Source organism: Streptomyces sp. CNP082, assembly GCF_059570535.1.
The window spans coordinates 1-54,641 of record NZ_JCANSZ010000048.1; the positions used below are offsets into that span (position 1 = coordinate 1).

At 73.5% G+C, this 54,641-nt stretch carries 47 protein-coding genes and 3 pseudogenes; 14 read left to right on the forward strand and 36 right to left on the reverse strand.

The features are described 5' to 3' along the window. The 6 genes and pseudogenes from B124_RS28795 to B124_RS28820 all read left to right on the forward strand — a co-directional run. A partial coding sequence (locus B124_RS28795; RefSeq protein WP_496505914.1) for a non-reducing end alpha-L-arabinofuranosidase family hydrolase occupies positions 1–918 on the forward strand: 918 nt, incomplete at its 5' end. Positions 919–1,137: 219 nt separating this feature from the next. Next, positions 1,138–2,064 (forward strand): annotated as a pseudogene (locus B124_RS28800) (CE1 family esterase); the annotation flags it as partial. A gap of 60 nt (positions 2,065–2,124) precedes the next feature. After that, positions 2,125–2,688 (forward strand): DJ-1/PfpI family protein, encoded by a 564-nt coding sequence (locus B124_RS28805; protein ID WP_496505915.1) that lies wholly within the window; start codon positions 2,125–2,127, stop codon positions 2,686–2,688. Positions 2,689–2,698: 10 nt separating this feature from the next. Continuing rightward, a complete protein-coding gene (locus B124_RS28810; RefSeq protein ID WP_496505916.1) occupies positions 2,699–3,619 on the forward strand; it encodes an alpha/beta fold hydrolase in 921 nt (306 codons plus the stop codon). Further along, on the forward strand, positions 3,616–4,782 hold the full coding sequence (locus B124_RS28815; RefSeq protein WP_496505917.1) for an iron-containing alcohol dehydrogenase: 1,167 nt from the start codon (positions 3,616–3,618) through the stop codon (positions 4,780–4,782). The genes B124_RS28810 and B124_RS28815 overlap by 4 nt, the downstream gene beginning before the upstream one ends. Before the next feature lie 67 nt (positions 4,783–4,849). Further along, positions 4,850–7,003: pseudogene (locus B124_RS28820) on the forward strand (ThuA domain-containing protein); the annotation flags it as partial. A gap of 90 nt (positions 7,004–7,093) precedes the next feature. Here the strand turns inward: B124_RS28820 and B124_RS28825 are convergent. The 14 genes from B124_RS28825 to B124_RS28890 form a co-directional block, all read right to left on the reverse strand. Next, on the reverse strand, positions 7,094–9,091 hold the full coding sequence (locus tag B124_RS28825; RefSeq protein WP_496505918.1) for a glycoside hydrolase family 127 protein: 1,998 nt from the start codon (positions 9,089–9,091) through the stop codon (positions 7,094–7,096). Next, positions 9,088–11,115, reverse strand: coding sequence for a glycoside hydrolase family 31 protein (locus B124_RS28830; RefSeq protein WP_496505919.1), 2,028 nt, complete (start codon positions 11,113–11,115; stop codon positions 9,088–9,090). The genes B124_RS28825 and B124_RS28830 overlap by 4 nt, the downstream gene beginning before the upstream one ends. Before the next feature lie 34 nt (positions 11,116–11,149). Continuing rightward, positions 11,150–11,980 (reverse strand): carbohydrate ABC transporter permease, encoded by an 831-nt coding sequence (locus B124_RS28835; protein ID WP_496505920.1) that lies wholly within the window; start codon positions 11,978–11,980, stop codon positions 11,150–11,152. Then, positions 11,977–12,957 carry a carbohydrate ABC transporter permease gene (locus B124_RS28840; RefSeq protein WP_496505921.1) on the reverse strand — a complete coding sequence of 327 codons (981 nt, stop codon included), beginning with the start codon at positions 12,955–12,957 and terminating at the stop codon, positions 11,977–11,979. Before B124_RS28840 ends, B124_RS28835 begins: the two co-directional genes overlap by 4 nt. Before the next feature lie 21 nt (positions 12,958–12,978). Next, positions 12,979–14,241, reverse strand: a complete 1,263-nt coding sequence (locus tag B124_RS28845) for a sugar ABC transporter substrate-binding protein (protein WP_496505953.1) — start codon at positions 14,239–14,241, stop codon at positions 12,979–12,981. Between the two features lie 5 nt (positions 14,242–14,246). Beyond that, positions 14,247–15,299, reverse strand: a complete 1,053-nt coding sequence (locus tag B124_RS28850; RefSeq protein WP_496505922.1) for a LacI family DNA-binding transcriptional regulator — start codon at positions 15,297–15,299, stop codon at positions 14,247–14,249. Between the two features lie 32 nt (positions 15,300–15,331). Next, positions 15,332–18,079 (reverse strand): cellulosome protein, encoded by a 2,748-nt coding sequence (locus B124_RS28855; RefSeq protein WP_496505923.1) that lies wholly within the window; start codon positions 18,077–18,079, stop codon positions 15,332–15,334. 301 nt (positions 18,080–18,380) lie between these two features. After that, positions 18,381–19,322, reverse strand: a complete 942-nt coding sequence (locus B124_RS28860; protein WP_496505954.1) for an urease accessory protein UreD — start codon at positions 19,320–19,322, stop codon at positions 18,381–18,383. Beyond that, on the reverse strand, positions 19,307–20,020 hold the full coding sequence (gene ureG, locus B124_RS28865) for an urease accessory protein UreG (RefSeq protein ID WP_496505924.1): 714 nt from the start codon (positions 20,018–20,020) through the stop codon (positions 19,307–19,309). The genes B124_RS28860 and ureG overlap by 16 nt, the downstream gene beginning before the upstream one ends. Positions 20,021–20,060: 40 nt before the next feature. Then, a complete protein-coding gene (locus tag B124_RS28870) occupies positions 20,061–20,750 on the reverse strand; it encodes an urease accessory protein UreF (RefSeq protein ID WP_496505925.1) in 690 nt (229 codons plus the stop codon). A 3-nt stretch (positions 20,751–20,753) separates the two neighbouring features. Beyond that, positions 20,754–22,475 (reverse strand): urease subunit alpha, encoded by a 1,722-nt coding sequence (locus tag B124_RS28875; protein WP_496505926.1) that lies wholly within the window; start codon positions 22,473–22,475, stop codon positions 20,754–20,756. Continuing rightward, positions 22,468–22,779, reverse strand: coding sequence for an urease subunit beta (locus tag B124_RS28880; RefSeq protein ID WP_496505927.1), 312 nt, complete (start codon positions 22,777–22,779; stop codon positions 22,468–22,470). The genes B124_RS28875 and B124_RS28880 overlap by 8 nt, the downstream gene beginning before the upstream one ends. A gap of 17 nt (positions 22,780–22,796) precedes the next feature. Next, positions 22,797–23,099 carry an urease subunit gamma gene (locus B124_RS28885; RefSeq protein ID WP_496505928.1) on the reverse strand — a complete coding sequence of 101 codons (303 nt, stop codon included), beginning with the start codon at positions 23,097–23,099 and terminating at the stop codon, positions 22,797–22,799. A 405-nt stretch (positions 23,100–23,504) separates the two neighbouring features. After that, a complete protein-coding gene (locus tag B124_RS28890; protein ID WP_496505929.1) occupies positions 23,505–24,863 on the reverse strand; it encodes a class I SAM-dependent RNA methyltransferase in 1,359 nt (452 codons plus the stop codon). A gap of 194 nt (positions 24,864–25,057) precedes the next feature. Between B124_RS28890 and B124_RS28895 the strand changes: the two genes are divergently transcribed. After that, a complete protein-coding gene (locus B124_RS28895) occupies positions 25,058–25,729 on the forward strand; it encodes a potassium channel family protein (protein WP_496505930.1) in 672 nt (223 codons plus the stop codon). 126 nt (positions 25,730–25,855) lie between these two features. After that, on the forward strand, positions 25,856–26,524 hold the full coding sequence (locus B124_RS28900; RefSeq protein WP_496505931.1) for a potassium channel family protein: 669 nt from the start codon (positions 25,856–25,858) through the stop codon (positions 26,522–26,524). 46 nt (positions 26,525–26,570) lie between these two features. Here the strand turns inward: B124_RS28900 and B124_RS28905 are convergent, their stop codons facing one another. The 10 genes and pseudogenes from B124_RS28905 to B124_RS28950 all read right to left on the reverse strand — a co-directional run bounded on the left by B124_RS28905 (position 26,571) and on the right by B124_RS28950 (position 35,317). Further along, positions 26,571–27,392 (reverse strand): DUF3159 domain-containing protein, encoded by an 822-nt coding sequence (locus B124_RS28905; protein ID WP_496505932.1) that lies wholly within the window; start codon positions 27,390–27,392, stop codon positions 26,571–26,573. Then, on the reverse strand, positions 27,389–27,793 hold the full coding sequence (locus B124_RS28910) for an OB-fold nucleic acid binding domain-containing protein (protein ID WP_496505933.1): 405 nt from the start codon (positions 27,791–27,793) through the stop codon (positions 27,389–27,391). The genes B124_RS28905 and B124_RS28910 overlap by 4 nt, the downstream gene beginning before the upstream one ends. 32 nt (positions 27,794–27,825) lie before the next feature. After that, positions 27,826–28,509, reverse strand: coding sequence for a response regulator (locus B124_RS28915; RefSeq protein ID WP_496505934.1), 684 nt, complete (start codon positions 28,507–28,509; stop codon positions 27,826–27,828). Between the two features lie 122 nt (positions 28,510–28,631). After that, positions 28,632–31,193: a DUF4118 domain-containing protein gene (locus B124_RS28920; RefSeq protein WP_496505935.1), complete on the reverse strand. Its 2,562-nt coding sequence runs from the start codon at positions 31,191–31,193 to the stop codon at positions 28,632–28,634. 188 nt (positions 31,194–31,381) lie between these two features. Next, on the reverse strand, positions 31,382–32,152 hold the full coding sequence (locus B124_RS28925) for an ABC transporter ATP-binding protein (RefSeq protein ID WP_496505955.1): 771 nt from the start codon (positions 32,150–32,152) through the stop codon (positions 31,382–31,384). Further along, on the reverse strand, positions 32,149–32,571 hold the full coding sequence (locus B124_RS28930; RefSeq protein WP_496505957.1) for a hypothetical protein: 423 nt from the start codon (positions 32,569–32,571) through the stop codon (positions 32,149–32,151). The genes B124_RS28925 and B124_RS28930 overlap by 4 nt, the downstream gene beginning before the upstream one ends. A 109-nt stretch (positions 32,572–32,680) precedes the next feature. Then, positions 32,681–32,881: pseudogene (locus B124_RS28935) on the reverse strand (ATP-binding cassette domain-containing protein); the annotation flags it as partial. 561 nt (positions 32,882–33,442) lie between these two features. Further along, a complete protein-coding gene (locus B124_RS28940; protein ID WP_496505936.1) occupies positions 33,443–34,219 on the reverse strand; it encodes a DUF3710 domain-containing protein in 777 nt (258 codons plus the stop codon). A gap of 1 nt (position 34,220) precedes the next feature. Next, a complete protein-coding gene (dut, locus tag B124_RS28945; protein WP_496505937.1) occupies positions 34,221–34,742 on the reverse strand; it encodes a dUTP diphosphatase in 522 nt (173 codons plus the stop codon). Beyond that, entirely contained in the window at positions 34,739–35,317 is a 579-nt protein-coding gene (locus B124_RS28950) for a PaaI family thioesterase (protein WP_496505938.1), read from the reverse strand. Before B124_RS28950 ends, dut begins: the two co-directional genes overlap by 4 nt. Positions 35,318–35,387: 70 nt before the next feature. On the opposite strand from B124_RS28950, the gene B124_RS28955 reads away from it, so the two are divergent. Beyond that, the gene (locus B124_RS28955) at positions 35,388–35,840 is read left to right on the forward strand and encodes a DUF3093 domain-containing protein (RefSeq protein WP_496505939.1); all 453 of its coding nucleotides are present in this window, start codon (positions 35,388–35,390) and stop codon (positions 35,838–35,840) included. 40 nt (positions 35,841–35,880) lie between these two features. Here B124_RS28955 and B124_RS28960 read toward each other — a convergent pair whose 3' ends face one another. The 4 genes from B124_RS28960 to B124_RS28975 form a co-directional block, all read right to left on the reverse strand. Further along, positions 35,881–36,672 (reverse strand): hypothetical protein, encoded by a 792-nt coding sequence (locus B124_RS28960; RefSeq protein ID WP_496505940.1) that lies wholly within the window; start codon positions 36,670–36,672, stop codon positions 35,881–35,883. Positions 36,673–36,680: 8 nt separating this feature from the next. Further along, positions 36,681–36,980, reverse strand: a complete 300-nt coding sequence (locus B124_RS28965) for a DUF4193 domain-containing protein (RefSeq protein ID WP_018838171.1) — start codon at positions 36,978–36,980, stop codon at positions 36,681–36,683. 316 nt (positions 36,981–37,296) lie between these two features. Continuing rightward, entirely contained in the window at positions 37,297–38,568 is a 1,272-nt protein-coding gene (locus B124_RS28970; RefSeq protein WP_496505941.1) for a sensor histidine kinase, read from the reverse strand. A 39-nt stretch (positions 38,569–38,607) separates the two neighbouring features. Next, positions 38,608–39,261: a response regulator transcription factor gene (locus tag B124_RS28975; protein ID WP_101421051.1), complete on the reverse strand. Its 654-nt coding sequence runs from the start codon at positions 39,259–39,261 to the stop codon at positions 38,608–38,610. A 333-nt stretch (positions 39,262–39,594) separates the two neighbouring features. Here B124_RS28975 and B124_RS28980 point away from each other — a divergent pair, with 333 nt between their 5' ends. Then, complete coding sequence (locus B124_RS28980) at positions 39,595–39,771, forward strand: hypothetical protein (protein WP_347581794.1); 177 nt, start codon at positions 39,595–39,597, stop codon at positions 39,769–39,771. Positions 39,772–39,919: 148 nt separating this feature from the next. On the opposite strand, the gene B124_RS28985 is transcribed toward B124_RS28980, so the two are convergent. Further along, positions 39,920–40,744, reverse strand: coding sequence for an inositol monophosphatase family protein (locus tag B124_RS28985; RefSeq protein ID WP_496505942.1), 825 nt, complete (start codon positions 40,742–40,744; stop codon positions 39,920–39,922). Positions 40,745–40,831: 87 nt separating this feature from the next. Further along, on the reverse strand, positions 40,832–41,947 hold the full coding sequence (locus B124_RS28990) for a ferrochelatase (protein WP_496505943.1): 1,116 nt from the start codon (positions 41,945–41,947) through the stop codon (positions 40,832–40,834). Positions 41,948–42,099: 152 nt separating this feature from the next. Between B124_RS28990 and B124_RS28995 the strand changes: the two genes are divergently transcribed. Then, complete coding sequence (locus B124_RS28995) at positions 42,100–43,431, forward strand: D-arabinono-1,4-lactone oxidase (protein WP_496505944.1); 1,332 nt, start codon at positions 42,100–42,102, stop codon at positions 43,429–43,431. Between the two features lie 37 nt (positions 43,432–43,468). On the opposite strand, the gene B124_RS29000 is transcribed toward B124_RS28995, so the two are convergent. Next, positions 43,469–44,536 (reverse strand): hypothetical protein, encoded by a 1,068-nt coding sequence (locus tag B124_RS29000; protein ID WP_496505945.1) that lies wholly within the window; start codon positions 44,534–44,536, stop codon positions 43,469–43,471. A gap of 410 nt (positions 44,537–44,946) precedes the next feature. Between B124_RS29000 and sepH the strand changes: the two genes are divergently transcribed. After that, positions 44,947–46,014 carry a septation protein SepH gene (gene sepH / locus B124_RS29005; protein ID WP_496505946.1) on the forward strand — a complete coding sequence of 356 codons (1,068 nt, stop codon included), beginning with the start codon at positions 44,947–44,949 and terminating at the stop codon, positions 46,012–46,014. A gap of 133 nt (positions 46,015–46,147) precedes the next feature. Here sepH and B124_RS29010 read toward each other — a convergent pair whose 3' ends face one another. Next, positions 46,148–46,975 (reverse strand): sulfurtransferase, encoded by an 828-nt coding sequence (locus B124_RS29010; RefSeq protein WP_496505947.1) that lies wholly within the window; start codon positions 46,973–46,975, stop codon positions 46,148–46,150. 276 nt (positions 46,976–47,251) lie between these two features. On the opposite strand from B124_RS29010, the gene B124_RS29015 reads away from it, so the two are divergent. Continuing rightward, positions 47,252–47,968 carry a VOC family protein gene (locus B124_RS29015; protein WP_496505948.1) on the forward strand — a complete coding sequence of 239 codons (717 nt, stop codon included), beginning with the start codon at positions 47,252–47,254 and terminating at the stop codon, positions 47,966–47,968. Positions 47,969–48,112: 144 nt separating this feature from the next. Here the strand turns inward: B124_RS29015 and B124_RS29020 are convergent, their stop codons facing one another. From B124_RS29020 to B124_RS29030, 3 genes are all read right to left on the reverse strand, one after another. Then, a complete protein-coding gene (locus B124_RS29020) occupies positions 48,113–49,327 on the reverse strand; it encodes an alkaline phosphatase family protein (protein WP_496505949.1) in 1,215 nt (404 codons plus the stop codon). Further along, positions 49,327–49,917: a DUF5998 family protein gene (locus B124_RS29025; protein ID WP_496505950.1), complete on the reverse strand. Its 591-nt coding sequence runs from the start codon at positions 49,915–49,917 to the stop codon at positions 49,327–49,329. The genes B124_RS29020 and B124_RS29025 overlap by 1 nt, the downstream gene beginning before the upstream one ends. A gap of 195 nt (positions 49,918–50,112) precedes the next feature. Further along, positions 50,113–53,043 (reverse strand): bifunctional acetate--CoA ligase family protein/GNAT family N-acetyltransferase, encoded by a 2,931-nt coding sequence (locus tag B124_RS29030; protein ID WP_496505951.1) that lies wholly within the window; start codon positions 53,041–53,043, stop codon positions 50,113–50,115. A 163-nt stretch (positions 53,044–53,206) separates the two neighbouring features. Here B124_RS29030 and B124_RS29035 point away from each other — a divergent pair, with 163 nt between their 5' ends. Beyond that, positions 53,207–53,488: an HPr family phosphocarrier protein gene (locus B124_RS29035; RefSeq protein WP_496505952.1), complete on the forward strand. Its 282-nt coding sequence runs from the start codon at positions 53,207–53,209 to the stop codon at positions 53,486–53,488. A gap of 123 nt (positions 53,489–53,611) precedes the next feature. Here B124_RS29035 and B124_RS29040 read toward each other — a convergent pair whose 3' ends face one another. Beyond that, positions 53,612–54,301, reverse strand: a complete 690-nt coding sequence (locus B124_RS29040) for a GntR family transcriptional regulator (RefSeq protein WP_496505956.1) — start codon at positions 54,299–54,301, stop codon at positions 53,612–53,614. Positions 54,302–54,641: the final 340 nt, after the last annotated feature.

Here is a 54,641-nt window from a genome sequence, read left to right on the forward strand (position 1 = left end):
ACGACGGACGCTCAGTGTGCGCTTCCGTCGTCCTACCGGTGGTCGTCTTCGGGTGTGCTGGCGCAGCCGGCGCACGGGTGGGTGTCGCTGAAGGACTTCACCGCCGTGAAGCACAACGGCCAGCATCTCATCTACGGCACGAAGGTGGAGGGGTCGTCGTACGGCTCGATGGCCTTCAGCCCCTTCACCGACTGGNCGGACATGGCATCAGCCGGCCAGAACGAGATGAACCAGGCCACCGTCGCACCCACACTCTTCTACTTCGCACCCAAGAACATCTGGGTACTGGCCTACCAGTGGGGCCAGTGGCCCTTCATCTACCGCACCTCAAACGACCCCGCCAACCCCAACGGCTGGTCCTCACCACAACCCCTGTTCACCGGCAGCATCTCCGACTCCGGAACCGGCCCCATCGACCAGACCCTCATCGCCGACGACCAGAACATGTACCTGTTCTTCGCCGGCGACAACGGCCGCATCTACCGCGCCAGCATGCCCATCGGCAACTTCCCCGGCAACTTCGGCACCTCCTACACCACGATCATGACCGACTCCACCAACAACCTCTTCGAAGGAGTACAGGTCTACAAAGTCGACGGCCAGAACCAATACCTCATGATCGTCGAAGCCATCGGCGCAGGCGGACGCTACTTCCGCTCCTTCACCTCCTCCAGCCTGAACGGCTCATGGACCCCCCAGGCCACCAGCGAAAACAACCCCTTCGCGGGCAAAGCCAACAGCGGCGCCACCTGGACCAACGACATCAGCCACGGCGACCTCCTCCGCACCAACCCCGACCAGACCATGACCATCGACCCCTGCCACCTCCAACTCCTCTACCAGGGCAAAGACCCCGCCGCAGGCGGCCCCTACGACCAACTCCCCTGGCGCCCCGGCGTCCTCACCCTCCAACCCTGACACCCACCGCACCAAGGAACCCCAGCCGCACACCGGCTGGGGTTTCCCGGACGGCGGGGTCCCCTCGCGGCCTGGGTGGGCCTTCCCCGACCCGGGCTGGCACATCCGTTTACAGCTCGGAGGAGGAGCACTACGCTCGGGAGCGCTCCCAAACATATGACGTCTGCCGGTCGGGCACGCACACGGACGACCGACCTCCCGACGGAAAGGGAGAAACTGATGAAGTACCGATCCCTCTTAGTACCCCTTGTGGCTGCGGCACTTATCGCCATGGCCGCTCCCGGCACGGCGCTGAGCAGCAGTCCCGGCACAAGCACGCCGCCCGTGGATGCCGGTGCCGCCGCCGCGACTGCCGGATGCGGCCAGGCTCCGACGCTGGCCAGCGGTACGCACACGATCTCCAGCAGCGGCCAGAACCGCAGCTACATCCTCAGGGTCCCCGCCGACTACGACAACGACCGCCCCTACCGGTTGATCTTCGGAATGCACTGGCTGGGCGGCACCGCCAACGATGTCGACTCGGGTGGATCCGACGGGTACAACTGGTCCTACTACGGCCTGAGGCGCCTGGCGGACAGCGCGGGCAACGGCACGATCTTCGTGGCGCCCCAGGGCCTCAACAACGGCTGGGCCAACTCCGGCGGTCAGGACGTGACCCTCGTCGACGACATACTCCGGGAGGTCGGGGCAGGCCTGTGTGTCGACACGGCGCAGGTCTTCTCCGCGGGTTTCAGCTACGGCGGCGCGATGTCGTACGCCCTCGCCTGCAGCCGAGCGACGGTCTTCCGCGCGGTGGCGGTCTACTCCGGCGCGAACCTCAGCGGCTGCAACGGCGGAACGCAACCCGTCGCGTACATGGGGCTCCACGGCCTCAGGGACAACGTGCTGCCGATTTCTTCGGGACGGGCCCTGCGCGACACGTTCGTCAGGAACAACGGCTGTACCCAGCAGAACCCGCCCGAGCCGGGGCAAGGCAGCCTCACGCACATCGTCACCGTCTACTCCGGGTGCAACACCGGGTATCCCGTCGTATGGGCCGCGTTCGACGGAGGTCACGACCCCGGCCCCATAGACGGGTCCACCGGCGGCGGCTGGCAGACCTGGACGTCGGGAGAGGTGTGGAAGTTCTTCACCCAGTTCGACTCCTGACGGCCCAAGAAGGCGACAGGGCGGGCGCGATCAGGACCGCCGAGAACCGGAGGAACGATGAAGAAGGTGCTTGTGCTCGTCGGCGACGCGGCCGAGGAGCTGGACACGATGTACCCGCTCTTCCGTATGCGCGAGGCGGGCTATCAGGCGGACGTCGCGGCGTTGACGCGCCGGGACGTGCAGCTCGTGATCCACGACTTCGAGCCGGAGTGTGACGCCTACACGGAGAAGAACGGGCGCAGGCTTCCCGTCGACCTGGCCTTCTCCGAGGTCGATCCGACGGGGTACGCGGGCTTGATCATCCCCGGCGGCCGTGCTCCCGAGTACATCCGCCTCGACGCCGACGTCCGCCGCATCACGGAGTACTTCTTCGCCCACGACCTGCCCGTGGGCACCGTGTGCCACGGACCGCAGGTGCCGGCTGCCTACGGCCTCCTGAAGGGGCGCAGGACGGCGGCGTTCGGGCCCTTGGCCGCCGACATGGAGAACGCCGGCGCGACGGTCGTCGACGAGCCCGACGTCGTCGACGGGAACATGGTCTCCTGCCGCGGCTGGCCGGACCTGCCCGAGTGGTCACGGGCGTTCGTGTCCGTTCTCGAGCGCTCCAGCGCCCCCGTCTGACCGCCGTCGCGTGAGCTTTCCGGTGGGTGGCGCGCGCCCGGGCGTCACGAGGACGACAGGCCCCGGCATCGAGGGACGGACGGTCCGGGTCGCCGGGCAGGAGACCTATGTGCGCGAGGCGGGTTCGGGCCCGGCCGTCGTCCTGCTGCACGGTTCCGGCCCAGGCACCACGGGCGCAGCCTGGGAGGCTCTCATGGCTGCGCTGGCGCCCGGCTTCCGCGTCATCGCGCCCGACTTCGCCGGCTTCGGCCGGAGCAGGCTGCTCCCCGGCCCGGAGTCCGGCGATGAGAACCCCTACGGCCGCCACGCGTGGACGGCCCAGGTCCTGGGGCTCCTGGACGAACTGAAGCTGGACCGCTGCGCCGTCGTCGGCAACTCCATGGGCGGGGCCATCGCACTGTCGGTGGCCCACGCCCGGCCGCAGACGGTCACCCGGCTGGTGGGGATCGGCACCCTCGGGCTCGACATGCCGTTGCCTCCGGGTCTGGACCGGCTCTGGGCGTACCGGCCCGGGCGCGCGGCGGCCCGTGAACTCCTTGAGCTGCTGCACGTCGACGAGGCGTTCCGCACCGGCGAGGCCGTCGAGGCGCGGCTGGCCGCCACGCTCGAGCCGGGTCCGCGCGAGGCGTTCGCCGGCATGTTCCCGCCGCCGCGCGAGCGATGGGTCCGTGATCTCGCGCTGACCGCCGACGAGCTGGCGCAGATCCGGGCGCCCACGCTCCTGGTGCACGGCGTGGAGGATCGCGTCGTGCCGCTGGAGTCCAGCACGCTGCCACTACTGCGCCTGCTGCCCGATGTGAGGGCACACCTGTTCGGGGCGTGCGGGCACGCCTCACCGGCCGAACGGCCGACGGAGCTGCACGGGCTCCTGACGGCCTTTTTGGAGGAGCCATCAACGACTTCGCGGTCCTGCGCACACCCGCCCAGGTGATCTTCGGCACCGGGATGGCCTCAGCGACGGGTCAGCTCGCCGCCGGGTACGGCGACCGGGCGCTGGTCGTCACCGATCCGAACATCACCGGATCGCCCGGCTTCAACTCGGTGCTTGCCTCGCTGCACGAGGCGGGTGTCGACACAGGCGTGTTCTCCGAAGCCGTCGTGGACGTGCCGGAGAGCACGATCACGCAAGCGGTCGAGTACGCCGCTGAGTACCGGCCAGACGTGGTCGTCGCCGTCGGGGGCGGGAGCACCATCGACCTCGCGAAGGCCACCGCGCTGCTGGCGAGCCATCCGGGCCCGCTGAGCACCTACTACGCCGTGGAGTCGGTGCCCGGTCCGGTGCTGCCGCTGATCGCGGTGCCCACCACGGCCGGGACGGGTTCGGAGGTCACGCCGGTCTCCGTGATCACCGATGCGACGACGCGGATGAAGGTCGGCGTCGCCAGCCGGCACCTCATCCCGCGGCACGCGGTCTGCGATCCGCTGCTGACCGTGGGCGCACCGCGGACGGTGACCGCTCACTCGGGGATGGATGCACTGGCCCACGCCGTGGAGTCCTTCATGGCGATCCGCCGGCCCGCAACCGCGTCCTCGGTGCTCGACCGGCCGCAGGTCGGCAAAAACCCGCTCTCCGACACCCTCGCACTGACCGCAGCCGGCGGCATCTGCGCGAACCTGGCCCGCGCCGTCGACGACGGGGACGACCTGGAAGCCCGGTCCGCCATGCTCTACGGCAGCCTGCTCGCCGGCATCGCCTTCGGCAACGCCGGCGTCACCGCCGCGCACGCCCTCCAGTTCGCGGTCGGGGCGGCGACCCGCACGTCACACGGGCTCGGGACCGGCCTCCTGCTCCCCTACGTCATGCAGTTCAACCGGACGGCGCGCCTGGCCGAGATGGCCGCTCTGGCCGAAGTGATGGGGTGCACCGACCCCGTGGCGGCGGTCCACGAGCTCGGGCTGCGCGTCGGACTGCCCGCATCACTGGCGGAACTCGGGGTCGAGGCCGGTGACGTCCGCGGACTGGCCGAATCCTCGATCGGCATCAGGAGACTCATCGACAACAACCCCGTGCCGCTCGACGTGGACGCGCTGGAACAGATCCTGATCGCGGCCTGGCACGGCGAACCGGACAGGCTCAGCACGGCACGCGTCTGAGGACTGCCTTCACCGGCACTCCTGTCCTCGGCACCCGCGTTCCTCCCTCCTCGAAAGGACCCCCCACATGAAGGAACGACACCGCACTCGCCCACGCGCCCTCGTGGCGCTGGCCATGGCGCCGCTGCTTGCGGCCGGTGCCCTGACGGCGACCGCGGCCCACGCCCAGGCCGCCGAGGCCCGGGTACTGCTGTTCACCAGGGCCGTCGGCTATGTGCACGACTCCATACCGGCCGGCATCCGGATGTTCCAGGAGGAGGCGGCCGAGCAGGACATCGAGCTCGTCCAGACCGACGACCCGGCCGTCTTCGACGACGCGGAGCTCTCCGGGTTCGACGCCGTCGTCATGCTCCAGAACTCCGGCATGGTCTGGGACACCGAAGAACAGCGTCAGGCCATGCAGCGCTACGTCACCGGCGGCGGGGGAGTGGTAGCCGTCCACAACACCCTCGACGCGGGTATCGAGGGCGAGTTCCCCTGGTGGGACGAGACCGTCAACGGCGGCGCCCACATGCCCGGCCACGCCGCCGGCATCCAGAACGGCACCGTCCGCATCGAGGATCCGGACCACCCCTCCACCCAGGGTCTCCCCGCGACCTGGACCAGGCCCGAGGAGTGGTACAACTTCGACCCCAGCCCGCGGCCGAACGTCCACGTGCTCGCCACCGTCGACGAATCGACCTACGACCCGGGGCAGTTCGCGATGGGCGAGGACCATCCCATCTCCTGGTGCAGCGTCGCCTCCGGCGGCAAGGTCTTCGCCACCGCCATGGGACACGACGCCGCCGCCTACGCGGAGGAGGACTTCCGCAACCACCTGATGGGCGGCGTGCAGTGGGCGACGGGCAACCAGCCCGGAGAATGCGGTCAGCCCGCACCCGGCCAGGCCACCTTCGAGAAGGTGACGCTCGACGACGGCACCCTCGATCCCATGGAGCTGGACGTCGCACCGGACGGCCGCGTGATCTACATCCAGCGCGGCGGCGCCGTGCGCGTCTACGACCCGGCAACCCAGTCCACCACGACCGCCGGAACCCTCAGGGTGTACACCGGCGGCGAGGACGGGCTCATCGGGCTGGCCCTGGCACCGGACTTCGCCACCAGCAACAAGATCTACCTCAACTACTCCCCCGCCGACAGCGCCGAAGACATCAACCGGGTGTCCGCCTTCACCCTTGACGGGAACACCCTGGATCCGGCGAGCGAGCAGAAGGTGATCGACATCCCCGCCTACCGGGACCGGACCTACCCGGAACCCGGCCACACCGGCGGCAGCCTCGAATTCGGCCCGGACCGCACCCTGTACATCGGCGCGGGCGACGACACCGCACCCAACCTCGAATCGGCCTGGCAGGGCTACGCCCCGCTGGACTGGCGCCCGGGCCACGAGATGCAGGACTCCGCACGCACCGCAGGCAACACCAACGACCTGCGCGGCAAGATCCTGCGCGTCCAGCCCACCGACAGCGGCGGATACACCATCCCCGACGGCAACCTCTTCCCCGAGGGTACGGACAAGACCCGCCCCGAGATCTACGCCATGGGCTTCCGCAACCCCTTCCGTTTCACCGTCGACCCCGCCACCGGCGACGTGCACATGGCCGACTACGGCCCCGACCGCCACGGCACCACCGACAACCGCGGCCCCGCGGGCATGGGCGAGTACAACATCATCACCGAACCAGGCAACTACGGCTGGCCCTTCTGCCACGGCAACAACGAGCCCTACGCCCCGTACAACCCCGACAACGGCCAGGTCGGCCCGAAGTTCGACTGCGCCAACCCCGTCAACGAGTCCCCCAACAACACCGGGCTGACCCAGCTACCGTCAGTCCAGAAGCCCGACATGTGGTACGGCTACGACGCCTCACCGGAGTTCCCCGAACTCGGCTCGGGCGGTATCGCCCCGATGGCCGGACCCGTCTACCGCTACGACGCGGACAACCCTTCCACCACGAAGTTCCCGGAGTCGTTCGACGGCTCGTCGTTCTTCTACGAGTGGGACCGCGGCTTCATCAAGGAGATGCGCTTCGACGGCGGCGGGCTGGGGTCCGTCAACGCCTTCATGTCCGGCACCAGGTTCATCAAGCCGATGGACATGACCTTCGGCCCGGACGGCTCGCTCTACCTCCTGGAGTGGGGCAGCTCCTTCGGGGGCGGCAACAACGACTCCGGCCTCTACCGCATCGACTACCGAGGCGAAGCAGGCGCCCCGGTTGCCGACGGAACACCCGCAAGCCGATGACGGGAGGAGCGCGTCCTTGCAGCGCATGACCGGTCACCACCCGGCCCGTGCACGCCGGGCCTCCGGTCACGCGGTGCTCGCGGGCAGCCACACGCGCATCGCGGCAGGGCCGCGCTCCGCCCAGCGGTGGTAAGGGGTCAGTGTCAGCTCCATCGAGGGTCCCGGGGACGCCACCGGCCCGGGCTCCGGCGCGTAGGGCCAGGCCGGTCCCGCGTCCGGGGCCTGCCGGGGCGCGGGTACGGCGCGGGCCCGGACGGCGCCGTCGCGCTCCACGGGCGGGGTCGTGGTGTCCAGCAGGACGTCGTCCAGGCTCAGTCCGTCCGGCAGGTCGGTCGACTCGGCGCAGTAGACAAGCGGGCCGCGCTCGACGGCGACGCTGCCGCGCAGTGCGTCGATGCGGCGGTCCGGCCAGGTGAAGCGGGGGGTCACAGGGAGGTGCAGGCGGATGTCCTCGCCGGGCACGAGTACGCGGTCGACCACCACCGCGCCCGGGGCGGCGGGGCGTTGCCGGCCGCCCTCGTGGAGCACCGCGCCCCGCGCCCACGCGGGGACCCGCAGCCGCAGGGCCATCGCGCCCGCGGGCGCGTCCACCACCCGGATCGTCACCAGCCCGTCCGCCGGGTACGCGGTCTCCACCGCCACGGTCACCGTCCGTCCGTCGCCCAGCTCGGCCGCGATCCGGCCGCTCGCGTACTGCAGCAGCGTCAGCTCCCGCCGCCCGGCCGTGGCCAGGCAGGTGTGCCAGGAGGCCAGGGTGCGGGCGACGTTGGTGGGGCAGCAGGAGACGTCGAACCAGGCCGCCCGGGTGCCGCCCTCGGCGCGGGGGCTGACCTCCCCGTCGGCGGAGACGTCGGCGGAGACGTCGGCGGAGAGGCCGGGGCCCCCGCCCGCTGTGCGCTGCTGGAGCGGGTTGGCGTAGAAGAACGCCCGGCCGTCGGCGCGCGGCGAGGTGGCGACAACGTTGAAGAACGTGCGCTCCATCAGATCGGGGTAGCGCATGTCGCCGGTGGCCAGGTGCAGTCGCCAGGACACCATGACCGACGCGACGCCCGCGCACGTCTCGCAGTACGCACGGTCGGGCGCAAGCTCCCAGTCGTCGCCGAAGCCCTCGTCCCGGTGCCGTGAGCCCATGCCGCCGGTCAGGTGCGTGCGGCGGGCGACGGCGTGGGCCCACTGCCGCTCGACGGCGGCGAGCAGTTCCCGATCGTCCCGCTCCACGGCCACGTCCACGGCGCCGGCCGCCAGGTAGAGCTGGCGCACGGCGTGGCCGCGCCAGCACTCGGCCCTGCGGACGGGCACGTCGTCCTGGAAGTAGCCGGCGCCGCCGATGCCGAACGGCACCGCCAGGGTGCGGTGGCCGCGTCGGTCGAGGAAGAGCTGCGCCTGGTCGGTATACGCGGGCTCGCCGAGGGCGCGGCCCAGTTCGGCGAGGGCGGTCTCGATCCCGGGGTGGCCGCAGATGCCTTTCAGCCCGCCGGGGCCGAAGGTGTCGCAGACGTGGTCGGCGGCCCGGCGGGCGACGGCGACGAGTTCGTCGTGGCCGGTGGTGCGCAGCCGGGCGACGGCGGCCTGCAGCAGGTGCCCGGTGCAGTACAGCTCGTGGCCGAACTCCAGGTCGCTGTACCGCGGCGGCCGGCCGGGGTGCCCGTAGCAGGTGTTGAGGTAGCCGTCGGGGTCCTGGGCGCGGGCGATACGTGCCGTCAGCCGCCGTACGGCCGCGCCGTGCACGGGGTCGCCGGTGCTGCCGTACTCCCACGCCAGCGCCTCGATGAGCTTGTAGACCTCGGAGTCGGCGAACGGCCAGCCGGGCCGGTCGGGCCCGGTCGTGCCGTCCGCGGCGCGGTCGAAGTTGGCGAGCCAGCCGACCCGCTCCATCCACCGCTCGCAGTGCGCCAGCGTGGTCGCGGCGTTGGTCCGCTTCAGGTCCTGCCAGAATCCGCCGCCGGTGAGCGTCACCTCCGCCAGGCCCAGGGGGCGCCGTTCGCCCCTGCTCGGGACGACCGGCCGGCCGCCCTTCTGATCGGTGCCGCCGGTCGTCCGGGCCGCCTGCGCGCTCTCCTTCATACGGTCGCCGCCGAGCCGGCCGCGCCCAGCGGCACCTCGGCGCCTTCGCGGACGAAGACGGGGATCCGGTCGAGGGGGGCGGCGGCCGTGACCGCGCCGCCGCCGTCGTACGCCCGGCCGGTCGCGGCGCAGACCCAGCGGGCACCGCCCGGCAGGTACACCTCCCGGGCGCGCTGCCCGGCCTCGGCCACCGGCGCGACGAGCACGTCGGGGCCGAAGAGGAACGCGTCGTCCACCGGCCACGCGCGCGGGTCGTCCGGGTGGTCGACGAAGAGCGGTCGCATCGGCGGCAGCCCGGTACGGGCGGCGACGGTCATCTGCTCGTGGAGGTACGGACGCAGCCGCTCGCGCAGCTGGAGCAGCCCGGCGATGATCCCGTACGCCTCCTCGCCGTAGGACCAGACCTCGTTGGGGCCGCCGGTCTGGGCGTACGAGGTGGGGGTGCGCGGCTCGCGGTCGCCGTGCAGCCGGAACAGCGGGCAGAAGACGCCGAACTGGAACCACCGGATCAACAGCTCACGGTACGCGGGGTCGCGGGCGTCGCCGCCGTGGAAGCCCCCGATGTCGGTGGTCCACCACGGGATGCCGGAGACGCCGACGGACAGCCCGGCCCGTATCTGCCGCCGCAGCGACTCCCAGGTGGCGGGGATGTCGCCGGACCAGAGCGCGGCGCCGTACTTCTGCGCGCCCGCCCACGCGGAGCGGCACAGCAGCACCGTCGGCCCGGCGCCGTCGGCCGCCATGCCCTCCGCGAAGAGGCGGGCGTTGTCGCGGGGGTACACGCCGGCGACCTCGGCGCCAGGACCGGCGTACAGGGCGAGGTTCTCCGGCTGGGCGGGGTTCAGCTCGGGCTCGCAGGCGTCCAGCCAGAAGACCCGGATGCCGGCGTCTCGGTAGCCGCGCCGGATCCGCTCCCACACGTACGCCCGTGTCTCGGGGTTGGTCGGGTCGTAGAAGGCTACGGGCATGGGCACGGCCATGCCCTTGTCCTGGATGGTCTGGTGGAACTCCACGCCCTGCGCGGTGCCGGCGAGCAGGCCGCGGTCGCGGTAGTCGGGCCACGACTCGGCGAGCGGTGAGACGGTCGGCCAGACGGAGACCATCAGCTCCACGCCCTGCTCGGCCAGTTCTTCGACCATTGCCCGGGGATCCGGCCACTCGGCCGGATCGAAGCGGTACTCGCCCATCGCCGGCCAGTGGAAGTAGTCGGCGACGATCACGGACAGGGGCAGGTCGCGGCGGCGGTGCTCACGTGCGACGGCGAGCAGCTCGTCCTGGTCGCGGTAGCGCAGCTTCGACTGCCAGAAGCCGCTGGCCCAGTGCGGCAGTTCGGGGGCGTGCCCGGTGGCGTCGGCGTACCGGGCGAGGATCCCGGCGGGCGTCGGCGCCGCGGTGAGCCAGTAGTCGATCTCCCGGGCGCGGCCGGCCTGCCACCGGGTGGCGTTCTCCGCGAACTCGGCGCGGCCGACCGCGGGGAGGTTCCACAGCAGTCCGTAGCCGCGGCTGGAGAGCACGAACGGGATGGACACCTCACCGTTGCGGTGGACGAGGTCCAGGGCCAGGCCCTTGAGGTCGAGCCGGCCGTGGGTGCGCTGGCCCATGCCGTAGAGCCGCTCGCCGGCGTACGCGGTGAACTGCTGGCGGACTTCGTACGCGCCGGTGCCGTCCCCGCGGAAGACGCGGGCGCCGGGCAGCCAGAAGTGCTCGCGGCTCTCGGCCAGCAGTTCGGTGCCGGTGCTCGCGCGGGAGAAGGCGAGCAGCGGCTCGGGGTTCGCGGCGCGGCGGTCGAAGGCGGCCGTCACGGTCAGGTCGCCGTGGACGAGGACGGCGCGGTCGCCGTCGACGGTGATCCGCGGCGGTGCGGGCGACGGCGGCGGCTCGCCGAGAGCGCCGTGGCTCTCCGCCGGGAGACGGAACGGCGCCGCCCGTACCCGGACGCTGTCGGCGCCCCATGCCTGGACGGTCAGCACCTCGTGCCGGTGGCGGATCTCCAGAGCGGTCCGGGTCGGCCGGAAGCTCACCATGTGCGCGTGCTCCTCACAACTGGGTTCCTCATGGTCAGTCCTTGACAGCGCCCGCGACGACGCCGCCGGCCACGAAGCGCTGCGCGACGACGAGCAGCACGGCCGCGGGGACGGACGCGACGACGGCGGTGGCCATGATCGAGTTCCATTCGGTGGTGTTGTTGCCGATGTACTGGTAGATGCCGAGGGTGATCGGGATCGCGTCGGCGTTGCGGCTGAGGGTGGAGGCGAAGACGAAGTCCGACCACGCCCACAGGAACGCGAACAGCGACACGGTCAGCAGCGCGTTGCGGCTCAGCGGCAGGACCACGGAGACGAACGTCCGCCACGTGTCCGCGCCGTCGATCCGCGCGGCCTGCAGCAGTTCGGACGGGATGCCGGACATGAAGGCGGTCAGCACCATGACGCCGAAGGGGACGGCGATGGTGGAGTCCGCGAGGATCAGGCCCCAGACGGAGTTGAGCCAGCCGAGCCGCACGTAGACGGCGTAGAAGCCGATGGCCATGACCACGCTGGGGATCATCTGCGCGACCAGCAGCAGGAACCCGACCGGGCCCAGGCTGCGCGGGCGCAGCTTGGCCAGCGAGTAAGCGGCGGGCGCGGCGACCGCGAGGGTGAGCGCGACGCAGCCCGCGCCGATGCCCAGGCTGGTGGTCAGCGCCGGCATCTGGTCGCGCAGCACGTCGCCGTAGCCGGCGAAGGTGGGGTCCGTGGGAATCCAGTGCGGCGGGTCGGCCCGCATGTCCTCGGTCCTGGTCAGCGAGACGTTGACCATCCAGTAGACGGGGAAGAGCATCACCGCGGTGAACAGGATGCCGAGGGCGGTCCTCCCTCGGCTGCCGCGCCGGGGCCGGTGCCTCGTCATGATGTCTCCCGCCTGCGCTGGCGGCCTTCGAGCCGGATGTAGAGGAGCCCGAAGGCGAGCGCGATGAAGATGAGCAGATTGCCGACGGTGGCGGCGGGCGAGAAGTCGGGCAGCCCGGTGCCGAACGCTTCGCGGTAGGACCAGACGGCGAGCGTGGTGGAGGAGGTGCCAGGACCGCCGGTTGTCATGATCCAGATGACGTCGACCACCTTGAGCGTGTAGACGAGGCCGAGCAGCAGGGTGATCGCGGAGACCGGGCGCAGCAGCGGGAAGGTCACCCGCCGGAACTGCTGCCAGGCGCTCGCGCCGTCCAGCGCAGCGGCCTCGTACAGCTCCTCGGGGATGTTCTGCAGCCCGGAGTGGAGGATGACGAGGTTGAACGGGATGCCGAGCCAGATGTTCGCGATGATCACGGAGGTGAGCGCCCAGCCGGGGTCGGTAAGCCAGTTGACCTGCCCGATGCCGAACGCCTCCAGGGCGGAGTTCACGATCCCGTTCTCGCTGTTCAGCATCCAGGACCAGGTCGATCCGGAGACGATCAGAGGCAGGAGCCACGGCACCAGGAACAAGCCGCGCAGCAGCCCTGAGAGCCGGAAGCCGGTGCGGAAGAAGACCGCGAGCGCGAGGCCGACGGCGTATTGCGCGGCGATGGAGACGAAGGTGAACAGGAGCGTGTTGCGCAGCGCGGGGCCGAAGCCGTCGGCGCCGATCACCTCCCGGTAGTTGGCGAGCCCGGTGAACTCGGCACCGCCCTGCACGAACGAGCGGACGGTGTACTCGTGCAGGCTGAGGTCGACGTTCCGGAAGAGCGGATAGGCGTAGAAGGCCAGCAGGTAGACGATGAGCGGGGCCAGAAAAGCGCGGCCGGCCCAACGGGCGGAGCGCCCGTGCGCCGGCCGCCGTCCCCGGCGGCCGGCCGACGGCGCCGCCGGACCGGACGCCGCCGCCTGCGGCGCGGTCGTGGTGGTGGTCTCCATGGTGCGGCTCCCCGCGCGGCGTCAGCCGCCGACCTCGTCCTCGGCGGCCGACTGCGCTTCGCGCAGGGCGTCCTCGGGACTCTTGGACCCGCTGAGCGCCTTCTGCACGGCGGTCCAGAGCTGCTCAGAGATCTTCGGGTAGTCGGTGCCGAGGTTGTCGCTGGTCCGGCCGCGGGCGGTGCGTACGGCCGCGATCCACGGCTGCAGCCCCGAGTTCCGCTCAAGCAGCTTTTCCTGGCCGGCCTTCGTCGGCGGGATGTAGTAGGCGAAGGCCGTCGCCGTCTCCACCATGCCCGCGGGGGTGGTCATGCACTCGACGATCCTCTTGGTGACGTCGTAGCGGGACGTGTCGTCCTGTACGGGTGCGGTGATGAACTCGCCGCCCGTCGGGGCCGGGGCCGCGCCGCCGTCCTTGCCGGGTATCTGCACCACACCGGTCGGGAAACCGGCCTCCGCGGCGCTGTTGACCTGCCAGGTGCCGTTGACGGCGAAGGCGAAGTCGCCGGTGAGGAACTCCTCCCAGGAGGTGTTCTGGGAGTTGCTGATCACCGAGTTGGGCGCGTAGCCCTCCGCCAGCCAGCCAGTCCACAGCTCCAGTGCCGAGACGGCCCGCGCCGAGTCGAGGTCGCGCAGTTCCGCGCCCGCGCCCCAGAACCAGGGCAGGAACTGGAAGGAGCCCTCCTCGGTGTTGGTGCCGGCGAAGGTGATGCCCTTGTGGCCGGCGCCGGTCGCCTTCTTCAGGGCGGCGGTGAGCGACTGCCAGTCCTTGACCGCGGCGGGATCGACGCCGGCGTCGTCGACGATTTCTTCGTTGTAGTAGAGCGCCAGTGTGTTGGCGCCGATGGGGATGCCGTACGCCTTGCCGTCCACGACCCCGGCCGCGAGCAGGTTCTCGTCGATGCCGGACGTGTCGAGCCCGAACTCGTCCGTGGTGGTGAGCATCCCGCTGTCGGCGAGGGTGGAGACGGCCGGGTTGTCCAGCAGGATGACGTCGGGCGACGTGCCCTCCTGGGCGGCGAGCAGCGCCTGGTTCGTCAGCGCGGAGGTGTCGTAGGCGGTGCGTTTGATGGCCACGCCCGCCTCGTCGCCGCAGGCGGCCACCCGCTTCGCCCAGTCCGAGGACTTGTCGTGCTGCGGATAGGGGTCCCACCAGGTGTACGTGTCACTCGACTGGTCGCCGCCCGTGCCGCCGGTGTTCGACGAGCAGGCGGCCGGCGCAGCCATGACGAGGAGCGCGGCGCCCACGACGCCGACGGCGCGGACGGCACGGACGGGGGCAGGCAGGGATGTCACGGAGTTCCTCCTTGGGCACGTGCGGTGCTGGGGTCCGCGGGCGGAGGGCCGGTGCTCCCGCGGTCGACGAGTTCGGGCGGGATGAGCCGCAGTACGTGCGGTTCGTCCCGGGCTCCGGGAGAGACGATGCGGCTGACGAGCTGGCGTACGGCCAGGGCGCCCAGCAGATCGGGGGCGGATTCGATGGCGGAGAACGGCAGCGAGAAGGTGCGGGCGAATTCGTCGGAGTAGCGGCCGATGACCGACAGGTCCCGCGACACCCGAAGACCGCGCGTGTGCAGCACGGAGGGCAGGGCCGCGGCGGCGGCCTCGTTGTTCAGCAGCAGCCCCGTCGCGGCCGGGTGTGCGTCGAGCAGTGCGCTCAGATGCCGTCCGACGTCCGGCTGGCGGGAGAAGCCGAAGGCGGCGTGCAGGCGGATGCCGTGGAACCGCGCCCGCTGCACGACGGCGTCCTGCAGCCGCCACACGTACGCGCCGCCCCGCTCGACGACGTGCTCCGGCTGCGAGACGAGGATCAGCTCGCGGTGGCGCAGCCGGTGCATGTGGTCGACCATCGCCCGCCCGGCCGCCGCGAAGTCGAGGTCGAAGACGTCGACGCCGGACGGGTCGCCCGGCAGCCCGACGAGCGCCCCCGGCTGGGGTGCGCTGAGCAGCAGCGGCAGCCGGGCGTCGTCCTGCGCGACGTTGAGCAGGACGACGCCGTCGACCATGCGGGAGTCCGTGATCCGGCGCAGCGCCCGGGGCCCGTCCGCCTCGGTGACGAGCAGGGTGTCGTAGCCCAGCTCGCGGGCGGTGTCGGAGACGCCCAGAATGTACTGGAGCATGGCCGGGGCGAACTCGTCCTCGTGGAACTGGGCGAGCAGCCCGAGGACCATGGTCTCCGCGGTGGCCAGCGCCCGGGCGCCGGCGTTGGGCGTGTACCCCAGCTCCCGCGCCGCGTCGGCCACGCGCTGCCGGACCTCGGCGGAGATGGACCGCTTGCCGGAGAGCGCGTACGAGGCGGTGCTGCGGGATACGCCGGCCGCGTGCGCGATGTCGCCGATGGTCACCACTCGGACTCCCCTGCTGGATGTGGTGCGGGCTAAGGCTGCTCGGCCGCGTACGGCGCGAGCGTGACCTTGTCGAGGACGGGCGCGTACCGCGAGCGCAGCAGGACGCCCGGCCAGGTGTCGGAGGCGTACGACTCTCCGTCGAAGTTCGGCAGTTCCTCGGATCGGAACGCGATGGTGTTGCCGCCCTGCTCCAGCCGCACCGGCACGGTCAGCTCCCAGAAGTTGTTCTCGTGGAACGAGTGCGGGAACGTGACACGCTGGGCCTCACCGCCGTTGACGGACACGTCGGCGTGCCGGACGAGCGGGTCGGGGTTGTAGTGCGTGGCCTCGGACTGCTCGGGGTTGGCGTAGCGGACGCGCATGGCGTAGAGGCCGGCGGTGTCGGCGGTGACGCGGAAGGTGGCGGTGTTGCCGTTTCCCGGCTCGCCGCCGACGCCCTGCACCGCCTTGCCGCCGTCGGCGAGGGAGAAGTCCGCGGCCTCGGCGGAACCGGCGAGGCCGGCCTCCTCGGCCTGGTACTCGCGCGGCTCCAGCGCTCCGCTGCCCGGGGTGACGGCAAGGTGGTCGATGAGCACGGAGCCGGCGGTGCCGGTGACAGTGACCTTGTTGACCCCGCCGGAGAGCGAGACGGCCACCTCGCCCGACGCCTCGGTCACGTTCTGCACGTTCTGTCCGTTGACGGCGAGCCTGGACTGCCCCTCGCCGAGCGCGGCGACGTCGAGGCGGGCCTCGGCGTCGGCTTCCGAATAGACCCAGAAGGCCGCGCTCTCGCCCTCGGCGAGCTGCGCCGCGCCGGAACCGGTGGTGCCACCGTCCTGCGGCAGGCCGTACACGGGACCGCCGCCGTCGAAGGCGGCCAACTCGCCTTCGTAGACCGCCTGATCGGCCGTGGCAGCGGGTTGGGAGAGGGTGATGCGGTCGATGATCGCGTCGCCCCTGGTGGCTCCGGTGCCGTCGAGGCTCCGGGCGGCGAGGGAGACGGTGTGTGCGCCCTCGGTCAGCTCGACGGTGGTGTCGGCGTGGTCCCAGACCACCCACTTGTAGCCGAGCGGCAGGTGCAGTTCCTGCTCGTCCCTGCCGTCGACGCTGAGGAAGACGTTGGTGGGGCCCTGCTCCTCGACGAGGTCGTAGGTGTTGAGGGAGTTGGCGAAGACGCCGAGGTCGTACGTGCCGTCCGCGGGCACGTCGACGGTGAAGTCGAGCCGGACGTCGGAGCCGGTGCGCAGGCCCCCGACGTCGTAGCCGCCGGAGGTGTAGAACTTGGACACCTCCTGCGGCGAGCCCTCGGGGCCGTTCCGGCTGTAGCCGGAGCCGGTGTGCGCGGCGTCCTCGGCCTCGTAGCTGCCCTGCCAGAGGGTGCGCGGCGGTGACGTCTGACCGCCGCTGCCGGCCGGGGACAGGACGATCTCGTACGCGGAGGACTCCTTCAGCTCCGGCAGCTCGCCGCCGAAGTCGAACTCGACGGCGCCGTCCCGGACCACGACGTCCCCCTCGGCGACGGGGGCGGGGCGGTCGGAGTCACCGATCTGGCCCGTCCACGGGATCTCGCGGACCCAGGCGTGGACGGTGTCGCCGAAGACACCGGCGGGCACGTTGCCGAACCGGACGCGGCTCGGGCCGTCCGAGCCCCCGAACAGCGCCCGTGCCTGCCGCTTCTCCTCGTCCAGCGTGGCGACACCTTGCATGGTGTAGTTCTCGCCGGGCGAGGGCGGAGTGACCTCGACGGTGTGGCCGGACATGGCGCCGTAGGCGTTGAACAGCCACCACTGGCCGTTGCCGCGGTTGGACTGCACGGCGGAGTCGGAGATGTTGCCGTCGATGTTCCAGTACGCCATGTCGGCGTCGACCTTCGACTCCTCGATCGCGGAGATCCACTGGATCATCTGGCCCGGCACGGAGGTGTGGTAGTTGAACGCGTACTCGTTGACGTTCACGGGCAGCGGCGTCTTCTCCTCGTACGCGGTCCCCGCGAAGACCTCCTTCTCCCACTCGCGGTACTCCGACACGCTCGTGCGCACCTGCTCGGGGTGGCTCAGCTCGTGCCAGGTGACGACGTCGGGCACCGTGCCGGCCTCGACGGTGTGCTCCAGAAAGCCCTTGACCTGGTCGTAGAGGATGCTGGTGTTGGGTCCTGCGATACGGGCGCCGGGCGTCTTGCCCTTGATCAGCCGGTAGAAGTCGTCCCAGGTGGCGAAGAAGGCGGTGGGGTCGTCGAGCCAAGAGGTGCGGTCGTAGCTCCACTCGCCGGTGCCGAACATGTTGCCCTCGGGCTCGTTGAACGGCACGAAGACGATGTTGTCCTGGTACTCCGCGGGCAGTTGGAGCACCTGGTCGACCTGCTTGGCGATCTTCTCGCGGTAGATCGAGACCTTCTCCCCGGGGGTGCCGCCCTCCCACTGGTAGGGGAAGCCCCGGTGGATGTCGGTCATGTAGATGTACACGTCGCCGTCGGTGGCGTCCGCGAGCGGCTTGACCACCTCAAGCGCGTCGGCGCCGGGGTGCTGGGGGCCGTCCTGGGCCTTGGTCGAGACGGTCCGGAGGTTCATGCCCTCGATGAGGTTGTTCGCCGGTACGTCCTGGCCGTAGAGGCCGTAGAGGGAGCCGGCGGCACCACCGTGGAACGCGCCCGTCCCGGCGGCCAGGTCGATGCCCAGCTCCTGCTCGTCGGCGCCCGCGGCGGGCGTCCCGAGGCCCGCGGCCAGCAGCCCGGCGCCCGCGGCGGCGGCCAGTGCGTGACGCAGACCGGGGCGGGGCCGTTTCGCTCTCGTATGCACCATCGTCACTGCTCCTGTGAGTTGCCCGGTGAGGGGCGAACCGGTTCGACAGACGGATTCGTCGAACCGGTTCGACAACGCTGACGTTCGAAATATCAAACGTAATTCGGGATCTCGTGCGGGAGAATGCTCGCTCCACCGGTGCGAGTCAATACGCGCGACACACATCCGCGGCCATGACTCCGGAGCGGCGGCACTCCGCGCCCGCCCACTGAGCCTTGCCCCCCGCGCCGCACCCGGGCGGCAGACCCCCGGCGCAACCCGCCTCCCCCGCCCCAGGCTTGCGGAGCGGAGGAGGCTCAACTCAGGCGGCGCCGATGCAGACGGTGGCCACCGGTTCTGTGGCCGTGCCCGGGACGGGAGTCCCGTCCCTACGTGTTCTGTACAGGGCGGCGGTGCGGGTGCGGGCGTCGTCGAGCAGGGCGCGTAGGTGCAGGGCGTTCGGGGCGGCGGCGGTGGTGAGAGTACCGGGGCCGGCCAGGGGGGTGAGGGCGGCGTGGCCCGGGGAGAGGACGTGGGGCTCGGCGGGGCTGTCGGTGAACTCGGGGGCGACGACGAGGAGCTGGCCGGTGGCGCGGTTGTCCGCGAGTACGGCGGGGCCGTCCCACGCGGGGGCGCCGGGGCCGTAGTCGGTCGTCTGGTCGAGGAGTGCCCGGCCGCCGCTGCGTACCGTGAGGCGCGAGACGAGCCGGCCGGGCGGCTCGCCGGCGCGGCCGAGTACCTGTTCCTCCCGGAGCACCAGGCGGGCGGTGGGGGCGAGGTCGACCCGGTACGTCAGGTGGAGCCTGCTGCCGCGTACGGAGACCAGCGGCTCGGGCAGCCAGCGCAGTTCGGCGTCGTCGTCCACGGCGAGGTGTACGTCGTAGACCGCGGGTTCGCCGGCGGCGCGCCCCGGTAGGGCGAGGGTTGCGGCGGCGCTGGTGACGCAGAGGGTGGCGCCGGTCTCGACGCGCACGTCGAGCCGTATCCGGTCTCCGCCGAGCGGCCCGGCCATGGCTCCGACCAGGCACACCTGTGCCTCCCCTGTACCCGCCCGGACCCGGCGCAGGGCGAGCGGCCCGGCCCCGGCCAGCTCCGGTAGTGCGGTGCCGCCGCGGGTGTCGGGGGCGGCGGTGATACGGGCGCGGGCGCGGACTCCGCCGCCGGGAGTGCGTCCCCCGGGCCGGTACGGCTCGTACGGGCGCGGCGCGGACGGGCCTGTACGGGCGGCATTCGGGGCTTCGGTGTCCGTCACGCTGTGCGCCAGGCGGCGACGCGCTCGCGCAGCCAGTCCGCGACCGGCCGTACGCCGCCCTCCCGCGCAAGCGACGTGAACACGACCGGCTTCTCGCCGCGCTGGGCCCGCGCGTCGCGCGCCATGCGCGCGAGGTCGGAACCGACGTGCGGGGCGAGGTCGGTCTTGTTGACGACGAGCAGGTCGGCCGTGGTGATGCCCGGTCCTCCCTTGCGGGGGATGTCGTCGCCGCCCGCGACGTCGATGACGAAGACCTGCGCGTCGGCCAGGCCGCGGGAGAACGTGGCCGTGAGGTTGTCGCCGCCGGATTCCACGAGGACCACGTCGAGCGGGCCCACCGCCGCCTCCAGTTCCTCGACGGCCTCGACGTTGGCGGAGATGTCGTCGCGGATGGCGGTGTGCGGGCAGGCGCCAGTCTGTACGGCGGTGATCCGCTCGGGCGGCAGTACGGCCTCGCGGAGCAGGAACTCGGCGTCCTCGCGGGTGTAGATGTCGTTGGTGACGACGGCCAGCGACAGTTCGCCGTGCAGCAGTCGGCACAGTGCGGCGACGGTGGCGGTCTTGCCGGAGCCCACCGGGCCGCCGAGCCCGACGCGCAGAGCGCGGCGGCGGGCAGGGCTGCCGGCCGCCGTCGGGGGCGCTGTGGGGCGGCGGGTGGCGGTGCCGTAGGCGTAGCGCTGTGGAGGGTTCTCGGGGTGGTCGAGGTGCATGCCTTCTCCCTGGGGTCCGTACGAGGACGCTGAGGTCTGCCTACGAGGCGAACAGCCGCCCCGCGCGGACGGCGTGCTCCTCGGCGGCGATGTCGAGGAGCGGGGCGCCCGCAGCGGGCAGTACGTCTACGGAGCCGGCGTCAGCGGCGCGGACACCCGCGTCCGCGGCCCGCGCGGCGACGTCGTCCAGCTCGGGGGCGAGGCGGGCGAGCACGGCGGTGGCTTCGAAGGGGTCGAGGCCGAGGAGGCGTACGGTCGCGGTCGTCGGCCCGGAGACCGCCTCGTACGCGGCGGCGTGCGCGGCGTCGCCGGGGCTGAGGCCCGCGGCGCGGGCGGCCAGGCCCAGGACGACGGGCTGGTGGACTCCGCGCGGGCGGGCCGCGGCGACGGCGTCCAGCTCCGCGGACGGCCAGGCGGCGCGCGTGGCCCGCAGCAGTTGGCGGCCCAGCCGGCGGGCGGTGGCGCGCAGGGCGGCTGACGGGGTGCGGGCGTCGGCGGCCTCGTCCAGGCGCAGCGGGTCGGCTCCTGCGCAGGCGGCGGCGGCCAGGGCGGCGGCGGTGAGGCCGGCGGTGTGCAGCCGTCCCCGGCAGTACGTCTCGAGCCCCGCGGCGTCCGTGATCCGCCCGGCGGCGACGGCCTGTTCGGCGCCGCCGGAGTGGGCGTGGCCGCCGGCGGGGAAGCGGCCGTCGCAGAGCACGAGCAGCGCGGCGCGGGCGGGGGGCGGCGGCATGGCTCAGAACAGGAAGTAGCGCTGGGCCATGGGCAGTTCCGCCGCCGGGGCGGGCTCGACCGCGTCGCCCTCGATGGTCACGGTGAAGCTGTCGGCGTCGACCCGTACGTCCGGGGTCGCGTCGTTGAGCCTCATGTCCGCCTTGGTCAGCGACCGCGTGGAGCGGGCCGCGACCAGCGACTTGCCCAGCCCGAGGCGGTCGCCGAGGCAGCCGTCCAGCGCGAGGGGGGAGACGAAGGAGACGGAGTTGGCGTGCGGGGCGCGGCCGGTGGCGCCGTACATGGGGCGCGGCAGGACCGGCTGCGGGGTGGGGATGGAGGCGTTGGCGTCGCCCATCTGCGCGTACGCGATCTGGCCGCCCTTGAGCACCAGGTGCGGCTTGACGCCGAAGAACGCCGGGTCCCACAGGACGAGGTCGGCGAGCTTGCCGGGCTCGACGGAGCCGATCTCGTGGTCGACGCCGTTGGCCACGGCCGGGTTGACCGTGTACTTCGCGACGTACCTGCGGGCCCGCAGGTTGTCGGCGCGGCCGTCGCCGGGCAGCGCGCCGCGCCTCTTCTTCATCACGTGCGCGGTCTGCCAGGTGCGCAGCACGACTTCGCCGATGCGGCCCATGGCCTGGGAGTCGGAGGAGATGACGGAGATGGCGCCGAGGTCGTGCAGGACGTCCTCCGCGGCGATGGTCGAGGGGCGGATGCGGGACTCGGCGAAGGCGAGGTCCTCGGGCACGGCGGGGTTGAGGTGGTGGCAGACCATCAGCATGTCGAGGTGCTCCTCGACGGTGTTGACGGTGTGCGGCCGGGTCGGGTTGGTGGAGCTGGGCAGGACGTGGGGGGCGGAGACGACGGTGATGATGTCGGGGGCGTGGCCGCCGCCGGCGCCCTCGGCGTGGTAGGCGTGGACGGTGCGGCCTGCGAGGGCGGCGAGGGTGTCGCCGACGAAGCCTGCCTCGTTGAGGGTGTCGCTGTGGAGGGCGAGTTGCGCGCCGGTTTCCTCGCAGACGGCGAGGCAGGCGTCGATGACGGCGGGAGTGGCCCCCCAGTCCTCGTGGATCTTGAAGCCGAGGGCTCCGCCGCGGAGTTGGCTGAGCAGCGCCTCGCTGGAGACGGTGCTGCCCTTGCCGAGAAGGCCGACGTTGACGGGTACGCCGTCCATGGCCTCCAGCATCCGGGCGAGGTGCCACGGCCCGGGGGTGACGGTGGTGGCCTTGCTGCCTTCGGCGGGGCCTGTACCGCCGCCGATGAGGGTGGTGACGCCGGCGGCGAGTGCCTCGTCGGCGAGTTGGGGACAGATGAAGTGGACGTGGGCGTCGACGGCGCCCGCGGTGAGGATCTTGCCGTTGCCCGCGACGATCTCGGTCTCCGGGCCGATGACCAGCTCGGGGTGGACGCCGTCCATGGTGTCGGGGTTGCCGGCCTTGCCGAGCGCGGTGATGTGCCCGTCGCGGATGCCGATGTCGGCCTTGACGACGCCCCAGTGGTCGAGGACGACGGCCCCGGTGATCACGGTGTCGGGGGTGCCGTCGGCGCGGGTGGCGCGGGAGACGCCCATGGACTCGCGGATGACCTTGCCGCCGCCGAAGACCGCCTCGTCGCCCGCGCGCCCCGGGCCGCCGGCGCGGTCCTCCTCGATCTCGATCAGCAGGTCGGTGTCGGCGAGCCGGATGCGGTCGCCGGTGGTCGGCCCGTAGAGGTCGGCGTACGCGGCGCGGGACAGCTCAGCCATCGAGCGCACCGCCCGTCTCGCCGCGCAGCCCCGGCACCATGCGCCGGCCGGCGATCGGGACCAGCTCGACCTCCACGGGCACGCCGGGCTCGAAGCGCACGGCGGTGCCCGCGGCAACGCCGAGGCGCCTGCCACGGGCGGCGGGCCGGTCGAACTCCAGGCCCGGGTTGGCCTCGGCGAAGTGGTAGTGGGAGCCGACCTGGACGGGCCGGTCGGCGGCGTTGAGAACGGTGAGCCGGATGACGTCCGCACCCTCGTTCAGGCGGACGGCCCCGTCGCCGTAGCGGATCTCTCCTGGGATCACGGCCGGTCCCCTTTCCGTCAGACGATGGGGTCGTGGACGGTGACGAGCTTGGTGCCGTCCGGAAAGGTCGCCTCCACCTGCACGTCGCGAAGAAGCTCGGGGATGCCGTCCATGACGTCGTCGCGGGTGAGCACCTTGCGACCGGAGGCCATCAGGTCGGCGACGCTGCGGCCGTCACGGGCGCCTTCGAGTACGTGGGAGGTGATGAGCGCGACCGCCTCCGGGTGATTGAGCCGCAGCCCGCGCGCCCGGCGCTTCTCGGCCACGTCCGCGGCCACGTGGATGAGCAGCCGCTCCTGCTCCCGGGGAGTCAGTCGCACGCGTCCCACCCGCCCTTCCGGCTCCGTCCCTCCGGGGCCGTCCCGTCCCCGGGGTCCGGCCACGATAGCCCCCGCGCTTTTCGGACGCGTTACGCGGAGGCACCGGCCGCCGCCGGGGCGCGAACAACGGAGGCACGGTGCTCGGCGGCGAAGGCGAAGCGGGGCTGCGGGGCTGCGGGGCTGCGGGGCTGCGGGGCCAGTACAACAAACGCTGCCGCGCCGAGAGATCAACAACGACCGGTGCCCGTCCCCAGAGGGCCGGAAGCGGGGCGCAGGATAAGTTGATGGGTCGTCAGGGCCTCTGTCTGCCCAGTTCATCGGCGCATCCAGCACAAGATCAACGAGCGTCAAGATATCGCCCATGCCGCACACAAAGTACATCATGCGCATCACGAAAACCCCAGGTCAGGCCGTCTTTTCGGCCCTCACCAGCACTGCCACGCACTCCATGTGGTGGGTCATCGGGAAGAGGTCGAAGGCGCGGAGCCACTTCGGGGTGTAGCCCGCGGCCGTGAAGTACGACAGGTCCCGGGCCAGGGCTGCCGGGTCGCAGGCGACGTAGGCGATGCGGCGCGGGTGGAGGGCGGTGATCTGGGTGACGACGCCGCGGCCGGCGCCGGTGCGGGGTGGGTCCAGGATGACGAGGTCCGCTTCGGTGATGCCCGTGCGGGCGAGGACGCGGTCGACCTTGCCCTGTTCGATGCGGACGCGGTCGAGGTCGGCGAGGTTGTGGCGGGCGTCGGCGACGGCGCGTTTGCCGGACTCGATGCCCAGGACCGCGCCCTTGGGGCCGACGCGTTCCGCGAGGGCGCCGGCGAAGAGGCCGACGCCGCAGTAGAGGTCGAGGGCCATGTCGCCCTTCTTCGGCATCAGGCCCGTCATCACCGTGTCGACGAGCAGGTCCGCGCCCTTCGGGTGCACCTGCCAGAAGCCGCCCGCGCCGACGCGCCAGGTGCGGCCCGCGGCGCGTTCGCGGACGAAGTCGCGGCCGTGGACGCGGTGGACGGCGGCGGGGGCGCCCGGGGTGCGGGATTCTTCGGCGCGGAGGACGGAGACGGGGCGGTCCAGTTCGACCAGGGGGAGCCTGCCGCCGGGGCGGGGGGTGAGGACGACCTGGCGGTCGCCGGAGCCGGTGGCGGCGATGGCCTCCACCGTGGCCAGTTGCGGCCACCGGCGGCTCTCCACGCCCAGCTCCTCCACCTCGGGAGCGGCGATCAGGCAGCGGTCGATGGGCTGCACCTCGTGCGAGCGGTGCTTGCGCAGGCCCGCCCGGTCGTCGGAGTCGATCGCGTACTGCACCCGGGTGCGCCACGCCGGCACCTCGCCCTTCGGCACCTTGTCGCCCGGCACCGGCTCCACCGTGCCGTCCCACCCCGCGTCCTCGGCGGTCAGGCCCGCGAGCCGGCTCAGCTGCTCGGCGAGTACGTCGGCCTTCAGGCGCCGCTGCGCGCCCGGGGCGACGTGCTGGAAGTCGCAGCCGCCGCACTTGCCCGGGCCGGCGTACGGGCACGGCGCCTCGATGCGGTCCTTCGCCGGTTCCAGCACCCGTACCGCGTCCGCGCGCAGGAAGCGTGCGCCGGCGCGGCCCTCGGTGACGCGCGCCACGACCCGTTCGCCGGGCAGCGTGTGGCGTACGAAGAGCACCTGGCCCTCGGCCGTACGGGCCACGCAGTGCCCGCCGTGCGCCACCGGGCCGACCTCGACCTCGTACTCCTCCCCCGCCAGCGAGGGGGACGCGGCGGGGGCCTGCTGTTCTTCGGGCACGGGGCGGACTCCTGGGGGATGGCGCGGGTGGCCGTGGCGGGCCGGGCGCGCGTCAGTCTAAGCCGCCCGCGGTCCCCGTACCGCACGGGCGGCCTCACCCGTCCCGCCCGCCCACCGGCGCCACCCGGGGTGCTGCCTGGCCTCAAGGGTGTGTAGCTTGAACGCAAAAGCCGGACAGGGCGAAGGGACGCCTCGTGCACATCGTGATCATGGGGTGCGGCCGGGTGGGTTCCACGCTGGCGCGCACGCTGGAGAAGCAGGGGCACACGGTGTCGGTGATCGACCGCGACCCCACCGCCTTCCGCCGCCTCGGCTCCGGCTTCGCCGGACGCCGTGTCACCGGCATCGGCTTCGACCAGGACACGCTGAAGGACGCCGGCATCGAGGAAGCCGGGGCCTTCGCCGCGGTCAGCTCCGGCGACAACTCGAACATCATCGCCGCCCGCGTCGCCCGCGAGATGTTCGGCGTCGAGAACGTCGCCGCCCGGATCTACGACCCCCGCCGCGCCGAGGTCTACCAGCGGCTCGGCATCCCCACCGTCGCCACCGTCCGCTGGACCGCCGACCAGATGCTGCGCCGCCTGCTGCCCTCGGGCGCCGAGCCGCTGTGGCGGGACCCGAGCGGCCGGGTGGAGCTGGCGGAGGTGCACACCTCGGCGGCGTGGATCGGCCACCGGGTGGCCGAGCTGCAGGAGGAGACGGGCGTACGGGTCGCTTTCCTCACCCGGCAGGGCGAGGCGGTGCTGCCCACCGCCAAGACGGTGCTCCAGGACGGTGACCTGGTGCATGTGATCATGCGTACCGACGAGGTGGAGCAGGTCGAGGCGGCCTGCGCGAAGGGTCCGGAGAAGGAGGACCGACGGTGAGCGACGCCCGGGGCGGAGCAGCGGACGGAGCAGCACAGTGAGCGACGCACGCGCGGCTGCACGACCGCACCCCACGTACCAGCCGCACCGTCGCCGCGCGGGCGGAGAAGCGAACGGAGCAGCACAGTGAGGGTTGCGATCGCAGGTGCCGGTGCGGTGGGCCGCTCCATCGCGGGTGAGCTGCTGGACAACGGGCACGAGGTGCTGCTCATCGACAAGACCCCCACCGCCATCGCCGTGGAGCGCGTGCCGCGGGCGGAGTGGCTGCTCGCCGACGCCTGCGAGATCGCCTCGCTGGACGAGGCCGCGCTGCAGCGCTGCCACGTCGTCATCGCGGCCACCGGCGACGACAAGGTCAACCTCGTCGTCTCGCTGCTCGCCAAGACCGAGTACGGCGTGCCGCGCGTGGTCGCCCGGGTCAACAACCCGCGCAACGAGTGGCTCTACAACGAGGCGTGGGGCGTGGACGTCGCCGTCTCCACGCCGCGGCTGATGTCCGCCCTGGTGGAGGAGGCCGTCAGCGTCGGCGACCTGGTCCGGCTGCTGCGCTTCAGCCACGGCGACGCGAACCTCGTCGAGCTGACCCTGCCGGAGGAGTCGGCGCTCACGGGCACCGCCGTCGGCGACGTCGGCTGGCCCGCGGACACCACGCTGGTGACGATCATCCGCGGCAGCACGGTCCTCACCCCGAAGCCCGAGGACACCCTGGAGGCGGGCGACGAGCTGCTCTTCGTCGCCGCGCAGGCGCGCGAGGAGCAGTTGGAGGAGCTGCTTTCCGTACGACGCGAAGGCTGACCCGGGACCCGGGCCCTCGAAACCCAGGACCGGGGTCCCGGCGGGGCTACTCGCGTTCCGCCGCCTGCCGCTGCTTCTCCCGTTCCTCCTGCGCCTTCTCCTCCGCCTCCATCTCCGCGATCACGTCGATCGGCGGCGGCGCCTGCTTGAGGAAGACGTACGTGAGCGTGACGGCCAGCAGCAGCGGCGGGATCTTCAGCGCCACGATCACCCAGCCGAACTCCTTGGGGTCCGCCCAGAAGTACAGCGGGAAGAGGATCGCGGACTTGGCCAGGAAGATCAGGCCCCAGGCCCAGCTCGCCTTGGCGTACGCCTTCTTGCGGCCCGGGTTGCGGGTGCGCCAGGACAGGTTCTCGCGGAACAGCGGCCCGAGGATCAGCCCGATCAGCGGCACGCCCGCGAGGGTGGTGAGGATGTACGCCAGCGCCAGGCCGAGGCCGTAGAGCAGACCGGGGAGGTAGAAGTCCTTGGCGTTGCCCGTCATCATCGCGAAGACGACGCCGATGGCCACGCCGAAGACGCCGCTGAAAGCGTGCTTGAGGGTGCCGCGGGTGATCAGCCGGGAGACGCCGAGCAGCAGCGAGACGGCGACCGCGGCGATGGCGGAGGGCTTGATCTCCGAGCCGATGGTGTAGACGAGGACGAAGACGAGCCCGGGGACCGTGGTCTCGATCATGCCCCGGACGCCGCCGAACGCCTCGGCCATGGCGGCCTGGGTGGCGGCGTGCGAGTCGCCCTGCGGTACGTCGGAGCCGGGCCGGCCGCCGGCGGCGTCGTCGGACGCGGGCACGGGCGTGGTCCCGGGCGGGCCGCCGGTCGCGCCGGGGCCGCCGGCGCGGTCGTCGGCCGGCTTCTGGAATGACGTCACCGCTGCTCCTGTCCGAGGGGTCGCAGTTCGTATTTGGGGTTGAAGAGCACCCGCCGCCCGCGGCTCATGGCGATCCGGCCCGAGGCGGTCAGGCTGCGGCCCGGCTCGATGCCGGTGATGGCGCGGCGGCCGAGCCAGACCAGGTCAAGCGAGTCGGTGCCGTCGAAGAGCTCCGCCTGCAGTGCGGGGACGCCGGCGCGCGGCTGGAGCGTGACGGTGCGGAGACTGCCGGTGACGGTGACCACGGCGCGGTCGTGGCACTGCTTGATGGGCGTGACGTCCGCGGTGTCCGCGTCGGGCGGCAGGGCGTCCTCCGGCGGTGGCTCCGCGGCACCGGTGATCCGGTCCAGCAGCCGGCGGAACGGGCCGTTGGGTCGGTCGGCGCTGCGGGCGGGGTCCATGTCCGCAGGGTACCCGCCCGGGGCCGTCCGTTTCACTGCTCGAAGCGGTAGCCCATGCCCGGCTCGGTGACGAAGTGGCGCGGGTGGGCGGGGTCCGCCTCCAGCTTGCGGCGGAGCTGGGCCATGTAGACGCGCAGGTAGTTGGTCTCCGTGCCGTACGAGGGCCCCCAGACCTCCTTGAGGAGCTGCTTCTGGCTGACCAGCCGGCCGGCGTTGCGGACCAGCACTTCGAGCAGGTGCCACTCGGTGGGCGTGAGGCGTACGTCGGCGCCGTCGCGGTTGACCTTCTTGGCCGCGAGGTCGACGGTGAAGGTGTCCGTGGTGACGACGGCCAGCTCGCCGGTGGGCGCCGAGGGTTCGGCGCGGCGGACGGCGGCGCGCAGCCGGGCCAGCAGCTCGTCCATGCCGAAGGGCTTGGTCACGTAGTCGTCGGCGCCCGCGTCGAGGGCCTGGACCTTCTCGTCGGAGCTGTGCCGGGCGGAGAGCACCAGGATCGGCACCCGGGTCCAGCCGCGGATGCCGCGGATGACGTCGACGCCGTCCATGTCGGGCAGGCCGAGGTCCAGGACGATCACGTCGGGGTGGCGGTCGGCGGCGAGTTTGAGCGCGGTGGCGCCGTCCTGGGCGGCGTCGACCTCGTACTTGCGCGCCTTGAGGTTGATGACGAGCGCGCGCACGATCTGCGGCTCGTCGTCGACCACGAGCACCCGGTGCATGGCGGCTGCCTTTCGTCCATTCAGAGGATACGGATACGGGGGCGGGGCTGGCGACGGCGGCACGGCCGGCGAGCGCCCCGGCGCCGCCGCGGGCCGGCGGAGGCCGTACGCGGGCGCGGGCGTCACGTCGTCGCCTGGACCGGCAGCTCGGCGGGCGGCACCGCGCCCCGGTCCGGGGCCGCCTGCAGCGTGAGCACCATGGTCAGCCCGCCGCCGGGGGTGTCCTCGGCGACGAGGGTGCCGCCCAGGGCCTCGGCGAAGCCGCGGGCGACCGCGAGGCCGAGGCCCACGCCGGCGCCGCGGGGAGCGTCCCCGTAGCGCTGGAAGGGCTCGAAGATCCGGTCCTTGCCGCTGTCGGGCACCCCGGGGCCGCGGTCGACGACGCGCAGCTCGACCCGGCCGCCGAGGGCGCTCGCCTGCACCAGGACGGGCGTGCCGGGCGGACTGTACTTGACCGCGTTCTCGACGACGTTCGCCACCGAGCGCTCCAGCAGCCCGGGGTCGACGGTGACCATCGGCAGGGTCTCGGGGATCCGCAGCGTGACGCTGCCCTCGGGCACCCCGGCCAGCGCCTTGGGCACCACCTCGTCGAGGTCGGCCTCGCGCAGCAGCGGGGTGACGGTGCCGGTCTGCAGCCGGGACATGTCGAGGAGGTTGCCGACGAGGGCGTCGAGCCGGTCGGCGCCCTCCTCGATGGCCGCCAGCAGCTCCGCCTCGTCCTCCTGCGACCACGCGACATCGTCGGAGCGCAGCGAGGTGACGGCGGCCTTGATGGCGGCCAGCGGGGTGCGCAGGTCGTGGCTGACGGCGGCCAGCAGCGCGGTGCGGATGCGGTTGCCCTCGGCCAGTTTGCGGGCCTCCACGGCCTCGGCGGCCAGCCGCTGCCGCTCCAGTACGACGGCGGCCTGGGCGGCGAACGCGCCGAGCACCCGGCGGTCGGCGGCGGGCAGCTTGCGGCCGGTGAGCGCCAGCGCCATGTCGTCGCCGACGGGCATGTCGGCGTCGGCGTCGTCCGGGTTGACCGTCCCGCAGGTGTCGCTGCCGACGCGGCCGACGCAGGTCCAGCCGTCCTCGCCGCGCTGCCGCTCGAAGAGCGACACGGACTCCATCGCGAACGTCTCGCGGACCCGCTCGAGCAGCGATTCGAGCGTCGCCTCGCCGCGCAGCACGCTGCCCGCGAGCAGCGACATGACCTCGGACTCGGCGCGCAGCCGGGCGGCCTGGGAGGTGCGGCGGGCGGCGAGGTCGACGACGGACGCGACGGCGACGGCCACGGCGAAGAACACCACGAGGGCGACGATGTTCCGCCCGTCGGCGATGGTCCAGGTGCGCACGGGCGGGGTGAAGTAGTAGTTCAGCAGCAGCGAGCCCACCGCGGCCGAGGCCAGCGCCGGCAGCGTGCCGCCGAGGAGCGCGGCCAGGACGGTGGCGAAGAGGAACAGCAGCACCTCGTTGGGCAGCCCGAGGGCCGGGTCGAGCACGAGCAGCAGCCAGGTCGCCAGCGCCGGCCCGGCCAGGCCGACGAGCCAGCCGGCGAGGATACGCCCGCGGCCGAGGCGGGCGCCGCGGGACATCGGCAGCCCGCGGCCCTTGGCGACCTCGTCGTGGGTGACGATGTGCACGTCGAGGTCGGGTCCTGAGTCGCGGGCGACGGTGGCGCCGACGCCGGGGCCGAAGACGTACTGCCACGCCTTGCGGCGGCTGGAGCCCAGCACGATCTGGGTGGCGTTGACGCCGCGCGCGAACTCCAGCAGGGCGTCCGGGATGTCGTCGCCGATGACGTGGTGGAACGTACCGCCCAGGTCCTCGACCAGGGTGCGCTGGACGGCCAGCTCCTCGGGCGAGGAGGTGCTGAGCGGGGTCAGGCCGTCGCTGCGGGAGATGTAGACGGCCATGATCTCGCCGCCGGCGCCCTTGGTCGCCAGCCGCGCGCCGCGGCGGATGAGGGTACGGCCCTCGGGGCCGCCGGTGATGCCGACGACGATGCGCTCGCGGGCCTGCCAGGTGTCGCGGATGTGGTGCTCGCTGCGGTACTCGCGCAGGTAGTCGTCGACCCGGTCGGCGACCCACAGCAGGGCCAGCTCGCGCAGGGCGGTGAGGTTGCCGGGGCGGAAGTAGTTCGACAGCGCGGCGTCGACCTTGCCGGGGTCGTAGATGTTGCCGTGGGCCATCCGGCGGCGCAGCGCCTCGGGCGACATGTCGACAAGCTCGATCTGGCCGGCCTTGCGGACCACGGCGTCCGGCACGGTCTCCCGCTGCCGTACGCCGGTGATGTTCTCCACGACGTCCCCCAGCGACTCCAGGTGCTGGATGTTGACGGTCGATATCACGTCGATGCCGGCGGCCAGCAGCTCCTTGATGTCCTGCCAGCGCTTCTCGTTGCGGGAGCCGGGGACGTTGGTGTGCGCCATCTCGTCGACGAGCGCGACGGCGGGGCGGCGGGCGAGGACGGCGTCCACGTCCATCTCGGTGAACCGCGCGCCGCGGTAGTCCAGCTCACGGCGCGGTATCTGCTCCAGGCCGTGCAGCAGCACCTCGGTGCGCGGCCGGTCGTGGTGCTCGACGAAGCCGACGACGACGTCCGTGCCGCGCTCCAGCCGGCGGTGCGCCTCGGAGAGCATCGCGTAGGTCTTGCCGACGCCCGGCGCCGCACCCAGGTAGATCCGCAGCTTGCCCCGTGTCATGACTCGATTGTCCGTCCGCTTTCGTGCGTGTTCGCACCGTCGAGCGTACGACCGCGGGGGCGGCCCGGCCCGCCCGGTGAGGGCCGCGGACCGGACCTTGACGTATCCCTGACGGAATCGGGTGCGAGCCGGACCGCGCGGGCCGCGGGCCGCGGGCCGGGGCGGCGGCAGGGCGCGGTCCGTACGGGTCAGGCGGGCGCGGCCTCCTGGGACTGCTCCGGCGCCGAGTGGTCCGTGATCGTCCCGTCGCGCAGCTCCAGCACCCGGTCCGCCAGGTCCAGCAGCGCCGCGTCGTGCGTGGCCACCAGCGCCGTAACGCCCTCGCTGCGCACCACCGCCCGCAGCAGCTCCATCACCGCGTGCCCCGTCTCCGCGTCCAACTGCCCCGTCGGCTCGTCCGCGATGATCAGCGCCGGCCGGTTCGCCAGCGCCCGGGCGATCGCCACCCGCTGCTGCTGCCCGCCGGACAGCTCCCCGGGCCGCTGCGCGGCGTGGTCCCCGAGGCCGACCAGCGCGAGCAGCAGCCCCACCCGCTCCTCGCGCTCCCGCGGCGGCACCTTGCGCAGCCGCATCGGCACCCCGACGTTCTCCGCCGCGGACAGGATCGGGATCAGCCCGAACGACTGGAAGACCAGCCCGATCCGGTCCCGCCTGAGTTCGAGCAGCTCCGCCTCGCCGAGCCCGGACAGCGCGACGCCGTCCAGCTCGATCCGGCCGGAGTCGGCGACGTCGAGCCCGGCGACGAGGTTCAGCAGCGTCGTCTTGCCGGAGCCGGACCGGCCCTTCAGCGCGACCAGCTCGCCGCGCGGCACCCGCAGCGACACCCCGCGCAGGGCGTGTACGGCGGTGGCGCCGCTGCCGTACGTGCGGTGCAGATCCGTCACGGCCACCATGGCGTCGCCGGCGTCCGCTGCCCGCTCCCGTACCGCCGTGCCTTCTCTGCCGGTGTCCTCGCTCATGAGTCCTCCCCCTCGTCGTGCCGCTCGTCGTGCCGGTCCTCGTGGCGCCCGCCGGGTCCCTCCGGCGCGGCCGGCCTCCCGTCGGCCCGCCACACCCCGACGTGGTCCGGCTCCGCGGTCAGCCGGACCCGTCGTCGCAGACCGTACCGCTCGACGTACTCGCGCGGCAGTTGCAGCCTGCCGACGCGGTCCAGCACCGCGTAGTCGGCGGCCGTCAGCTCCTCGTCCCGCAGCGTCTCGGCGGCGGTGCGGCCGTCGCGGATCTGCACCGTGCGGCGGACCTGGCGGGAGACCAGCGGGTCGTGGGTGACGACGAGGACGGTGGTGGCCAGCTCCTCGTTGGCGCGGCGCAGCGCGGCGAAGACCTGCTCCCCGCTCGCGGTGTCCAGCGCCCCGGTCGGCTCGTCGGCCAGCAGCACCCGCGGCCGGTTGGCGGCGGTCGAGGAGGCCGGCGGCCCGCCGCGGGAGCTCGCGGCGCGGGACGCGGGCGTACGCCATGGGCGGCGCGACGTTCTCCTGGGCGGTCAGGTACGGCAGCGGGTTGCGGGCGGTCTGCTGCCAGACGAAGCCGACGGTGCGGCGCCGGTACGCCAGCCGCTCGCGGCGGCCCATGGCGAGCAGGTCGTGCCCGGCGACGCGGGCGCGCCCCGCGGTGGGCACGTCGAGGCCGGAGAGGATGCCGAGGAGGGTGGACTTGCCGGAGCCGGAGGCGCCGACGAGGGCGGTCATCTCGCCGTCGGCGACGGCGAGATCGAGGCCCTGGAGGGCCGGCACCTCGACGCCTTCGGTGTGGAAGATGCGGACGAGGTGGTCGCAGTCGACGACGGCTCGCGACCCTCGGCCGCGGGAGCGGCCCGGGCGGCACGCTCCAGCGCGGCGAGGTCGGGGGGCGGGGTACGGGGGTCGGTCACGCGGACCACCTGGGGCGGGTCGGGGGCGGTAAGGGGTGTCGGGTCGGGGGCGGTAAGGGGTGTCGGGTCGGGGGCGGTAAGGGGTGTCGGGTCCGAGGCGGTCGGGGGTGTCGGGTCCGGGGCGGTCGGGGGTGTGGGTGCGCGGCCGAACCGAACCCCCCGTCGGCCCCGTCGGCGACGACGGGCACCCGGGCACCCCGGCCTCACGCCTACGGACGCCGCCACCCACTCCCCACCCCTCCGGGGCAGACCCATCCGCCCGGCCGCCCACCGCACGGGCCCAGCACGGTCCCGCCCCCACGCACACCACGGCGGCGGGCCGGGTCCCCTGACCCGGCCCGCCGCCGTACTACCTCATCCGCACTCCGCCGCGGAGCGCCTAGCGCACCTCGGTGATCTCCGGGCCGCGCGCCAGCGAGTCGATGCCGCCCGCGAACCGCGAGCCCTCGCTCGCGTCGTCCTGCTGCACCCCGTCCGGCACCATCTGCGCGTCCGTCGGCAGTTGCAGCACGATCGGGTCGCGCGGCGCCATCGGCCCCTCGCCCCGTACGACCACGGTCTCGCGGAAGATCTTCTCCAGCACCCCCGCCGCCTGCGGCTGCACCGCGGCGTGGCCGGAGATCACCCCACGCAGGAACCACCGCGGGCCGTCGCAGCCGACGAACCGCACCACCTGCATGCCGCTCTTGCCGTCCGGCAGCTTGACCGGCACCTGCGCGCGCAGCTCCCAGCCGAGGGTGTCCTTGCGCTCGTCGATGATGCCGCCCTGCTTGGTGATGCCGTTGGCGATCTCGGCGCGGACCTCCCCCCAGATGCCCTCGTTCTTCGGGGCGGCGAAGCCCTGGAGCTGGATCGCGCTGTCGCGCAGCACCACGGTCGCGGCGACGATCGACTCGCCCGCCACCTCGACCCGCAGCTCCATGCCCTCGACCCCGGGGACGAGCAGCCCGCCGAGGTCCACCCGGCCGCGGGTGGCGTCCTCGACCTCGCCGATGTCCCACGGCCCGTCGGGCCGCTCCTCGGGGGGCAGCGCGTACCTGCGCTCCTCCCCGTCCGCCGACTGCTCGTCCGCCGGCTCCCCGGCGTCCTCGGCGGTCACGCCGTCGGCGAGCTTGTCGACGGGCTCCTCCTGCCCCTTGCGACGACGTCCGAACACGTCACTGTCCTTCCCGGTCGGCAATGACCGAAGCGTATCCATGAACGGCCTTACGGCCCCCGAGGGACGCGTGCCCTCCGGTCGATCCGTGCCCGTCCTCGCCCCTGGCGGAGCCGGGGAGTTCGGCCACTTCGTGGAAGCGGGCCTTCTCCACCTGCTGGATCACCAGTTGGGCGATCCGGTCAAAACGCTCGAAACGCACCGGCCGGCGCGGGTCGAGGTTGACCACGTTCACCTTGATCTCCCCACGGTACCCGGCATCAACCGTCCCCGGGGCGTTCACGAGCGTCACGCCGCAGCGGGCCGCGAGCCCGGAGCGCGGGTGGACGAAGGCCGCGTAGCCGTCGGGCAGCGCGATGGCGATGCCGGTGGGGAGGATGACGCGCTCGCCGGGGGGCAGCTCCGCGGGCCGGGTCGTGACGAGGTCGACGCCGGCGTCGCCCGGGTGCGCGTACGCCGGGAGCGGTACCTCGGGGTCGACGCGGCGGATCAGCACGTCCACCGGCTCCCGCCCCGCCGTCACGGGTTCACCTCGAAGGCGCGGGCCCGCCGGACCTGGTCGGGGTCGGCCATCGCGGCCTGGATCTCGCGTTCGCGGCCGTGCGCGACGAAGTGGGCCACCTTGACCTCCACGAACAGGGCGTCTGCGCGTAGGGCCACCGGGCCGTCGGGGGCGTCGAGGCGGCCGGTGGCGGTGGAGTAGATCTTGCGGCCGTTGACGGCGCGGACCCGGGCGGTCAGGTGGAGGGTGGTGCCCACCGGCACCGGGCGCAGGAAGTCGGTCTCCAGCCGGCCGGTCACCGTGATGGTGTGCAGCAGCCAGTTCAGGGCGCCGAGCGTCTCGTCGAGTGCGGCGGCGAGCACCCCGCCGTGGGCGAGGCCGGGGGCGCCCTGGTGGGCTGCCTTGACGGTGAACTCCGCCGTCACGCTCACGCCCTCGCCCGCCCGCGCGGCCAGGTGCAACCCGTGCTCCTGGCCGCCGCAGCCGAAGCACTGGTCGTAGTGGGAGCCGAGAAGCTCGCCGGGCGCCGGGGCGTCCGGGTGCCGCCCGGGTTCCGCGGCGCCGGGCGGCGGGGTCAGCTTGTCACTTGCAGTCACGCAGCCAGAGCCTACCTGCGCGCACGGCCCGCGGCCGGGCCACCGGCGGCGGCCGTGGGAGGCTGGGGCCATGGAGACGACGCAGAGCTACGACGAGCGGCTGAGCGCACCGCGGTCCTGGTGGGGCCTGGCGGTGGGCACCGGGGTGTGTCTGGCGCTGATGCTGACGCCCTTCGGCACGCTGCCGCTGCTGGCCGGGCTCGCCGGCGGGACGGCGCTGGCGGCGGTGGGGGTCAGCTCGTACGGCTCGGCCCGGATCCGCGTCGTCGGCGGGAAGCTCGTCACCGACGACGCCCGGATCCCGCTGTCGGCGCTGGGCGAGGCCGAGGCCCTGGACGCGGAGGAGGCGCGGGCCTGGCGCACGCACAAGGCGGACACGCGCGCGTACATGCTGCTGCGGGGGTACATCCCGACGGCGGTGCGGGTGGAGGTCACGGATCCCGAGGATCCGACGCCGTATCTCTACCTGTCCACGCGGGAGCCGGAGCGGCTGGTGGCGGCGCTGCGGTCCGCCGCGGGCTGACGCCCGGCGCAGGGGCCCGGCGGGGACTGCGAAGGGCGCGTCAGCTCGCGCCCGGCGGCAGCGCCTGCGGCGCGGGGGTGCCGCCCCGCGGCAGTCCGGCGTCTTCGGCGGCTGTACGGGCCTGTGGGACCCCGGCAGGCGCCTCTTCCCCGCCCTGGGGCGGGAGCGCGTCCCACGGGACCTGGCGGGCGCGCAGGTCGCCGCGGATGCGTTCGGCGAGCTTGCGGGTGTCCCTGCGGTTCATCAGCGCACCGGCCGCCGCGCCCATGAGGAACGGGGCGAGGGTCGGCAGGTTCCGCACGGTGCGCTTGAGGACCTGCTGCCGCAGCCGGCGGCGCATGGGCCCGCCGAGCACGACGTCGAGGCCGGCACCGCTGACGAGTACCGCGGTGTCGATGCCGCGCTCCTCGGTCCAGGAGCCCAGGTACGCCATGGCCCGCTGCCGAGCCGGGCCGTGCGCCCGGACCCCGTACACCTCGTGCAGCTCGGCGATCAGCTTCAGCTCTATCGAGGCCACGCCGACGATCTCGGCGCTGAGCTCGGCCGGCATGGCTGGCGGCGCGGGCATCATCGCCGCCGCTCCGATGCCCGCGCCGACCGTGGCGCTCCCCTTCACCGCTCCGGCGATCAGCCGGTCGGCGATCTCCTCGGGACCGAGCCCGGGAAACTGCCGGCGCAGCGTCGCCAGGTCGCGGACCGGGACGCGCGGCGCGGTGCGCACGATGGCGTCCGCCACCCGCTCCAGCGCCGCCCGGACGCGCCGGTCAGGGCGCGTCCGCTGCAGGATCCCGGTCTTCGGCCCGGCGGGACCGGAACCGGCCGTGGGGGCCACGGCCGGCCTCAGGCCGCGCAGTCGCGGCAGATCGGCTGGCCGTTCTTCTCGGCGGCCAACTGGCTGCGGTGGTGCACCAGGAAGCAGCTCATGCAGGTGAACTCGTCCTCCTGGCGGGGCAGCACCCGCACGGACAGCTCCTCATTGGAGAGATCCGCACCGGGCAGCTCCAGCCCTTCGTTCTGCTCGAACTCGTCGACGTCGACGGCGGCGGCCGACTTGTCGCTGCGCCGCGCCTTCAGCTCTTCGATGCTGTCTTCGTTGACATCGTCGTCTGTCTTGCGTGGGGTGTCGTAGTCCGTTGCCATTCTCGCTCTCCCCCTCCGGGTGGTCAGTGAGTCTCCAGCGCACGTAACGCATGAGAGGCCGGTCTTGTGCCCGACCCGAAGCGGAGATTTTGCCTCACATCAAGGTCTGTTACTCAATCGACACCCAGCCGCCCCCCGCAGGGGTGATCGCGGCCGGATGGCGAAAGGGACCATACGCGGTCCCGGGCCCTTCTCGTGCACGCCACCCCGTGTACTTCCCGTGACCGTATCCTGCGGAAACGCGGATCTTACGGGCTTTTCCGGGAATACGGCGATGACGCAGCCTACACAGCCGTGAGGGGCGGAATGTGACGCATCACACAGTCTGCATGGGCAGGGCGACGCGCAACACCAGGCCCCCGCCCTCGCGCGGCTGTGCGGTGACCGTCCCGCCGTGCGCGCGAATGACGGATCTCACAATGGACAGCCCCAGTCCTACCCCCTTGTCGCTGCCCGTACGCTCCGTGCTCCGCAGCCGCCGGAACGGCTCGAAGAGGTTGTCCACCTCGTACGCGGGGACGACCGGCCCGGTGTTGGCGACCGTCAGCACGGCGACGCCGGGCTGCGCCTCCGTCGCCACCTCGACCCAGCCGCCCTCGGGGACGTTGTACCGCACGGCGTTCTGCACCAGGTTCAGCCCCACCCGCTCCAGCAGCACCCCGTTGCCCTGGACGTACGCGGGCTTGCGCACCCCGCGCAGCTCGACGCCCTTGGCCTGCGCCTCGCCGCGGACCTGCTCCATCGCCTGGGAGGCCACCTCGGCGAGGTCGACCGGCTTTCTGTCGACGATCTCGTGCTCGCTGCGGGCGAGCAGCAGCAGGCCCTCCACCAGCAGCTCACTGCGCTCGTTGGTGGCCAGCAGGGTCTTGCCGAGCTGCTGCAGCTCCGGCGACGCCTCCGGGTCGGAGAGCTGCACCTCCAGCAGGGTGCGGTTGATCGCCAGCGGGGTGCGCAGCTCGTGCGAGGCGTTGGCGACGAAGCGCTGCTGGGAGTTGAACGCCCGGTCCAGGCGGTCGAGCATGTCGTCGAAGGTGTCGGCCAGCTCCTTCAGCTCGTCGTCCGGCCCGTCCAGCTCGATGCGCTTGTGCAGGTCGGAGCCGGCCACGCTGCGGGCGGTGCGGGTGATGCGGCCGAGCGGCGAGAGCACCCGGCCGGCGACGACGTAGCCGAAGGCGAAGGCCAGGACCGTCATCCCCAGCAGCGCGAGCAGCGACTTGCGCAGCAGCGAATCCAGGGCGAGCTGGCGCCGCCGCTCGATGCACGCCTCCAGGATCGCGTTGAACTGGCTGTACGTCTCCGCGTCCGAGACCTCGGGGCAGGGGCTGCTGGCCACCTGCACCGTGCCGCTGGACTCCAGCAGCTTGACCGGGGTGGCGAAGCTGTCCAGGGCCGTGGCGGCCAGCAGATAGATGATGGTCAGCAGCACCATGCCGGCCATCAGGAACATGCCGCCGTAGATCAGCGTGAGCCGTATCCGGATCGTCGGGCGCAGCCAGTACGGCGCCGCGGCCTCCCGGGGGTCCCAGGTGGGCTTGGGCGGGGTACCGGCGGGCAGCGCGTCGGACGCGGAGCGTCTGTTGTCGTCCATGGGGCCATCCGTCGGGTGCGTGGGGGTGCGTGGGGGGCGTCAGATGCGGTAGCCCGAGCCGGGCACCGTGATGATCACAGGGGGCTCGCCGAGCTTGCGGCGCAGCGTCATGACGGTGACGCGTACGACGTTGGTGAACGGGTCGGTGTTCTCGTCCCACGCCTTCTCCAGCAACTGCTCCGCGGAGACCACGCCGCCCTCGGCGCGCATCAGCACCTCCAGCACCGCGAACTCCTTCGGCGCGAGCTGCACCAGCCGCCCGTCCCGGTACACCTCCCGGCGGCCCGGGTCCAGCTTGATGCCGGAGCGCTCCAGCACCGGGGGCAGCGCCTGGGTGCTGCGCCGGCCGAGGGCACGCACCCGCGCCGTGAGTTCGCTGAAGGCGAACGGCTTGGGCAGGTAGTCGTCGGCGCCCAGCTCCAGCCCCTCGACGCGGTCGCGGACGTCGCCCGCCGCGGTCAGCATCAGCACGCGGGTGGGCAGGCCCAGCTCGACGACCTTGCTGCACACGTCGTCGCCGTGGACCAGCGGCAGGTCGCGGTCGAGCACCACGACGTCGTAGTCGTTGAGCTCGATGCGGTCGATGGCCGCCGCGCCATCGTAGACGACGTCCACGGCCATCGCCTCCCGGCGCAGCCCGGTGGCCACCGCGTCGGCGAGCAGTTGCTCGTCCTCGACGACGAGTACGCGCACGGCGGGGTCCTCTCTCGTAGAGCGTGGGGGGCACGGATCGGTGCTGTGGATCAGCGCTGTGGATCAGTGCTGCGGATCAGTGCTGCAGAACAGCTCCATCCTGCCTGCAATGGGCGTAAACCGGTGGTAAGCAGCCGAGCACCCAAAGAATCTGCGGATCCGATGTTTCCACCCCGGGTACTGCGGGGAGGACGATTCCACACCCGCCGATCACGTTTCCCAGCCTCCATTCCCGGCATGGCACACAGGCTGTAGCCGGAAGGACGGTCTCCGTGATCTGAACCGTCGGCACATCCCTGAGTGCCTCGACCCGACGACGAGGGGGCGCACACAATGGACGCTTTCACCGCTGGCATTCTGCAGCGCATCAAGAAGGCCGAGAACGAGCTGGACCGCGCCCGCGAGGAAGGCGACGACTTCGGTGTCGAGGTCGAGCAGGAGGAGCTGGACGACCTGCGCCGGCTCGCCGCCGACCACGGCGTCGAGGTCGGCGCCGGCTCCGGAGTCTGACCCGCCCGACGACCACACCGCCCCGGCCCCGCGAGGGTGCCGGGGCGCCGTTCTGTCCGGAGGTGTCCGGGAGGCGTCGTGGCGGTGGCGCGGGGGTTGCGGGGTACGGGCGGGGAGGTGGCGGCGGTGCGGGCCGGGGCGGAGCCCGTCAGTCGTGCCAGGCGCCCAGCTCGTCCAGCAGCCGCTGCAGCGGCTCGAAGAGCCCCGGCACCGCGGCGACGGTCAGGTCCCCGTCGGGCCGCCCGCCCGGCCGGGAGCCGGTCAGCGCGCCGCTCTCGCGGGCGATGAGGTCGCCGGCGGCCAGGTCCCAGGGATGCAGGCCGCGCTCGTAGTAGCCGTCGAGCCGGCCGCAGGCCACGTCGCACAGGTCGATCGCCGCCGAGCCGCCGCGGCGGATGTCGCGTACCCGCGGTATGAGCTGCCGGGCCACCTCGGCCTGGTGCGCGCGGACCGTGTGGACGTAGTTGAAGCCGGTGGAGATCAGCGCCTGGTCCATCGGCGGGGTGGGCCGGCAGTGCGCCGGTGCGCCGTTGACGAAGGCGCCGCCGCCGCGTACGGCGTGGTACGTCTCGCCGCGCATCGGCGCCGCCACGACGCCGACGACGGCCTCGCCCGCGCACTCGGCGGCGATGCTGACGGCCCACTCGGGACGCCCGTAGAGGTAGTTCACGGTGCCGTCTACCGGGTCCACGACCCAGCGCACGCCGCTGGTGCCGGGCCTGCTCGCGCCCTCCTCGCCCAGGATCCCGTCGGCGGGCCGGCGCTCGGCGAGGAAGCCGGTGATCAGCTTTTCGGCGGCGAAGTCCATCTCGGTGACGACGTCGATGGCGCTGGACTTCGTCGCCGCCACGCCGAGGTCGGCGGGCCGGCGGTCGCGCAGCAGCTCACCCGCCAGGCGCGCGGCCTGCAGCGCCAGCGCCAGCAGCTCGTCGTGCGGCGCGGCGGCGGGCTCGGGGCGGGGTTCGTCGGTCACGGTGGTCAGCTCCTCGGTCGGGGGCGGACCCCCGGGCGGCGGTCAGGCGGAGGTCAGCCGGCGGTCGGTCGGCGCTCGGTCGGCGGTTCAGTCGGCGCCCGCGATCGCGGGCCGGGGCGTACGGGCCGGGCAGCAGCCCGCCGGGCAGACGTCGTGGCCCGGCCCGAGCCGGCCCAGCGCGACCCGCTCGACCGGCTCCCCGCGCTCGGTCGCGGCCCGCTCCAGGATCAGCTCGCGCAGCGTCGCGACGAACCCCGGCCCCGCCCCGACGGTCGCCGAGCGCACCGCGGGCAGCCCCAGCTCCGCCGCCTTCGCCATCGCCTCGGTGTCGAGGTCGTAGACGACCTCCATGTGATCCGAGACGAAGCCGATCGGCACCATCACCACCGCGGGCGCGCCGGCGGCGTGCAGCTCCTCCAGGTGGTCGCAGATGTCCGGCTCCAGCCACGGGATGTGCGGCGCGCCGCTGCGGGACTGGTAGACGAGCCGCCAGGGCCGGTCCACGCCCGTGGACGCCTGGACGGCGTCCGCGACCAGCCGGGCGGCGTCCAGGTGCTGCGCCACGTACGCGCCGCCGTCGCCGTGGCCCTCGGGGGGACCCGAGGTGCCGGCCGCGGAGGTGGGCAGGGAGTGGGTACTGAACGCCAGGTGGGCGCCGTCGCGTACGTCCGCGGGCAGGTGCTCCAGGGCGGCCAGGACGCCCGCGATCACGCCGTCGACGAAGCCGGGGGCGTTGAAGTAGTGCCGCAGCTTGTCGACGCGCGGCGGCTGCAGGCCCTCCGCGGCGAGCGCGGCCAGCGACTCGGCCAGGTTCTCGCGGTACTGCCGGCAGCCGGAGTACGAGGCGTACGCGCTGGTGACCAGCGCCAGCACCCGCCGGTGCCCGGCCTGCGTCATCTCCCGCAGGGTGTCGGTCACGTACGGGACCCAGTTCCGGTTCCCCCAGTAGACCGGGAGGTCGAGGCCGGCGTCCGCGAAGTCCTTGCGCAGCGCCTGCAGCAGGGTGCGGTTCTGGGCGTTGATGGGGCTCACGCCGCCGAAGAGGTAGTAGTGCTTGCCCACCTCCTCCAGCCGCTCGCGCGGGATGCCGCGGCCCCGGGTGACGTTCGCCAGGAACGGAACGACATCGTCCGGGCCCTCGGGGCCGCCGAAGGACAGGAGCAGAAGGGCGTCGTACGGCTGCGGGGACGGTACGTCTGGCATGTCTTCGATCCTGCCATGTGCGGCCCCCGGCCCGAGTCGGGCACCGGCGTCGGGCCCCGCCGTACGCGCGAGTATCATCCCTGTCCAGCCGGGGGGCGGAGAGCGGGCGACGAGGGGCCGTACGACCGGCCCGGTCAGCGGATGGGCGGCAGATGCATCAGGTGAGCAACAGGAGGGCCGCGGGCGCCTGGCGCAACTGGGCGGGCACCGTCGCCGTGCGCCCCGCGCGCACCGTCAGCCCCGCCACCACGGCCGAGGTCACCGACGCCGTGCGCGCCGCCGCCGAGGAGGGCCTGAAGGTCAAGGCCGTCGGTACGGGCCACTCCTTCACCGCCGCCGCGGCCACCGGCGGGCTCATGATCCGCCCGGACCGGCTGGTCGGCATCCACGAGATCGACCGCGAGGCCGGCACCGTCACCGCCGCCGCGGGCACCCCGCTGCACCAGCTCAACCGCGCCCTCGCCGCCGCCGGCCTGTCGCTGGCCAACATGGGCGACATCATGGCGCAGACCGTCGCCGGGGCCACCGCCACCGGCACCCACGGCACCGGCCGCTCCTCCGCCTCGCTGGCCGCCCAGATCACCGCGCTGGAGCTGGTGACGGCCGACGGCCGGGCGCGTACGTACACGGCGGCGGACACCGGCGAGGACGCGGCGGTCTTCGCCGCCGCCCGGCTCGGCATCGGCGCGCTGGGCGTCGTCACGTCGGTGACGTTCGCGGTGGAGCCGGTCTTCCTGCTCACCGCGCGGGAGGAGCCGATGGCCCTCACCGACGTCCTCGCGGACTTCGGCGAACTGGCCGAGGGCAACGAGCACTTCGAGTTCTACTGGTTCCCGCACACCGGCCGCTGCAACACCAAGCGCAACAACCGCAGCACGGGCCCGGCCGCGCCGCTGGGCCGGATCGGCGGGTGGATCGACGACGAGCTGCTCTCCAACGGCGTGTTCCAGGCCGCCTGCGCGGTGGGGCGGGCGGTGCCCGCGGCGATCCCGGGCATCGCGGCGATCTCCAGCCGCGCGCTGTCGGCGCGGACGTACACGGACATCCCGTACAAGGTCTTCACCAGCCCGCGCAGGGTGCGGTTCGTGGAGATGGAGTACGCGCTGCCGCGGGAGGCGGCCGTGCCCGCGATCCGGGAGCTGAAGGCGATGATCGACCGGTCGGGGCTGCGGATCAGCTTCCCGGTGGAGGTACGGGTCGCGCCCGCGGACGACATCCCGCTGTCGACGGCGTCGGGGCGGGACACGGCGTACATCGCGGTGCACCTGTACCGCGGGACGCCGCACCACGCGTACTTCACGGCGGTGGAGCAGATCATGACGGCGCACGGCGGCCGGCCGCACTGGGGGAAGCTGCACAGCCGGGACGCGGAGTACCTGGCGGAGGTCTACCCGCGGTTCGGGGAGTTCACGGCGGTACGGGACCGGCTGGACCCCGGCCGCGTGTTCGGGAACGACTACCTGCGGCGGGTGCTGGGGGACTGACGGCCCCCGCACGCCCCCGGAGCCGCCCCCGGGCGCGCTACCCCGTCGTCTCCGCCGTCGCCCCGTCCTGCTGCGGGGCCGCCGTCTCCCCCGTGCCGGGCGGGTCCTGGCCGTCCTCGCCGGTGCCCGGCTGCGTCGGGGTGGGAGTGGGGGCCGGCGTCGTGCCGCCGCCCGAGGCGCCGGGGGCCGGGCTCTCGCCGCCGCCGGGCTGCCGGGTGGACGTGCCGCCGGGGTCGCTGTCCTGGCCGGTGCCGTCGTCCGGGGCGCCGGAGCCGTCGCCGGGCTCACCGGAGCCGGTGCCGGGGGTGCCGCCCGTCTCGCCGGACTCGTCCGTCCCGTCCGTTCCCCCGGAGCCGGACTCCGGGGTGCCGTCGGCGGTGCGGCCGGGGTCGTCGCGCGCCGGCGGGGAGTCGGACTTCCGTTCGCCGGGGCTGAAGGACGTGCCGGTGCGGTCGTCGCCCCAGGCGTTGGAGAGCGGGCCGCCGGTCAGCTTCTCGATGCCGAAGACCCCGGCCATCACGGCGACGAACGTCCCGGCGGCGACCAGGGCGAGGCGCCGCCAGCCGCGGGCGCGGGTGCGGGTGCCGTAGGTGCTGGCGGCGCCGAAGCCGCGGGTCTCCGGGCGGGCGGCGGGCAGGAGCCGGGTCGCGTCGTCCGCCGCGGCGGGCCCGGCCGCCGGGAGGTGCGTCCCGTCCCCGGCCGGCGCCACGGTCCTGAGCAGCCGCGTCTCATCGTCGGCCCCGTTGCGTACGGGCGCGGGCAGCGGCGTCGTCTGCTCGTGCAGCGCCTTCGGCCATGCGTTGTGCAGCGCCTTCGGCGCAGCGTTGTGCAGCGCCTTCGGCGCAGCGTTCGCCGCGTCCTTCAACTGCTGGCCGGTGCGCCGGAAGACGTGCTGGAAGAGCGCGCCGCCGGCCGTGGCGCCCACGCTGACGACGCCGGCGCCGATGATCGTGCCGTACACGCCCATGCTGGACGCGAGGAACGCGGCGACCATCGTGGCCGTCGCACCGCCCGCGACCTGGGCGCCGCTGAGCTCGATCCGCCCCTTGCGCCTCTCCTCGCCCTCGTCGTCCGCCGCCCTGCCGTCCGTGCTCCGCATCTCCATCCCAAGATCGCTCCGTTGGCTCCCGCCCTCATGGACGAGCGCACGGACGGATGGATTAGTTCCGATTACGGGGATTCTGTGAGGCAACGCACCTCTTGATCGAACCGGGGCGCAACAGGCAGACTCAACTGCCGTGCAGCGTTCCACGTTCGGTGGCGCGCCGGTCCACCCGCATGGCTCGAATGGAGTACTGTGGGCGAGCCAGTGCTCCGGTGTCCGTCCGACGGCGGCGATCACGGCCGCTGCGTTGCAAATGCGTAACCGTGTCATAACGGCGCTTCGGGTTCCAAGACCCGACACGCCGGGCAACTCAGCAAAGTTGTGGCAGGCTGCACCCGGGCAGGCCACACTCGACTAGCGGAAAGAGCAGCGACGCACCGAACGTCGGCAGGCACCACCGGGAGGTTCCCATGCCCGAACTGCGTGTCGTGGCGGTCAGTAACGACGGCACACGGCTGGTGCTGAAGGCTGCGGACAGTACGGAGTACACCCTTCCGATTGACGAGCGTCTGCGCGCCGCGGTGCGCAACGACCGTGCGCGGCTCGGCCAGATCGAGATCGAGGTCGAGAACCACCTGCGCCCTCGCGACATCCAGGCCCGGATACGAGCCGGAGCGTCGGCGGAGGAGGTCGCCGCGCTCGCCGGGATCCCCGTCGACCGCGTACGGCGCTTCGAGGGTCCGGTGCTGGCCGAGCGTGCGTTCATGGCCGAGCGGGCCCGCAAGACGCCGCTGCGGCGCCCCGGCGAGAGCACCGGCCCCCCGCTGGGCGAGGCGGTCGCCGAGCGGCTGATGATGCGCGGCGCGGAGAAGGACTCCGCGCGGTGGGACTCCTGGCGCCGGGACGACGGCACCTGGGAGGTGCTGCTCGTCTACCGGGTCGCGGGTGAGCCGCACAACGCCGGCTGGACTTACGACCCGCCGCGGCGGCTCGTCCAGCCCGTTGACGACGAGGCGCGCGCGCTGATCGGCGAGACCGACGCCTCGCCGGAGCCGAGCCTGCCGTTCGTGCCCAAGATCGCGCGGCTGCCGCGGAGTCCGGAGCGGCCGTCCGACGGGCGCGGGGACCGGGACTCCTCCGGCGAGGACCGCGGGGACTCCCTGACCAGCCTGCTGGAGGCGGTGCCGAGCTTCCGGGGCGACCTGGTGGTGCCGGACCAGTCCGCGGCGGCGTCCGCGTCCGACGGGCCGTCCGGTGCCGCGGTCAAGCCGGGGCCGGTCCACGGCCCGGTGCCGGGTCCGCCGGAGGAGGAGCCCGAGCCGCCCGCGGTGGAGGAGGAGCCGGCGGCGCCGGCGGCGAGCGCGGGTTCCGCGTACGCGGACGTGCTGATGCCGCGGAGCGTCTCGGCGCACCGGGAGCGGCTGACCGGGCAGACCGACCGGCAGGCGGAGGCCGACGGCGTGCGGCCCGGCCGGCGGGCGGCGGTGCCGAGCTGGGACGAGATCGTCTTCGGCAGCAGGCGCAAGAAGAAGGAGTGACCGAACGGTCGGGCGCGGTGCGTACGGAGTCGTCCGTACGCACCGCGCCCCCGTCTGCCCCCGTGCCCGGCNGGGGCACCCCGCCCAGCTGAGCGCCGGTACGCGGACTGCGCTCCCGTCTTCCGCCGCGCCGTCAGCCGGGCTCCGCGCCCGTCGCCACCGCACGCGCCGGATCCGCCACCCACTCCGACCACGAACCCGGGTACAGCGCCGCGGGGATGCCCGCGATCTCGAGGGCCAGCACCTCCTGGGCCGCGGACACGCCCGAGCCGCAGTACACCCCGACCTCCGTGCCCGGCACGGCCCCGAGTGCGCGGAAGCGCGCTGCAAGAACGGCCGCGGGCAGGAAGGTCCCCTCGGCGGTGAGGTTCTCCGTCGTCGGCGCCGAGAGGGCGCCGGGAATGTGGCCCGCGACGGGGTCGATGGGCTCCGTCTCGCCGCGGTACCGCTCCGCCGCGCGGGCGTCGAGCAGCACGCCGCGGCGGGCGAGCGCGGCAGCCTCCGCAGCGGTGAGCACGGGCAGCGCACCCGGCTCCGGCGTGAAGTCGCCCTCGCCGCCCGCGTACGGCGTGCGGGACAACTCGCCGGGCCAGGCCGCCAGTCCGCCGTCGAGGACGCGGACGTCGGGGTGGCCGGTGTAGCGCAGCAGCCACCAGCAGCGCGCGGCCGACCAGCCCTGGCCGGCGTCGTACACGACCACGGGCCGGTCGCCGGTGACGCCCGCGCGGCGCATCGCGGCGCCGAACACGCCGGGGTCGGGCAGCGGATGGCGGCCCCGGGGACCGGGCGGGGCGGCCAGCTCGGTGTCCAGGTCGACGTAGGCGGCGCCGGGGATGTGCCCTGCGTCGTACTCGGGACGGCCGGGTGGGCCGCCGAGCGTGTAGCGCACGTCGAGCACGAGCGGCGGTCGCGGGCCCGCCAGGTCGCCCGCGAGATCGGTTCCGGAGATGATGGCTTCCATGGATGCCATCTTGGCGCAGCATCCATGGCGGCCGTCCCGGCGCAGCGTCGCGCCGCGCCTCCCGCCCCCGCCCACCCTGCCCGAAAAGCGAACTCCTCGGTACGAGGCTGACAATTCTTCAGATCGATCGGCGCAGAGGGGGCGCACTGCGGCACGGGGGATGGAAATATCTGCAGAGGCGTCACCGGAACGTCACCCACCGCCACCTTCCGATGGTCAGAGAGGGCTGCCATGTCCGAGGGAGCGATTCTCAGCGCGCCGGGCACACCGTGCTGGGTGAGCCTGATGGTGCACGAGCTGGACACGACCGAGGAGTTCTACCGGGGCCTGTTCGGCTGGGTCTTCGAAGAGGGCCCGCACGCGCTGGGCGCGTACCGGCTGGCCCGCCTCGACGGCGGCCAGGTCGCGGGGATCGGCGCGCTGGCGCCGGAGCGCAGGCTGCCGGTGGCCTGGACGCCGTACCTGGCAACGGACGACGCCGACGCCGACGCCGAACAGGTGCGCTGCTGCGGCGGGACGGTGGGGGTGGGGCCGCTGGACGCCGACGCGGCCGGCCGGAAGGCGATCTGTTCGGACCCGGCGGGGGCGGTGTTCGGGCTGTGGCAGCCGCGGCAGCCCGCCGGGGTGGAGCGGCGGGCGCGGGCGGGCACGCCCGTCTGGAACGACCTGCTGGTGCCGGATCCGGCGCTGGTCACGAAGTTCTACGAGCTGGTCTTCGGCTACGACGTGCGTTCGGAGGGCGACACCGCGACGCTGTACGTCCAGGGCAGGCCCGTGGCGGCGGTGCACGCCGCGGACGAGGAGACGCTGCGCGAGACGGGGCCGCGCTGGACGACGTCCTTCGAAGTCGCCGACGTGGACGCCGCCGTGGCCCGGGCGGTGGAGCTGGGCGGGCGGCAGGTGCGCGAGCCGCGGGAGACGGCCGCGGGGCGGACGGCGGAGGTCGCGGACGTCGAGGGCGCGCGGTTCACGCTGGTGCGCTCGGCGCACTGACCGCCCTCCGGCGGGGTTCGCGGGTGCCGCCTGAGCGCCTTGCTGCCTGCCCGGCGGGGGCGCGGAGAGCGCGGCGGGAGTGCGGGGATCGCACCGGACTTCACCGGGAGAAAAGCAGTCGGCGACGTGCGGGACGGCCGCGGCTCAGGAGCGTACGGAGAGCAGCGGGACCAGTTGCTCCGCCGGGGTCAGCGAACCGTGCATGCCGGTGAGCGCGGACTCGTTGGGCTCCGTGCGGGTGGCGACGATCGCGATGTCGTCGGCCGCGGCGACGATGACGTCCCCGAGCCGGTCCCGTACCCGCTCGTCGACCTTCGGCCCGAACCACCCCAGCGCGACCGCCTCGTCGCGGCTCGCCACCCAGGCCCGCTCGCCCAGCACCTCGCGCCAGACGGCGAGCACGTCGGCGGCGGCGCCGGGGGCGGCGTACAGGTGCCGGGCGCGGCCCTCGCCGCCGAGGAGCCGGACGCCGGCGCGCAGCTCCCAGTCCTCGTCGACGTCGTAGCGGGCGTCGGGGGTGAAGGGGATGTCGACCATGCCGTGGTCGGCGGTGATGTAGAGCGCGGCGCGCGGCGGGAGTTGCTCAGCGAGGCGGCGGGCGAGGCGGTCGGCGTAGCCGAGTTGGCCGCGCCAGGCGTCGGAGTCGACGCCGTGGCGGTGGCCGTTGCCGTCGACCTCGCTGTAGTAGGTGTAGACGAGCGTGCGGTCCGCGGCGGCGAGTTGCTCCGCGGCGACGTCCATGCGCTCCTCCCCCGACAGCCGGCCGTGGAAGGCGCCGCCGCTGAGCGCGATCGTCGTCAGCGGGGTGGTCTCGAAGGCGGGCGAGGAGACCTGCGCGGTGTGCACGCCGGCGTCGTGGGCGAGCTGGAAGACCGTGGGGTACGGCTGCCACTCGCGCGGCGCCGTCCAGGGGTGCCAGCGCAGTTGGTTCATCAGCTCGCCGGTGGCGGGGTCGCGCACCGTGTAGCCCGGCAGGCCGTGGGCGCCCGGCGGCAGGCCGGTGCCGACGGAGGCGAGCGAGGTGGCGGTGGTGGCGGGGAAGCCGGCGGTCAGCGGCTCGCCGGTGGCCAGCCCGTGCAGGAACGGGGCGTCCTCGGGGTGGGCGAGCAACTGCTCCCAGCCGAGGCCGTCGATCAGGAACACGCAGACGCGGTCGGCCGGTTCGACCCCGGCGAGGGCCGGTACGAAGCCGGGGACGCCGAGGCCGGCGGCGGCGCTGGGCAGCAGGTCGGCCAGTGAGCCGGTGCCGTAGCGGGGGGCGGGGGCGGCGGCGGGGTCGAGCGGCTCCGGCCAGTCCCCGGCGTCCGCGGGCGCGCCGTCCCGTCCCCCGTGGCCCGGTGTCCCCCCCGTGGCCGCCATCAGGCTTCGGGGCCGGCGGCGGTGGCCTCGGAGAGCGCCTGGGCGAAGTCGAGGGCCTGCCGTACGGTCTCGGGGCCGTCGCCGGCCTCGCTGACGCGCAGGCTCAGGTCGTCTGCGGTGGTCGAGCCGGTGTAGCCGTGGTCGGCGTCGCAGTTGGGGTCGCCGCAGGTGGCGGGCTCCATGTCGAGCCGGCTGACGGCGCCCCAGCCGACGGTCAGCACGACCTCGCGGGGCAGGGTGCCGGCGGTGTACGCCTCGGGGTTGCCGACGACGCGGCTGAGGACGACAGAGGAGATCCGGGCGAGCTTGACGGACTCGGTGGAGGTGGTGGCGTACGGCGTCGGGGAGGTGGTGTCCGCGGCCTGCTCGTCGGTGTGGCTGACGATGAAGCGGCTGTCGGTGAGCACGAGCACGGTGACGTGGCGCCGGACCTCGTTGGCGTCGAACGTCGTCTCCTGGTGGACCAGGTACGCGGACACGGGCTCCCCGCCGACGGCGGCCTCCACCGCCTCCGCCACGAGGGCGGGGTAGTAGCCGCTGCGCTCGATCGCCGCGCGCAGCCCCTTGGTCGCGGTCCCGGTCTTAGCCATGCGCCCATCCTACGGCCCGCGGGGCCCGCCCCGGTCCGCCGTCGCGGGGCCCGGGGGGCGGACGGGGCACGCGGGTTGGCGCGCGGCCCGGTCCCGGCCGGGGGCGCGGGCGGCATCTGATCCGGTCGGGGCCGGTCGGGGCCGGTCGGGGCCGGTACGGTCCGCGCCGGGTCGGTCGCCGGCCGGGGCCGCGGGTCAGTAGCGGGGCAGGCGGCGGGCGCCGAGGTCGATGCGGGGCGGCGGCGGGGCCAGCCGCAGGGCGGCGGACAGCACGCTGACGCCCTGCGGGGCCACCACGACCGGGGACAGCTCGGCGGAGACCACCTCGGGGTGCTCCTCGACGAAGATCGACAGTCGCAGCAGCAGCTCCTCCAGCGCCGCGGTGTCCACCGGCTGGGCGCCGCGCCAGCCGAAGAGCAGCGGGGCGCCGCGGATGGCGCGGATCAGCTCGGACGCGTCGCGGTCGGTGGCGGGCACGAGCCGGTGTGCGAGGTCACCGAGCAGCTCGGAGGGGGCGCCGGCAAGCCCGAAGGAGAGCACCGCGCCGACGCCGGGGTCGACGGTGGCGCGTACCACGGTGTCGACGCCGCGCGGGGCCATGGCCTGCACCACGGGCCGCAGCTCGGCGGCGGCGCCGAGGCTGCCGGTCAGCTCGGCGTGGGCGCGGCGCAACTGCTCCTCGCCGGCGAGGTCGAGGCGTACGCCGCCGAGGTCGGGGCGGTGGCGCAGGTGGACGGCGGTGGTCTTGAGCGCCACGGGGTAGCCGAGCCGGGCGGCGGCGGCAGCGGCGGCGTCCGGGCTGGGGGCGGGCAGCGCGGGCAGCACCGTGATCCCGTACCGGCCGAGCACGCGCGCGGCGTCCTGCTCGGGTACGTCGAGGGGCACGCCCTCCGCGTACGGGACGGGGGCGGGCGGGGCCGTACGGGCCCCCGCGCCGGCCCGCCCGCCGCCCGGCTCCGCACCGGCGGATCCACCGCCCGCCGCGCCGGCCTCACCCCCGTCGCCGGCGCCCGGAGCCGCGCCCAGCAGCTCCGCGATGTCCGCGGACGCCCCCGCCGGGTCCAGGTCGTCGTACTCCGGCACCACGCCCGGGTCCGCCGCGCGCCGGCGCCACTGGGCGTACCGCACCGCCTGCGCCAGGGCGCGGGCCGCCCGCTCCCCCGCCGGATAGGTCGGGATGCCGTCCGGCGGGGCCGCCAGGGCGTCGGCCAGGCCCTCGATCTCCAGGTGGACGACGGCCACCGGCTTCGTCGCACCGGCCGCCGCCGCGCGCAGCGCGTCCGCGAGCGCGCCCGCGTCCTGGGGTCCCGGCACCGCCGCGAGCGCCGGCACGTCGGGGTCGGCGACCCGTCCCCTGGGCCACAGGGGCCCGGGGAGACCCCATGGGATGGCCGTCACCAGCACCGCGTCGCAGCCGTCGTCGGCCAGCGCGGCGGCGACGGCGGCCCGGAAGTCCTCCGGCGCCGCGGCGGCGGTCAGGTCGCGCGGGGGCAGCGGACGCAGCCCGGCGGCGCGGCAGGCGTCGTAGGCGAGGAGGCCGAGGGAGTCGGAGTTGCCGACGATGGCGACCCGCGGCCCGGCGGGCAGCGGCTGGGCGGCGAGCAGCAGCCCGGTGTCGACGAGTTCGGTGACGGTGTCGACGGCGACGACGCCGGCCTGGCGCAGCAGCGCGCCGACGGTCTCGGCGGGCACCGACGTGCCGGGCACGGCGTGGCCGGGCGGCGTACTGGCGCTGTGCCGGGCGCCCTTGACGACCACGACCGGCTTCTCGGCGGCCGTACGGCGGGCGAGGCGGGTGAACTTCCGGGGGTTGCCGAGGGATTCGAGGTACATGAGGACGACGTCGGTGGCGGCGTCGTCGTGCCAGTACTGCAGCAGGTCGTTGCCGGAGACGTCGGCGCGGTTGCCCGCGGAGACGAACGTGGACACCCCGGTGAGCGCCGCGCCCGGCCGCCGGTGCAGCCCGGACAGCAGCGCGATGCCGATGGCGCCGGACTGGGTGAAGACCCCGACCCGGCCGCTGCCCGCCGGCTCGGGGGCGAGGGTGGCGTTCAGGCGTACGGGCGGGGCGGTGTTGAGGACGCCGAAGGCGTTGGGGCCGATGACGCGCATGCCGTGGCCGCGGGCCTGCCGGACGAGGTCGCGCTGCCGGGCCCGGCCGGCGGCGCCCGCCTCGGCGTAGCCGGAGGAGAGCACGACGAGCCCCTGCACCCCCTGGTCGCCGCAGTCGTCGACGACGTCGGGGACGCGGGCCGCGGGCACGGCGAGGACGGCGAGGTCGACGGGCTCCTCGATGTCCCGTACGGAGCGGCGGGCGGGGACGTCCTCGGGCAGGAGCCGGTCCTGCTCCGCGGGGTACGCGTGGTTCACGGCGTAGAGGCGGCCGGTGAAGCCGGCGGCGAGGAGGTTGGCGAGGACGGTGCGGCCGACGCCGCCGGGGCGGCGGCCGACGCCGATTACGGCGACGGAGCGCGGGGCGAGCAGCCGCTGGACGGAGCGGGCCTCGGCGCGCTGCTCGCGGGCGTGCATGACGGCGAGCGACCGCTCGGTGGGCTCCAGCTCGAACTCCAGCCGCACGACGCCGTCCTCGAAGCTGCGCTTCTGGGTGTAGCCGGCGTCCGTGAACACCTTCATCATGCGGCTGTTCGACGGCAGTACGTCGGCGGTGAAGCGGCGCACGCCGCGCTCGCGGGCGCAGGCGGCGATGTGCTCCAGCAGCGCGGAGGCGACGCCGCGGCCTTGCTGGTCGTCCTGGACGAGGAACGCCACCTCGGCCTGCGGCCCCCCGTCCCCTCGGCCCCGGGGGGCCTGGGGAGACCCCAGGGGCGCGGGCTCGATGCGGTCGTAGCGCACGGTGGCGATGAAGGCGTCGCCGACGACCGCGGCCAGGCCCACTCGGTCGACGTAGTCGTGGTGGGTGAAGCGGTACACGTCCTTGTCGGACAGGTGGGGGCGCGGGGCGAAGAAGCGCAGGTACTTGGACTCCTCCGAGACCCGGTCGAAGAACGCGACGAGCCGGTCCGCGTCGTCCGGGACGATGGGCCTGACCTGTGCGGTGCCGCCGTCGCGCAGCACGACGTCGGCTTCCCAGTGGGTCGGGTACTCGGGTGCCGACTCGGTGGCCATGGGGCCCAGGTTACGGGCCGCGCACGCTGGCGGGAGCGGGGGTCGCGGGGCAGTCTGAGGTGGCTGGGGGGTGCGCCGGGCACCGTGCCGGGCACCGCGGTCCGGCCGGCTCGGCACCCGTGCGAGGATGGTCTAGACATTTTGCACGAGAAAGGGCAACACCATGGTTGAGCGCCGCGTCACCGTCGGCTGGGCCGAGGGCCTGCACGCACGGCCCGCGTCGATCTTCGTGCGGGCGGCCACCGCCGCCGGCGTCCCGGTGACCATCGCGAAGGCCGACGGCAACCCCGTCAACGCCGCCTCCATGCTGGCCGTCCTCGGCCTGGGCGCCAAGGGCGGCGACGAGATCGTCCTCGCCTCGGACGACGAGGCCTCGGACAGCGCACTTGACCGGCTGGCGAAGCTGGTCCGGGAGGGTCTTGACGAGCTGCCGGAAACCGTCTGACGCACGTCCGCACGCATATGCGCGCACCGCAGGACGGCCGGCCGGAATTGACCGATGAGAGCCGTTTGCATTTTCGCGGGGCCGGCATTTCCCGTACCCCCGATTCCGCGGGGCACGCCATTGTTACGGCTGATCGCTTCCCGTGTTTACGGCATGTTTCCGGGAACTCACCCGCACGGTTCTGCGCAATTCGTACGCACCCGCCGAGCGCGCCGCGTGCGCCGCGGCGAGCCCCCGGGCCTGCTCCGCGTCCCCGCGCGCCACGGCGTCGGCGATCGCGCTGTGCTCGTCCCACGCCTCCACCGACCGCACCGCCGGCGAGGGCCCGTACAGCCAGGACACCTTGCGGCGCACCTGCACCAGCAGGGCGCTGAGGTTCCGGCTGCCGGTGGCCTGCGCCAGCGTCTCGTGGAACCACGTGCTCAGCGACGGCAGCTCCGCGACGTGCCCGCGCCGCGCCCGCTCCGTACCGAGCCGCACCAGGCCGTGCAGCACCTTCAGATGGGCCTCCGTACGCCGCTGGGCCGCGCGGGCGGCGCCCAGCGGCTCCAGCAGCGCGCGTATCTCCAGCACGTCGGCGGCGTCCTGCGCGGTGGGCTCGGCGACGCAGGCACCGGCGTGCCGCCTGGTGGTGACGAAGCCCTCCGGCTCCAGCGCGCGCAGCGCCTCGCGGACCGGCACCCGGGAGACGCCGTAGCGGCGCGCGAGGTGCTCTTCTGCGAGCCGGTCGCCCGGCGCGAAGAATCCCGAGACGATGTCGTCGCGGATCGCCGTGCACACCGCCTGGGAAATACCGCCGTTCACCGCGCACACCGCATCATCCACGCCCCTCAGCGCCGCCCGGTGAACAGTATGGCAGCGCGCCGCGAATTACGGCAGGAACGCGAAAGAGCCCGGCGTTAGGCGGGTTCTAGTGATCCCCGCAACACCCTGGAGTTCAGGGAGTTGCGGGGATCGTGGGTTTTGAGGAGCTGAGGGCGAGGTTCTTCGAGGCGCTGGGGCGCGGGAACGGCAGTGTCGCGGGTGCTGCTCGGGCGGTCGGGGTGAATCGGCACACGGCGGCTGGGTGGGCGCGGAAGGCCGGGGTGCGTGGCCGTGGGAAGTCGGGCAGGGGCGGGCATCCGGGGCGGGCGGAGTATGACCGGCTGCGCGC

Excerpts from the sequence above, each read along its gene's own strand:
- B124_RS28965 (WP_018838171.1), bottom strand. The coding sequence starts at position 36,980 with ATGGCAACGGACTACGACACCCCACGCAAGACAGACGACGATGTCAAC.
- B124_RS28910 (WP_496505933.1), bottom strand. The coding sequence starts at position 27,793 with ATGGACCCCGCCCGCAGCGCCGACCGACCCAACGGCCCGTTCCGCCGG.
- B124_RS29020 (WP_496505949.1), bottom strand. The coding sequence starts at position 49,327 with ATGGCGGCCACGGGGGGGACACCGGGCCACGGGGGACGGGACGGCGCG.
- B124_RS28995 (WP_496505944.1), top strand. The coding sequence starts at position 42,100 with ATGCATCAGGTGAGCAACAGGAGGGCCGCGGGCGCCTGGCGCAACTGG.
- B124_RS28855 (WP_496505923.1), bottom strand. The coding sequence starts at position 18,079 with ATGGTGCATACGAGAGCGAAACGGCCCCGCCCCGGTCTGCGTCACGCA.
- B124_RS29035 (WP_496505952.1), top strand. The coding sequence starts at position 53,207 with ATGGTTGAGCGCCGCGTCACCGTCGGCTGGGCCGAGGGCCTGCACGCA.
- B124_RS28825 (WP_496505918.1), bottom strand. The coding sequence starts at position 9,091 with ATGAAGGAGAGCGCGCAGGCGGCCCGGACGACCGGCGGCACCGATCAG.
- B124_RS28955 (WP_496505939.1), top strand. The coding sequence starts at position 35,388 with ATGGAGACGACGCAGAGCTACGACGAGCGGCTGAGCGCACCGCGGTCC.
- B124_RS29030 (WP_496505951.1), bottom strand. The coding sequence starts at position 53,043 with ATGGCCACCGAGTCGGCACCCGAGTACCCGACCCACTGGGAAGCCGAC.
- B124_RS28840 (WP_496505921.1), bottom strand. The coding sequence starts at position 12,957 with ATGGAGACCACCACCACGACCGCGCCGCAGGCGGCGGCGTCCGGTCCG.
- B124_RS28915 (WP_496505934.1), bottom strand. The coding sequence starts at position 28,509 with ATGCACCGGGTGCTCGTGGTCGACGACGAGCCGCAGATCGTGCGCGCG.
- B124_RS28920 (WP_496505935.1), bottom strand. The coding sequence starts at position 31,193 with ATGACACGGGGCAAGCTGCGGATCTACCTGGGTGCGGCGCCGGGCGTC.
- B124_RS28875 (WP_496505926.1), bottom strand. The coding sequence starts at position 22,475 with ATGGCTGAGCTGTCCCGCGCCGCGTACGCCGACCTCTACGGGCCGACC.
- B124_RS29000 (WP_496505945.1), bottom strand. The coding sequence starts at position 44,536 with ATGGAGATGCGGAGCACGGACGGCAGGGCGGCGGACGACGAGGGCGAG.
- B124_RS28830 (WP_496505919.1), bottom strand. The coding sequence starts at position 11,115 with ATGGTGAGCTTCCGGCCGACCCGGACCGCTCTGGAGATCCGCCACCGG.
- B124_RS28970 (WP_496505941.1), bottom strand. The coding sequence starts at position 38,568 with ATGGACGACAACAGACGCTCCGCGTCCGACGCGCTGCCCGCCGGTACC.
- ureG (WP_496505924.1), bottom strand. The coding sequence starts at position 20,020 with ATGCACCTCGACCACCCCGAGAACCCTCCACAGCGCTACGCCTACGGC.
- B124_RS29025 (WP_496505950.1), bottom strand. The coding sequence starts at position 49,917 with ATGGCTAAGACCGGGACCGCGACCAAGGGGCTGCGCGCGGCGATCGAG.
- B124_RS28925 (WP_496505955.1), bottom strand. The coding sequence starts at position 32,152 with ATGAGCGAGGACACCGGCAGAGAAGGCACGGCGGTACGGGAGCGGGCA.
- B124_RS28805 (WP_496505915.1), top strand. The coding sequence starts at position 2,125 with ATGAAGAAGGTGCTTGTGCTCGTCGGCGACGCGGCCGAGGAGCTGGAC.
- B124_RS28835 (WP_496505920.1), bottom strand. The coding sequence starts at position 11,980 with ATGACGAGGCACCGGCCCCGGCGCGGCAGCCGAGGGAGGACCGCCCTC.
- B124_RS29010 (WP_496505947.1), bottom strand. The coding sequence starts at position 46,975 with ATGGAAGCCATCATCTCCGGAACCGATCTCGCGGGCGACCTGGCGGGC.
- B124_RS28870 (WP_496505925.1), bottom strand. The coding sequence starts at position 20,750 with ATGCCGCCGCCCCCCGCCCGCGCCGCGCTGCTCGTGCTCTGCGACGGC.
- sepH (WP_496505946.1), top strand. The coding sequence starts at position 44,947 with ATGCCCGAACTGCGTGTCGTGGCGGTCAGTAACGACGGCACACGGCTG.
- B124_RS28980 (WP_347581794.1), top strand. The coding sequence starts at position 39,595 with ATGGACGCTTTCACCGCTGGCATTCTGCAGCGCATCAAGAAGGCCGAG.
- B124_RS28990 (WP_496505943.1), bottom strand. The coding sequence starts at position 41,947 with ATGCCAGACGTACCGTCCCCGCAGCCGTACGACGCCCTTCTGCTCCTG.